The organism is Streptosporangium oxazolinicum (assembly GCF_039537505.1).
Taxonomy (GTDB): Bacteria; Actinomycetota; Actinomycetes; order Streptosporangiales; family Streptosporangiaceae; genus Streptosporangium; species Streptosporangium oxazolinicum.
The window spans coordinates 57672-115342 of the sequence record NZ_BAABAQ010000016.1 but is presented as its reverse complement, the minus strand read 5'-3'; the positions used below and the strand labels follow the sequence as shown (position 1 = coordinate 115342).

The window sequence follows — 57671 nt, the reverse complement described above, 5'->3', positions numbered from 1 at the left end:
GCGGCGTCTCACCTGTGGCGTCAGTCACATTTCACTTTATGGACGACATAACTCTCAAATGTGACAAGGGGATTAGGGTGTGGATCATGGGAATCCGTGATATCGCCATTCACACTCTCGCCGACGCGCCCACCACCCTGGCCGAGCTGGCCGGGGACAGGGCCGTCCTCGTCGTGAACGTCGCCTCCAAGTGCGGCCTCACCCCCCAGTACGCGGGTCTCGTCGACCTCCAGCGGACCTACGGCGACCGGGGCTTCACCGTCGTCGGCGTGCCGTGCAACCAGTTCTACGGACAGGAGCCGGGCACCGCCGAGGAGATCCAGGAGTTCTGCTCCACCACCTACGGCGTCGACTTCCCTCTGCTGGCCAAGACCGAGGTGAACGGCGAGGGCAGGCATCCCCTCTACGACGCGCTGACCGGCACCCCCGACGCCGAGGGCAGGGCCGGTGACGTCGAGTGGAACTTCGAGAAGTTCCTCGTCGCGCGGGACGGGGAGGTGCTGGCCAGGTTCCGGCCGAAGGTCCAGCCCGACGACCCCGCCCTCATCGCGGCGATCGAGAAGTCCCTCTAGCCGCGCAGCTGCCCCTGACGATCAGCTCGGTGGGCAGCAGCACGCCACGCGGCCTCCTGGCGCCGCCGCGCAACACCAGCTCGGCGGCGCGGTAGCCGATGTCCCTGGCGGGCTGGGCGATCACCGTCAGCGGCGGTGAGCACAGCTCCGCCCAGGGCACGTCGTCGAACATGATCAGGGACAGGTCCCTGGGGATGCGCAGGTCCAGCTCCCGCGCCGCCAGCACGGCCGCCTCGCCCAGCGGGTTGCCCCCGGCCAGCACGGCGGTCAGGTCGGGCCGGTGCTGGAAGAGCCCGGCCGCGGCGGCGTACGCGGAGTCGCGGCTGCCCCGGGCGACGACGATCAGCTCCTCGTCGACGAGGGGGCCCAGCGCCTGCCTGAAGACCGACAGGCGACGCTCCTGCCCCGGGCCGCCCAGGTAGGCGATGCGCCGGTGTCCCAGCCCCGTCAGGTAGTCGACCGCCGTCCTGACCCCCGCGCGGTCGTCGGCCACCACCGCCGGGATGTCGTCGCGCCCGGCCGAGAGCCGGTGCGCGAACACCGTGGTCACCCCGGCCCGCAGGGTCGGCGCCCAGCTGTCGCCGTCGCCGGAGGGGATCGCGATCACCCGGTCCACGCCCTGCTCCAGCAGCATGCCGATCAGCTCGGCCTCGCACTCCGGGTCGTCGCCGGTCGCGCCCACGATCACCGGCTCGCCCGCCGAGCGCGCGCAGGCGAGCACGCCGTCGGCCACCCGGCCGTAGAAGGTGTCGGTGAGGTCGGGCAGCAGCAGCCCGATGCCGCCCGAGCGCCGCTGGCGCAGGTTGCGCCCGAGCGCGCTGGGCCGGTAGTCGAGCTGGGCGGCGACGTCCAGCACCCGCTCCCTGGTCTCCGGGCTGGCCGACCCGCCGGACAGAACCCGGGACACCGTGGCGACCCCCACCCCGGCCGCCCCGGCGACGTCCTTGATCGTCGTGCGACGCATGTTCATGGAAACGATTCCATCATGATTTCCGGGCTCAATCCAGTGGGGAACGAGAATGACTGTCCTGCTGACAGGCCGGAACCGGGCAACCTCTTGACACGGATGTCCGTTTCCGATGAGATGCATGAAAACGTATCCAATATCGGGTGAACGCGGGGTTGGCCCGAGGCGACAAGGACTTCCATGGCATCCATCGTTCTCAGCAAAGTCGACAAGATCTACGCGGGCGGCGTCAAAGCCGTGAACGGCCTCGACCTTGAGATCAAGGACGGGGAGTTCATGGTGCTGGTGGGTCCGTCCGGATGTGGCAAGTCCACCGCCCTGCGGATGATCGCCGGGCTTGAGGACATCAGCGGCGGCGAGATCGCCATCGGCGACCGGGTGGTCAACCACCTGCCCCCGAAGGACCGTGACATCGCCATGGTCTTCCAGAACTACGCGCTCTACCCGCACATGACCGTCGAGGAGAACCTCGCCTTCGGTCTGAAGCTCCGCAAGATGCCCAAGGCGGAGATCGCCAAGCGCGTCGGCGAGGCCGCCAAGATGCTCGGCCTCGACCAGTACCTCAAGCGCAAGCCCGCCGCCCTCTCCGGTGGCCAGCGCCAGCGTGTCGCCATGGGCCGCGCCATCGTGCGCGAGCCGCAGGCCTTCCTCATGGACGAGCCGCTGTCCAACCTGGACGCCAAGCTCCGCGTCTCCATGCGCGCCTCCCTCAACACCCTGCACGAGCGCCTGGGCGTGACGACCGTCTACGTCACCCACGACCAGGTCGAGGCCATGACCCTCGGCGACCGCGTCTGCGTGCTGCGCGACGGCCTGCTCCAGCAGGTCGACACCCCGCAGAACCTCTTCGACAAGCCGGTCAACCTGTTCGTCGCGGGCTTCATGGGCTCCCCGTCGATGAACTTCGTCAACGCCGAGCTGGTGCGCGGTGACGGCGGCGCGGCCGTCGCCTTCGCGGGCTTCAAGCTGCCGGTGCCCGCCGAGACCTTCGCCGAGAAGCAGGGCCTCGACCAGTACTTCGGCAAGAAGATCATCCTGGGCATCCGCCCCTCCGACTTCGACGACTCGGTCGCCGCCAACGGCTCCTCCTCCGGCTGGGTCCGCCTGCCGGTCCGCGCCGAGGTCACCGAGGAGCTGGGCTCCGAGATCAACGTGCTGTTCCTGATCGACGCCCCGCCGGTCCAGCACCAGGACACCGTGGCCGCCGCCGCCGACGACGGCGAGGAGGACGCGACCCTGCCGCTGGTGGGCGACAAGTCGCTGTGGACCGCCCGGGTCAACTCCCGCAGCCACGTCCGTCCCGGCCAGAACATCGAGCTGATCGTCGACACCCACAACCTGCACTTCTTCGACCCGGTCTCGGGTCTGGCGATCGGTCACGAGGCCAACGCCCGCGTCTGATCCACCTCGTGGGCCGCGAGGCTCGTCGCCGTACCACCATCGCAGGCCGGAAGGGCCCGCGCCACGACCCCCTCCCGTGGCGCGGGCCCTTTCCGTCGTCGGTCTTCTACCGGCTTTTTGTCGGCGGCCTTCCTTCAGCGGTGGCGGGCGAGGCGGCGCGAGAACTGGCCGATCAGGCCGAGGGGGAGCAGTTTGCCGACCCTGACGATGACCTTGTAGCGCAGGTCCGGGACGCTCACCCGCACGCCACGGGCCAGATCACGCATGGCCTCGCGGACGACGTTGTCCGCCGAGAGCCAGAAGAACTCGGGGATGCCCGACTTGTCCATCGAGGCGCGCTCGTGGAACTCGGTGTGCACGAACCCGGGACACAGGGCCATGACCCGTACGCGGCTGCCTGCCATCTCCATGGCCGTGGACTCGCTGAAGTTGACCACCCACGCCTTGGACGAGCTGTAGGAGCCCCGGGTGAAGAACGCCGCCACCGACGCCACATTGATCACCGCGCCCCGGTCGCGCTCCCTCATCCCGGGCAGCGCGGCCAGCGTCAGCCGCAGCACCGCCTCGCAGTGCAGCTTGAGCATCCGCAGCTCCTCCTCCACGGGTACGTCGAGGAAGTGGCCCCGGTGGCCGAAACCCGCGTTGTTGACCAGCAGATCGACCCCCTCGTGGAGCCGCCGCTCCACCGCTTCCAACCCCTCGTCGGTCACCAGGTCGGCGGCGAGCACCTCGCTGCTCACCCCGTAGCGCAGGCGTAGCTCCTCGGCGACGGAGACGAGACGCCTCTCGTCGCGGGCGACCAGGACGAGCGAGAACCCGTCGGCGGCCAGGCGGCGGGCGAAGGCGGCGCCGATGCCGGCCGTCGCCCCCGTGATCAGTGCGGTTGGCATACCTGCAGTCTAGGGACGACGCGACCGGGCACGCGCGGCCGGGCAGACCGGTTACGACACGTTCAAATGTGCTGCCGGTCAGTCAGCCGTCGAGGAATCTCTCGACTGCCTCGGCGAAGGTTTTCGGAGCGGTGACCCAGGGGTAGTGAGCCCCGGGCAGCACGATGCTGGTCCCGCGCGGGAAGATCCCGGCCAGCTCGGCCGCGTGCGCGGGCAACGGTCCTGGATCCTGCTCTCCCGCGATCACCAGGACCGGCGTGGTGACCTTCGCCAGGCTCGCCCGGGTCCTCTCGGCAGCGGGCACGTTGGTGTGGAAGCGCTTCGCCGCCTCGACCGAGCGTTCGGCGAACCGGGTGGCGTGCGCCTCGGCGGTCTCGTTCCAGGGACTGTAGAAGAACGGCTGCGCCCTCAGGCGCCGGCTCTCGTCGCCCGCGTCCCACGCCTTGAGGTCTGGCAGTCTGCTCTCGTACCAGCTCTCACCGGCTCGGCGCTCGATCTGGGCGTACCACTGCTCATCGGTTATCTCGATCCCCGCCGGGTGCACGCTCGGTGTGACCAGCACCAGGTGCCCTATCCGTTCGGGATACCGGGCCGCGTACAGCAACGCCAGCCCTCCGGCCGCCGAATGCCCGAGCAGGTCCATCCGCTCCAACCCCAGACGCACCCGCAGCGCCTCGACATCCGCGACCATGCGGTCCATCGCGTACGTGTCCGGATCACGTGGCGCCGCGGATTCGCCGGTTCCTCGATTGTCCAGCAAGAGGAGCCGACGCTGAGCCGCCAGACCACCGAGATCCCCCAGGTATCGCGAGGACCGCCCCGGCCCGCCCGGCAGGCAGACCAGCGCCGGTCCTTCTCCCCGCTCATGACAGACGAGCACGGTCCCGTCATACGACGTAAAACTGATCACCTCTCCATCCTCGCATCGCGGCCCCAAGAGCCGTCGCGCGATGACCTTCTTGACCTCGTCCCACAACTTGACCGGCCTGTGCTGACGCACCCTCCATCCGCCGTCGGGGTCCGGCCTGACGTCCTCAACAGACGCGTAGAACGGCGGATCATCGTCATGGACTTCGGTCGCTCGGGTCAGGCCCCACGGCTGGAGCGTCAGGTTCCCCATCGCGTTTCCCCTCTTGGGCTCTGGATGATTCGCCCAAGACGCTAAAGGCAGCTGGCGATCCCGCCTAGCCGAGTCCGCCGGGCCACCACTACACCTGAATCAAGGGGTAGTCGGAGGGGAGAAGATGAACGAACCGAGTCGTTCTATGGTGTGGCGATGACCATCCCTCGACAAAGAAACCCCACCCCGGACGGTAAGTGGGTGCCGGTTCGCATCGGTGAACACACGCTCCAAGTCCTGACGATCGACATCATCGTCTACCTGGTCGAGATCTACGACCGAGACGAGACGTTGATTAGGGACTGTCCGTTCAGGCTCGTGGTTGACGCCCAAGGCTTCATGAGGGCAGAAAGCGTCCCCGGTGGTCACGGGGACCTTGTTGCGTACGACATATCATTCCGAAACACCCCCATCCGCGTGAAGGTATTCGACTCGATCAACTACCCGAACGACTACGAACCATCCGAGGCCGACGAGAGCCCCGAGAACTAAGAAACCCCCTGGCGGCGAAGGCCAGGGGGTTTCTTCTTGTCCGGCTTAGAAGTCGAACTCGCCCTTCTTGGCGCCATCGAGAAACGCGTCCCACTCACCGGGGGTGAAGACGTGTACGGGGCCGGTGCCCCGGTCCTTGGTGTCTCGCAGGGCCACACGCCCTCCGGACAGGGGGGCGACTTCCACACAGTTGCCACCGTTGGAGCTGGACTTCTGGGCGGTCCGCCAGGCCGCCGTCGCCAGCTCATCCTTGAGGCTCATACTTCACCTTCATCTCTCTTATCACTTGCTCAGACACGTGGAGTGGATGTGCCCAGGCACGAACCGCGTCGTACTTGAGCGTAACGGCATGCACCTCGTCGGCGCGATCGGTTACCTGGCCATTGATGGGACTGTCCAGGTAGGCCGCATCTCGCTGTCCGGCTATCTGAGCGAGGGCGAAGGCCCCGGACAGGCCCGTCGTGGCCCCGATGCTAACCGGGACCACCTGGACCGTGAGGTAAGGCCGGGCCATCAGCTCAAGCAGGTGCTCCAGCTGGTGGTACATCACTTCTCTCCCGCCCACCGGCCGGTACAGGACGCCCTCGTCGATGACGACCGAGACCATCGGCGGTGTGGCACGATCGAAGATCTTCCGACGCTGGATCCTGGCGGTGACCAGCTCCTCGACCTCGCGCTCCGACACACCCGGCTCGCACCGCAGCACCGCGCGGGCGTAGTCCGGTGTCTGAAGAAGCCCAGGCATGACCAGCGGCTCCCACATTCGCAGGACTCGCGCCTCGGCTTCGATCTTCGTCCACGGCCGGAACCAGCGAGGTGACGTCTTCTCGCACTGGGCGAGCAACGGCATCAGCTTGCCGACGGCACCGAGTGCGGCCTCGCATCGAAGAAAGAAGTCTTCCTTTGGTGCCCTTTCGGCCCGCTCCAAGAAGCCGACCATGGCCGAGGAGAACTGGATCTTCGCCGCCAGATCATCCTGTGACCAGCCCAGTGACTCGCGCAATCGCCGCAACTCCTGTCCGAGACGCTCCTCGGGGGTGTTCGACATATCCCGTTTTTTGCGCGGCATTCGGACTCCTATTCCAGGCTACCCATGTAGTCGCGACCACCAGGTCTACCACAACCAAGGTGTCACACAGATGTAGTTGGCCTTAGGTGGTCAGGTCCGAAGCCCAGCGTGCAACCTAGGAATCCCCGAACGGGCAGAAAACACAAGCGGCGCACCGTTGGAGTCCCAGCCGGGGTCATAGCGGCTAATGGGCCGCAAAAAAGACAGATGGGACAAAGTCTGATGCGTGCGACCCCTTTTCAGGTGTCTCTGATAGGCGAGATAGAGCTTCCCTGTGAGCACGAGTCCCCCGGTACGGCGAGAACGGTCGTGAATGAGTGGCTGGGGAAAAATCACCCCGCCAGCTTCAATGTCCGGCTTGTCGTTTCCGAGCTGGTAACGAATTCCGTCCGTTACGCCAGCCTCTACACCTCGAAGGGCATTGGGCTTCGCCTGTACGACGTCGGCGAAGCCGTCCGCGTCGAGGTCCAGGACTCGGGCGCGAAACACGCATATCCCAAGCTCGACGCTCCGCAAAGCGACATCGAGAATTCGGTCAGAGAGGGCGGCAGGGGCCTCTTCATCGTGGAGAAGTACTCCGTGCTCTGGGGAGTCACCTTCATCCAAAATCCGCTCGGCTGCATTGTGTGGGCCGAAGTCCCGCTTCAGGAGCCAACGCCTGAGGAGTTCGATTCCACCGTCCGGGCCTAGCCGGGCTGGCTGCCCGACTCCCTCGCGATGGCGGGCGCCTTCGCCGAAGTACTCCTGAAAGGACGGTGGGCATGAGCGACGGCGTTGTGGCCGCGAAGCTGCGTCTCGCACTGGCGGATCAGGTCGGTTCTCCCGGCTGGCGGCAGGCACTGAAGACGGTGCCGCGCGAGCTCTTCCTCGGAGAGGGCGTCTACCGGTACGAGTTCGGTCCCGGCTGGGTGCCGGTGCACCGCTCGGAGATGAGCGCCGAAGACTGGCTCGTCCTCGCCTACACCGACGAGACATGGGTGACCCAGATCAACGGGGTCCTCGCCGAGGACGCGACCGAACCGGTGCTGATCACCCGACCCACGTCGTCGTCCACCTTCCCGGGGCTGGTTGTGCTGATGCTCGAAGCGGCCGGGATCGGTGAAGGTGACAGGATTCTGGAGGTCGGCACCGGGACCGGCTACTCCACCGCGTTGATGTGTCATCGGCTCGGCGACGAGGCCGTGACCTCCATCGAATACGACCCTGTGATCGCCGCCCGCGCGGAGACCGCCATTACCAGGGCCGGGTACGCACCCCATCTCGCGGTGGGGGACGGACTGGAGGGGTATGACGCCAACGCTCCCTACGACCGGCTCATCGCGACCTGCGCGGTGCGTACGATCCCGCTCATGTGGCTGTGGCAGGTCCGCGCGGGAGGGACCATCACCGCCCCCATGCGGGGATGGACGGACGGTGTCGCGTTCGCGCATCTCCAGGTCGCCGAGGACGGCTCCGCGAGCGGTCGTTTCCTCGAAGACGACGTGTACTTCATGACCGCCCGGCCTCACCTGCCGCCTCCACAGTCGTGCCTGGTGATGGGACGCGGGGCCGTGAGCGAAGGCAGGGTCGATCCGTCGATCCTGAAGGACGAAACGGCCCTGTGGGTTGCCCAGCTCGCCGTTCCCCAAGCCCAGCACGGCTGGGCCGAGGACATCTTCACGCTGCGCGATGTCAGCACCGGGGCACAGGCCGACGTCAGGCCGGACCCCGATGGCGGATGGACGGTGTACCAGCACGGGCCGATCAAGTTGTGGGACGAGGTCGAGAAGGTCATCCTGACCTGGCAGGGGGCCGGGAGCCCGCACCAGTCCGGGTTCGGCCTCACTGTTACCAGAGACCGGCAGTATGTCTGGCTGGGCGAACCGGACGGGCCGAGCTGGGACCTTCCGGCGTAGGTGACCGCGCGACGTGAAGCCTCCGGCCGGAGCCGGGGGCTTTCGCCGTCTCAAGGTGCCGGTCTCGAAAAGCGCCGATGGGGATCACCGGGTCCGCCTGTTCGACCTTCCGGACGAGCTGGTCGTCGTGGATGTGGACGGCACCCGCAAGAACCGTGATCACTTGACGCGTTGGGCGATGGCACGGACGAACCGGCGAGAATAGGGGTACGCGGCCGGGGGAGGGCAGGGGCGTACGGGAATCGCCCGGCGCGGCCGGAACCTTCGCGGCGGCGGGCGTGTACAGACGATGGTCCAAGCAGGTGACGAACACAGGAGGCTGAGAACCGTGCCGATCTCCCGCAGGACAGGACGCCGGACAGGATTGGGCCTGGCCCTGCTGAGCGCGGCGCTGGTCGCCTGCTCCTCCGCCGAGACCACCGGATCCGCCGACTCCGCCGGTTCCGGATCCGCTCCGCCCGCCGCCACGGCCTCCTCGGCCGGACCCACCGGGGAGGCGGGCGCGAACACCGCGCCGAAGGTCCGGTTCACCGAGTTCGCCCAGCTCGACATGCCGGTGGCGATGGCCCTGCGCGAGGACGACCCGACGCTCTACATCGCCGAGCAGACGGGACGGCTGCGCGCCGTGACGGACGGGAAGGTCGCCGAGGCGCCCGTCGTCGACCTCTCCGGGGAGATCAGCACGGGCAACGAGCAGGGGCTGCTCGGGGTGGCCTTCCATCCGGACGGGAAGTTCCTCTACCTCAACTGGACCGACCGCGAGGGGCACACCCACATCACCGAGTGGGCCTTCGCCGGGGGGAAGGCGACCGGCCGCAGGGACGTGCTGACCCAGCGGCAGCCGTACGCCAACCACAACGGCGGGCAGCTCGCCTTCGGGCCCGACGGGTACCTCTACATCGCCCTCGGCGACGGCGGCAGCGGGGGAGACCCGCAGGGCAACGGCCAGAACCTGGACACCTGGCTCGGCAAGATCCTCAGGATCGACCCGCGCGGCACCCCGTACAAGGTCCCCCGCGACAACCCGTTCGTCGGCAGGCAGGGCGCCAAGCCGGAGATCTGGTCGTACGGCCTGCGCAATCCCTGGCGGTTCACCTTCGACGCGAAGACCGGTGACATGTGGATCGGCGACGTCGGCCAGAACGCCTGGGAGGAGGTCGATGTCGAGCCGAAGGGCGAGGGGGGCCGCAACTACGGCTGGAACCTGAAGGAGGGCACCCACCCCTTCGAGGGCGGTGGCGACGGCGACGGCGGCGACACGGTGGACCCGGTCATCGAGTATCCGCTGGGCGAGGGCGGCAACTGCTCGGTCATCGCCGGATACGTCTACCGGGGCGAGAAGATCCCTGGCCTGGAGGGACGGTTCGTCTACGGCGACTTCTGCGCGGGCTGGGTCAAGGCCGCGCCCCCCGGCGGGTCGGGGGGCGGCGACGACCTCGGCACGGTGGAGCAGCTGTCGTCCTTCGGCCAGGGTCACGACGGCGAGCTGTACGCGCTCAGCCTGTCGGGGCCCGTCTACCGGATCGAGGCCGCCCCGTGATCCTGTCTGCGGGCCGGGGTCCGCTTCGCCAGGTTCAATGTTCGAAGAACGATTGGTGATCGTTTGGTAAGAAGGCGGGAGGGCTGAGAGGCCATCGCTCCATGGGCGAATACAACAGGCTCTGGGGACATGTCGTTTGTGTTCCGAGCGCCTTGTTCTATGGCCTGAACCATTGCTATGGGAGCCCTTAATGCCTAGAAAATATATGACGTATATCTTTCTCGCGGTGATGACCGGGGGCGGCCCGATGCTCGGCCTCATGGGCACGGCGACGGCACGGACCGGTCCTCCGCCGTTGACGGTCGCCCCGAACTCAGCGCCCTACCCGCCGTTCTACATTCTCCTGAGCTCCGCGGAGGACGCCGCCGACGAGGCCGACGCACTCGCCAGGGAGGCCGACGCGCTTGGCAGGGAGGCCAATGACATCGCCGACTCCTGCGCGGAGGCCGTGGGCGAGTCCTGCATCGAGATCAACAACCGCAACGACAGCCGCAACGTGCTCAGGAACGTCGACACCAACGCGAGCAGCGCGCTCGTCCCCGTGACCCCCACCCCGGCGGTCCCCCTGAACGCCGCGAGGCTCGCCCCCGGCGCGATGGCCGGGCAGGGCGTTTCCCAGGCCGGCGACGCCGCCGTGGGCGGAGCCCTCGTCAGCCGGGCCAGGCGCGCCGTCGGCGAGGCCAAGCGGATCACGGGCGAGGCCAGGCGCGTCGCGGGCCAGGCGAGGGACATCGTCGGCCTCGCCGCGGGCGTGGACGCCAAGGCCGAGCAGGTGGCCGCCGACGGTGCCAAGGTGGCCGACGGCGCGGAGCGGGCGGCGCTGGACGCCGGGAAGATCGCGGGCGATGTCGTGGGCGTCCTCGAAGGCCGCAACGGCGCAGGCCGCAACGGTCAGAACAGCGGCAACGACAACAACAGCGACAACGGCGACGACGGCGACGACAACGGCGGCGGCGAGAACGAGTCCGTGGGCTACGACTGCGGCGGGGGACGTTCGTGCCGCGCCGGTGAGAGTCTCCCGTTCACGGGAGTGCCCGCGGCGACGGTCATCGGGGTGGGCGGCGGCCTGCTGGCCGTGGGAACCGCGTTGCTGATGCTCGCGCGGCGTCGCCGATCCACCGGTGCGAAGTAGTTCCTCGGGAGGGAGGGCCCGCCGGGCCCTCCTGCCGCTCTTCGTCGTCCTCGCCGTCCTGATGGTCGCCGGGGGCTGGGCGGTTCACCTGGGGCTGCGAGTACGCGACCACCTGACGGCGGCCGGAGGCGCGCTGACCAGGCTGGGCCCGCTGGTGAGCGCTGGGGCCTCCGCCCCCGCGCTCGCCACGGTGGCGGAGACGATCGCGGACGCCCGGTCGCACGCGGCCGAGGCGCGACGGCTCACCGGGGGGCCGGACTGGTGGCTGCTCTCCCACGCGCCGTTCGCGGGAGCCGCCGCGACGACGGTGCGCGGCCTCGCCCAGGCCGCCGGTGAACTGACCGACGCGCTCACCGGCGCGCAGCGGGTGGCCGTCCCGCTGGCCACGGCCCTCTCGCGCTCCCCGGCCGACCCGCGAGAGCGGCTGGCCGCCCTCGACGCCGCCGCACCGGTCCTGGAGGACGCGGCCACCCGTTTCGCGCGGGCGGGCACGCTCCTGCGGGACACCCCGGCCGACACCGGTCTGGCCACGCTCGACGACGCGAGGCGCACCGCGCTGGAGCAGGTCACGCGGCTGGGCGGCCTGCTTCGCACCGGGGCGGACACCGCCGCGCTCCTGCCCCCGATGCTCGGCGGCGACGGTCCCCGCCGCTACTTCCTGGCCTTCCAGACCAACGCCGAGGCGCGGGGCACCGGGGGCCTGGTGGGAGCCTTCGGCATCCTGAAGGCCGACCGAGGGCGGATCGCCGTCGAACGGCTGTCCGCCGACACCGGCCTGTTCACCAGCCCCGTCCCCGTCGCCGACCACGGCCGCGACTTCCTGCGGCGCTACGGCTCCGGGGCGACCAGGGCGCTGTCCGTCTCCAACCTCTCCCCGCACTTCCCGTACGCCGCCGCGACCTGGACCGGGTTGTGGGAGCGACGGGCCGACACGCGGCTCGACGGCGCCGTGGCCGTCGACCCGGCCGGGCTCGCCCACCTGCTCCGGCTGATCGGCCCGGTCACCCTGCCCGGCGGGGAGAAGGTGACCGGGGAGAACGTCGTCGACCTCACCGAGCGGGCGGCCTACGCCCGCTACCCCGACCCGATGGCGCGCAAGCGCTTTCTCCTCGAGATCGCCGGTGCCGTCGGCGAGGCGCTGCCCAGGTCGCTGGCCGACCCCGCCGCGCTGATGCCCGTGATGGGCCGCATGGTGGACGAGCGGCGGATCCAGGTCTGGAGCCGGCACGGCGCCGAACAGCGGATCCTGGCCCGCGCCCCCATCGGCGGCGTGCTGCCGTCCCGGCCGGGGCCGTTCGCGGGACTGGTCGTCAACAACTCCGCCGGTGGCAAGCTCGACTACTACCTGGACCGCTCCCTCGACTACGAGCTCGGCCCCTGCCGGGACGGCCAGCGCCCCTCGACGGTGCGGGTCCGGCTCGGCAACGACACCCCCGAGGGGAGCCTGCCCTCCTACGTCACCGGCCGGCTCGACCGCCCCGCGCGGCGGCACGCGCCCGGCTCCAACCTGCTCTGGGTGTCGCTGTACGGCGGACTCGGCGGCCGGTTGACCGAGGCCCGGCTCGACGGCGAGCGGACGGCCGTCCTCAGGGGGATCGAGCGGTCCCACCCCGTCTACTCGGTGATGCTGGAACTCGCCCCCGGGCAGTCGAGGTCCCTGGAGTTCGACCTCACCGAGGTCGCCTCGCGGGAATCCCCGCTGGTCCCCGTGCAGCCGCTCGCCCGGCCGCAGCGGACCAGCGTCACCGAGGACCCGCGCGGCTGCGTCCCCTGACGGGGACGGGCGCTTTCCGTACGATCCGCCGGGCGCGCCGGTATGAAGAGGCAAAGAGCGGTGCGCCGCGGACGGTGGCGCACCGGAGCCGACCTACCCTTCTGTCATGAGGGCCTCACCGGAGGGCGCCGGGATCGCGCGGAGCCCCGCGACGGAAGACGCCGTGGTCACCGGGGACGGGGAGCGCTGTGCCTCGCCCGGACACGAGGGCTGCGCCTCGTTCGGACGTGAGGGCTGTGCCCCGCCTGGACACGAGGGCTGCGGCCCGCGTTGCTGGAGGGAGACGGGGGAGGCGGCGGCGTCCAGGGAGGAGGTCCGCTTCCGCATCCTGTTCGTGTGCACGGGCAACCTCTGCCGTTCCCCGCTCGCCGAGCGGCTCACCCGCTCGGCGCTCGGGCCGTGCCCGGCGGTCCAGGTGACCAGCGCGGGCACCCACGCCCAGCCCGGCCTGGAGATGACCGGGCATGCCCGGCGGACGCTGGTACGGCTCGGCGGGGACCCCGCGGGCTTCGGCTCCCGCCTCCTCGTCCCCCGGCTGGTGGCCGAGGCGGACCTGGTGCTGACGGCCACCGCCCGGCACCGGGCGGAAGTGGTGGCCCTGCGTCCCGCGGCGGCCACGCGGACCTTCACCATCGCCGAGTTCGGCACCCTGGCGAGGGCCGTGCCGCCCGAGAGGATCGTCCGGCACCGCGATCCCGTGCGCAGGGCCCACGTCCTGATCGACGAGGCGCGGGCGCTGCGCGGGCTGGTGCGGGTGGACGATCCCGACATCGCCGACCCCTACCGGAGGTCCCGGCTGGCCTACCGGGCGGCCGGACGGAGCATCGCGAGAGCGCTCGCCGCCCCGCTGTCGCTGCTCACACCCCCACGGGATGCTTGACCTTGGCCTTGACCTTGGCCTCGGGCTTCGCCTCGTAGCCGTATCCGTAGCCGTACCCGAAGTACGAGTTGTCCTTGAGCGGGACGAAGTTCAGGACGGTGCCCACCACGCGGACGTTGATCGACGCGAGCAGTTCGGTGGCGCGGACCATGTGCTCCCGCCGGGTCTTGCCGTGACGGGTGACGAGGAGGGCGCCGTCGCAGAGCGCGCCGAGTGTCGCGGCGTCGGTCACCGGTAGCAGCGGCGGCGCGTCGATGATCACCATGTCGTACATCTCGGTCAGCTGGGCCAGCATCTCGCGCATCCCGCCGGAGCCGAGCAGCTCGCTCGGGTTCGGCGGGACCTGCCCGCTCGGCAGGACCGACATGCCCGGCTCGCCCCAGATCTGGATGACCTCCTTCAGCTGGGCCCTGCCGATCAGCACGTCCGTCAGGCCCGTCGTCCCCTCGATGCCGAGGTAGGCGGGGATGGTCGGGCGGCGCAGGTCGCCGTCGACCAGGATGACCCGCCACCCGGCCTGGGCCAGGGTTATCGCCAGGTTGGCGGAGACCGAGGACTTCCCCTCGGCCGGCAGGCAGCTGGTGACCACGAGCGACTTCGGCTGCCGGTCGACGCCGATGAACTGCAGGTTGGTGCGGAGCGTGCGGAACGCCTCGGACCTGGACGACCGGCCCTGGTTGCGCACGATCAGGGGGTGGCGCCGCGCGTTCCGCTCGTAGCCGATGATCCCCAGGGTCGAGCTGCCCGACGCCTGCTGCAGGGCCTCCGTCGACTTGATGGTGGTGTCCAGGCGGTCACGGACGACGACGGCGGCCATGACCAGGATCAGGGCGCTCAGCAGGCCCATCACCAGGTTGACCACCGGCCTGGGACTGACCGGCGCCTCCGGTGTCTCCGCCCGGTCCACCAGCGTGACCTTCACGATGGGGCGGCTGGAGGGAGTGGGCCGCTCGATCTGGTCGATGAGCTTGGCGAACCGCTCGCCCAGCGCGTTGGCCAGGGCGGCGGCCCGCGCGGGGTCGGGGTCGCCGACCGTGGCGCGCAGCAGCACGGTGCCGGGGACGGCCTCCGCGGTGATGTTCGCCTGCAGGCGCTCCACGTCGTCCTCTTCGGTGATCTGGCTCACCACCCGCCGGCTGGACAGCAGGGTCGCGTACGAGTGCACCCGCTGCGCCGACAGCATGCCCGCCTGGTAGGCGGTGGACAGGCTCCCCTCCCTGTCGTGGCCCGAGACCAGCATGGAGATCGTCGCGACGTACTTCGGTGGTGTGACGGTCGTGATGGCGGTCGCCGCGCCCACCCCCAGGAGTATCGCCAGGAGGACGAGCGGCCAGTTCCTGCGCGCGAGCCGCGTGTAGTAGAGGAGTTCCATGTCAGTGCCGCCTTTCGCGGATCTTCGGGAGGGGTTCGGGGGGCTGGGCCGGGACGCGCGCGCCTCGCGGCAGACAGGTGAGGGCGACGGCGATCGCGCAGGCCGCGGCCGTCGCGACGAGAGGGGAGGTCCTGCCCATGACCATCGCCAGGCAGAGGGCGCCGGAGAGCGCCGCGACCAGGCCGAGCGCCGCCGCGACCGCGCGGGTGCCCAGGCCGCCGCGGCGCAGCCGGTGCGAGACGTGGTCGGTGCCGCCCCGCAACGGTGAGCGGCCCGCCAGCAACCGGGAGACGAAGACCACGCAGGTGTCGAGGGTCGCCAGGAAGGTCGGCAGGAACAGCCCGGCGACCGTCGCGTCCGGACGGCCCCCGGCGGCCAGGACGACCGCCGAACAGGCCAGCGTGAAGCCGATGAACAGCGACCCCGAGTCACCCATGAACACCCTCGCCGGCTCCCAGTTGTACGGCAGGAAGCCCAGGCACGCGCAGGTGAGCGCGCACAGGAGCAGCGCGAGCGCGGTGTGGCCCCGCACCAGGGCGGTGGCCGCCAGCAGGGCCGCGGTGACGACGGTGACGGTTCCCAGCGCGCCGTCCATGTTGTCCAGCAGGTTGAAGGAGTTCGTCATCACAACGATCCACGCCACCGTGAGGACGCCGTCCAGCCACGTCCCGGTCACGGCCGCCTGGACACCGGAGAGCACCACCCCGATCGCCACCGCGGTCTCCACGGCGAGCCTGGTGACCGCGCTCAGGGGGGCGATGTCGTCGATCAGGCCGAGGGCGGACACCGCGGTCGCGGCGAGAAGGATCGCGGTGAGCTGCAGGTCGGCGAGGCCGAGGGCGACCAGGGTGGGCACGACGGTGCCCGCCACGATCGCGATGCCGCCGATGTACGGGGTCGGGTGGGCGTGAATCTTGTGCCCGCCCGGGTTGTCGGTGAGGTTCCAGCGGATCGCGAGACGCCTCAGCGGCACGACGGCCGTGACGCTGAACGCGCAGGCCACTCCCGAGACGAGGGCGATCGTCCCGCTCACGGGGTGGACGCCGCCGGTTCCCCGGAGGCCTCCCTGATGATCTCGGTGAGGATCTCGTCGAGGTTCCGTCGCGGGACCCAGCCGGTGAGCGCGCGAAGCTTCGCGGTGTCGGGGACCCTGCGGGTCATGTCCTCGAACCCCCGCTCGTAGGCCTCGGAGTAGGGGATGAGGTCGATCCCGGAGGTGGACCCGGTGAACTCGATGATGAGCTTGGCCAGCTCCATGATGCTCACCTCGTCGCCGGAACCGATGTTGAAGGTCTCACCGACCGCCGCGTCCTCGTCGAGCAACCTGAGCAGCGCGTCGACGACGTCCGCGACGTGCGCGAAGCAGCGGGTCTGGGTCCCGTCGCCGAACACCGTCAGCGGGGCCGCCGAGAGCGCCTGCCGGACGAGGCTCGGGATGACCATGCCGTAGCTCGGGCTCTGCCGAGGGCCCACCGTGTTGAACAGCCGGACGATGATCGTCGGCAGGCCGCGCTCCTTGTGGTAGGCGTTGGCGAGGATCTCGTCGACGGCCTTCGCGGTGCTGTAGGCCCAGCGGACCACGGCGGGACTGCCGAGGATGCGGTCGGAGTCCTCCCGCAGCGCGCCCGAGGAGTTCTTGCCGTAGATCTCGCTCGTGCTGGTGATCAGGATCTTCTTCCGGTACCGGTGCGCCGCCTCGATGACGATCTCCGAACCTCGGATGTTGGTCGTCAGGGAGCGCAGCGGCCGCTCGACGATCAGTTTGACGCCGACCGCCGCCGCCAGGTGGACGACGACGTCGCACCGGTGGACCAGTTCGTCGACCATGAGCTCGTCCAGGACCGAACCGTGCACGAAGCGCAGGTTCGGGTGCGGCCTGAGGTTCTCCAGCCGTCCCGTCGAGAGATTGTCCAGGGCGACGACGGCGTCGTCGCGGGCGAGCAGGGCGTCGGCCAGATGCGATCCGATGAATCCGCTGCCGCCCGTTATCAGGTAGTTGGTTGGTGTCTTGCTCACGGGCTTCTCCTCATCGTGTGCTTGGAGAGATCTCTGCCGCCGGAGGGGAGACGGCCGCTCACACTTGAATGCCGGCCACCGCCTCGACGTCCGGGGCCCGCGTGCTCTCGAACCAGGCCACCGTCGTGCGGAGCCCGTCCTCCAGGGAGACGGGACGCACCCCCGGGAACAGCTCGCGCAGCAGGCGGGCGGATGCCTGTGACTCCCTGACGTCGCCCCTGCGCGGGGGCAGGGAGACCGGCTCCACCACCCGGCCGAGGATCTCGGAGAGGAGGTCCATCAGGTGCCGCAGGGAGACGCGGGTCCCGAAGGCGAGGTTCACCGGCTTCGCGCTCGTCACCCGGCGGGCGGCCGCGTCGGCGAGGACCTCGGTCACCGACCCCACGTAGGTGAAGTCCCGCGTCTGACCGCCGTCGCCGTGCAGCGGGACCGGCTCGCCCCGCAGCGCCGCGGAGACGAACACCGGGATCACGGCCGCGTACGCGTGCCCGGCGCTCTGCAGCGGCCCGTAGACGTTGAAGAAGCGGAACGGCAGGACCGGCAGGCCGTAGCTGTGCGCGTAGGCCAGCGCGTACGCCTCCGCGGCGAGCTTGCCGGCCCCGTACGGGCTGAGCGGCCTGGTGGGCAGGTCCTCGTGCTTGCGGGGTTCCGGGCGGTCGCCGTACACCGAGGAGGAGGAGGCGAGGATCAGGTGCGGCCTGCCGGCGCGGCAGGCCTCCAGCACGTGCAGGGTGCCGGTCGCGTTGACGGCGTGCGAGGTCAGCGGGTCGGCCAGCGACCGGGGCACCGACGGCCGGGCGGCGAGGTGGATCACGTGCGTGGCACCGGCCACCAGCTCCGTCAGCAGGTCCCGGTCCAGGACGCTGCCGGTCACGACGTCGGCCTCGACGCCGTCGAGATTGGCGAGGTCGCCGCTGCTCAGGTCGTCCAGCACCGTGATGTTCCCGACGTCGGGCCTGGCCGCCAGCGCCCGGCAGGTGTGCGCGCCGATGAAACCGGCGCCGCCCGTCACCAGCACTCTCATCGGCCGTTCCCCTGGGTGAGCAGGTGACGGCCGCGTGCCTCGCACAGCGACCGGTAGAGGTGCTCGGTGTCCGCGACGAGACGGTCCAGGCTGAACGCGCACGTCGTCCAGTCGCGGGCCGCGCCGCCCATCCGGCGGGCGAGGCCGGGATCGGACAGCAGCCGGACGGTGTGCGCCGCCAGCTCGTCCGGATCGGTGCTCGACAGCAGGCCGGTGTGCCCGTCCCGCACCACCTCGGCGACGCTGCCCACCCGGGTGGAGACCACCGGGGTGCCCGCCATCCCCGCCTCGACGAGAGTGAGCGGGGTGCCCTCGTTGTCGGAGGTCAGCAGGACCACGTCGGCGGCGGCGTAGACCGTCTCCACGTCCCTGCGCCAGCCGAGCAGGTGGAAGGAGTCGCGGATGGTCTCGGCGTCCCGCTCGACCTGCCGGTCGAGCTCGCCGCCGCCGCACACGACGAAGTGACAGCCGGGGATGCGGCCGAGCACGGCGTGCGCCACCGCGACGAACCGGTCCGGCCGTTTCACCTGGGTGAGGCGGCCCACGTACGCCACCACGGGCGCGTCCTGCGGGATGCCCAGCGCCGCGCGGGCCGCGCCGCGATCGGGGACCGGCCCCGGCCGGACCCCGGGCGGGATGACGACGTACTGCTCGGGACGGCCGATCCCCGCCTGGAGCAACTCGTCCCTGACCCGGGACCCCACCGTCACCAGCCGGTCGGACATGGAGGCCAGGACCCGCTCGGAGCCCACGTACAGGCCGCGCCTGACCGGTGAGAAGTAACCGTGCAGGAGGTGGCCGTGGAAGACGTGCACCCGGGCCGAGCCGACGCGGGACAGCCGGGCGGCCACCCGCCCCAGGGCACCGGCCTTGGCCGTACGGGTGTGGACGATGTGGGGACGGAACGCCCGCATGGCACTGACCAGCCAGAACAGGGCGCGGTAGTCGTCGCCGGGGTCGACGGGGCGGCCGAGGCCGGGCACCCGGTGCACCGGCTCTCGCACGTCGTGCAGCAGCAGGTGGTCGCCCTCGTGGCCGTCGACGTGGCCGGTGTAGAGGCGGTGGTCGAACTCCTCGCGGTCCAGCCGCTCGTGCAGCCCCGAGACCTGGGTCGCTGGACCGCCGACGTTCATCCGCGCGATGATCTCCATGACACGAATCCGGCCGTCTGGCTTCATAGGGGCTCCTTGGGACAGGCCTGGCTCACGTCGGAGAAACTAGTTCTCCGCCAGATCCGTCCGCCGACACCATCACGGTGGTGGCGCGATGTTTTCCCTACTCCCTACCTAAACGTGATCCAGCCCGGACACCTGGGTCTTACCAGCTCTTTCTCCTTTGCCCGCGGATACCTTGAAATTCTCCGGGCCGCTCGGGCCGCTCGGGCCGTTCGGGCCGTTCGGGCCGTTCGGGCCGTTCGGGTGGCTCGGGTGGCTCGGGCGGTGGCGCGGCCCGGCCGGACGGCCGGCGCGGGAGAACGCCGAGACCACGGAACGCAGGTCGGAGAGCCGAGGCAGCAGCTCCCGCGCCCCGGTCGCGGTCCTCCTGGCGAACCAGGTGATCTCGGCCGCCGCCATGGCGGTGTAGGCGGCGCTCGCGGCCAGGGCGGCGCCCGAGGCCCCCCACCGGGGGATGAGCAGGACGTTCAGCGCCAGGTTCGCCGCCAGGGCGACGGCGGCGACGGCGGTCATGGTCATCGGGCGGCCCAGCCGTACCAGATACTGCTCGACCGGCCGGAGCAGCGACAGGGCGACCATACCGGGGGCGAGGAGGAGGATCGGCGTCACGCTGCCGGCGAACGCGGAACCGTAGAGCAGGGGCACGACCACGGGTGAGGCGATCGACAGCGCGCAGACGAAGACGGACGACAGCAGCAGGTTGAGCCGCAGGACGCGGACACTGACGTCCCTGGCGTCGTGCTCGTCCTCGACGGCCTGGCGGGGGAGCGCGACCTGGGTCACCGCGTCGGCGGGTACCCGCGAGAAGGTCAGGAACGCCGCGCCGACGGTGTACAGGCCCACCTCGGCGGGCGAGACGAGGGCACCCAGCAGGAAGACGTCGGCGGTCAGCAGGAGGTGGAACGCCGCCAGCCCGACGTGGTACCGGCACGACAGGGCGAGCTGACGGCGGGCCAGAGCCGGCTCCACACGCATGGAGCGAAGACCGAGCGGCCGCAGCAGCAGCCAGAAGGGCGCGCTCACCGCGGCCGTCCAGCAGACGATCACCGCCGTGACGGTGAGGTTCCCCGTCGCCGCGAGCACCAGGATCGGCAGGTTCAGGACGAGCGCGGACGCGACGACCCCCCGGTTGACCAGGCCGTTGCGGGACCGCAGCTGCGCGATCCCGTTGAGGTTGACCGCCGCGACGCCGAACGGCACCGCGAGCAGGGCGATGACGAGCAGGTGGAGTGCGGGAAGGGGGAGGAACACGGGCACGACCGCCAGGGTGACCGCGGCGGAGACGAGCCCGAGAAGCAGCCCGAGCAGCAGGCCGTTGCCCGCCAGGGCGCGGTGTCGCGCGGGATCCCGCCACAGCGCGATCTGCGATCTCACGATCGACAGGTTGCCCAGGACGACCGCGATCCCCCCGGTGGTCGCGAGCATCGCGTAGACACCCCGGCCCTCGGGCTGGAGGGTGCGCGCTATCAGGACGCCCGTGATCGCCGCCAGCGTGAGCCGCAGGACGTGGCTGGCCATCGTCTGGACGGTCTGGGTGAGGGTCGTGCTCCCATTCAGGGCCCTGGGCATCCGATCTCCGCCATGACGGGGCCACCCGGGACGGCGTGCGCCCGGTGCCAGAGCTCGAACTGCAGCAGCGCCCACAGCCGGTCACCGTGGTCGGCTCCTTCGGCGTGCCGCCGGAGCAGGTTCCGGACCGCCTCCTGCCGGAACAGCCCCCTGCCGCGGGCGGCGCCGTCGGTGAGCACGTCGTGGGAGAGCTCCCGCAGCTCACCCCTGAGCCAGGTGGCGAGCGGCACGCCGAACCCCTGCTTGGGGCGGTGCGGGAGCCGGTCGGGCAGCCAGGGCGCGACCGCCCTCCTGAGCAGCAGTTTGGTCCGCCGGTCGCGGACCTTCAGCGGGTCGGGGAGCCCCGCCGCCCACTCCATCAGCCGGTGGTCCAGGAACGGGGAGCGGGCCTCCATCGAGTTGGCCATCGTGGTGACGTCGACCTTGACCAACAGGTCGTACGGGAGGTAGGTGGTGGTGTCGACGTCCAGGACGCGGCCCAGGGCGGTCACCGCGGACGACTCCAGGAAGGTCTCCTCCAGCAGCCCGTGGCTGTCCACCCCCGCCAGCCGCTCGCGCAGCGCGGGGCTGTAGAGCTCCGACTTCTGCTCGGCCGTGAAGCAGGACATCAGGCCGGCGTAGCGCCGCGACGGGCGCTCCGCGGCGAACCGCATGACGCGGCCCAGATGCCGTCCCCGCGACCCGTACCCGCTCCGCTCGGTGATGAGCGTGCCGGCGCGGGCGGACAGCGCGGCCAGCGCCCGGGGCATGGCCGGGATCCTGGCGGCCTGCCTCATCAGGGCGTAGCGCCGGTAGCCGCCGAAACACTCGTCGCCGCCGTCGCCGTTGAGCACGACGGTGACGTGCCGCCGGCTCAGCCGCGCCACGTAGAAGCTGGGGACGGCCGAGGAGTCGGCGAACGGCTCGTCGAAGTGCCAGGCGAGCAGGGGCAGGACGCCGAGGAGATCGGCCGTCACGACGAGCTCGTGGTGGTCGGTGGAGTAACGCTCGGCGACCAGCCGGGCCTCGGAACGCTCGTCGTAGCGGTCGTCCTCGAAGCCGACGCAGAACGTCTTGACCCGCTCGCGGCTCTGCATCGCCATCGCCGCCACCACGGCCGACGAGTCGATCCCCCCGGAGAGGAACGCCCCGATGGGACGCTCGCTCACCATGCGGATCCGGGTCGCCTCCAGGATCAGCTCGCGCAGGCGCTCCTCCTCCTCCCGCTCGTCCGTCACCGCTCGCGGGGTGCGGTCCAGCTCCCAGTAGCGGTGCGTGGTGACCCGCCCCCGCTCCCAGACCAGCACGTGGCCCGGAGGCAGCTTGTGCACACCCTGGTAGATCGACCACGGCGCGGGGACGTAGCGGTAGGTCAGGTAGTGGTGCAGCGCCACCGGGTCGATCTCGCGGCGCATGCCGGGATCCTGGGCCAGCGACTTCAGCTCCGAGCCGAACCAGATCGAGGCGTGGTCGGCCCTCCAGTACAGCGGCTTCTTCCCGACCCGGTCGCGGGCCAGGACCAGCCGCCGCCGGTCGCGGTCCCAGACGGCGAAGGCGAACATGCCCCGCAGCCGGTGGACCATGTCGGTGCCGTACTCCTCGTAGAGGTGGGCGAGGCACTCCGAGTCGCCCGCCGAACGCAGGCGGTGGCCCCGGCCCGCCAGGTCCCGCCGCAGTTCGGCGAAGTTGTAGATCTCACCGTTGAAGACCGACACGACCCGCTCGTCCTCGCCGTAGACGGGCTGGCCGCCGGTCGCCACGTCGATGATCGCCAGCCTGCGCATGCCGAGGGCCGCGTGCTCGTCCTCGTGGAAGCCGGAACCGTCGGGACCCCGGTGCGCGATCACGTCGCACATGCGGCGGACGAGTCCGGGATCGGGGTGCGACGTCGACGCCATTCCGGCTATCCCGCACATCGGGTCCTCCGTTGCTCGCGGCCCTGGACGACCCCGGTGGCCCCGGTGGCCCCGGTGGCCCCGGTGACGGGCCGGACCGTCCGGTATCCGGCCCGTTACCGCGATCTCGCCGAGAGTAACCGACCGTGGCCGCTCACGGGCGATTGGCGTGCGGTTGGCGGCGGGGGCGTGTCGCGGCGAACTCCAACCGCCGGTAAGGATCACGAAGATCATTGTTCGCGGGGGAGCCGCTGGACGCCTCCCGGTGGCCGTGACGTGCGAGCTTGTGAACGAACGTACCCCGTACCGGTCGTGGGTGACCGGCGCGTGTGCCCGTCCACCCGGCGGACGCCCGTGACGGGACGCCGGGAAGACGGCCGCGACGTCGCGGCCCCGCACTCCCTCTCGCTGAACGGATGGTCGGATGACCTTTGCGGAAGACGCGACGGCCGGCACGGGTACCGGTGACCTCCGGCACCCCGCGCTGTGCTGCCCCCGATGCGGTGGTTCGCTTCGTGACGAGACCGAGCCCGGGGGCGGTGGTTCGTTCCGTGAGGGGGTTGAGCCGGGCCGTGGTGGTTCGCTTCACGACGGTGCCGGGCCGGGCGGCGGTGGTTCGCTCCGTGAGGAGGCCGGGCTGCGCTGTGCCGGGTGCGGGGCGGGCTATCCCGTCGACGAGGGGATCCCGAGGTTCGTTCCCCGGGACAACTACGCGGAGGGATTCGGGTTCCAGTGGAACCGGCATCGGCTGACGCAGCTCGACTCGCACGTCGGCATGCCGATCTCCCGTGATCGGCTGATGACGGGGAGCGGCTGGTCCGCCGAGGAGCTGCGGGGCCGGAGCGTGCTTGAGTGCGGCAGCGGAGCGGGACGCTTCACCGAGGTACTGTGCGAGACCGGCGCCCTCGTGACGTCCTTCGACATCTCCAGCGCGGTGCACGCCAACGCCGCCTCGAACGGCCGTTTCCCCAATCTGAGACTCGTCCAGGCGAGCGTCTACGAGCTGCCGTTCCCCGAGGAGTCCTTCGACTTCCTGCTCTGCCTCGGAGTCGTCCAGCACACCCCGGACGTGGAACGGACGTTCAAGACCCTGCTCCGCTACCTGAGGCCGGGGGGCCGGTTCTGCGTGGACGTCTACGCGGCGGTGATCGCCTACCCCCACCTGCGGCAGCTGATCCGCCCCTTCACCCGGCGGATGCCTCCCGCGAGGCTCTACACCCTGGTCGAGAGGACGGTGCCGCGTCTGCTGCCGCTGTCCATGGCGCTCAGCGCCGTCCCGGGCGTAGGACAGGGGCTCGCGCGGCTGGTGCCGGTGGCCAACCACCGCCACCTAGGTCTGACGGACGAGGAGACGAGGCGGAGCTGGTCGGTGCTGGACACGTTCGACTGGCTGGCCCCGCGATACGAGAAGCCCCAGCCCCGGCGGCGGATCAGGCGCTGGACCGAAGAACTGGCCCTGCGCGCCGTCTCGATCGAGAGACGGCGCGGGATGTACGTGATCCGCGGCGTCAAATGACCGGCCGGCCGGGAGGCCGCGGATTCCCGGGACCGCCGGGAGCGTCCTCACGTGGGTCCGGCGGGCTCCTTCACGAGACCCCGCCTGCACGCCGGCCGCGTGGCGGGCCCACGACGCAGGACCTCGATGCGTTTCTAAGGTGATTTCATTCATGGAGTATTTTCTCGTCGCCTTGATGGCGACGTTCCTGGTTCTCCTCACCTACGCGAGTCTGGGGATGGAGCAGGCGAACCGGGCGGTTCCGGTGCTGCTCCTCGCCTTCGTCGCCCGCCTGGTCGTGCACGTCCTGGTGATACGGCCCGGCCTCATCGAGTACGGCGGCGACAACCGCGTCTATCTGGACAGGGCCCTGGAGGTCGCCGCGTACTGGAGGTATGAGGGTTTCGGGTTCGTCACCTCCGACCAGATCCCCTCCATCTACTCCCTGGAGGTGCCGTGCAACCTCTTCGGGATCATCGTCTACCTGTGCGACGGACCGGCCACGCTCGCCTGCACGGCGGTCCTGGCCACCCTGTCCGGCGGGCTGTGCATCATCATGTACAGGTTCGCGCGGATCGTCGGGGCCGACGAGCGGGCGGCGTTCCGGCTGCTGGTGGTGGTCGCCTTCCTCCCCTCCCTCCTGCTCCACACGTCCGACACGTTCAAGGACGGCATCAACGCGTTCCTCGTCGTCGCCTGCCTGTGGCTCGTGGTCTCCAACGTGCGGCGTTTCGACGTGCGGAAGTTGGTCGCCGTGGTCCCGCTGCTGTGGGCGCTCTGGCATGTGCGGCCGTACATGGTCCTCATGTGCGCGCTGCCGCTGGTGTTCTGCCTCTCCCCGATGAAGCGGAAGCTGTCCGTCCGCTCCCTGGTCGTGTCGACCCTGATACTCATCCCCATCCTGGTGCTCATCGCGCAGGCGGACGGCGGGGCCTCCTTCACGGCGATGCAGGAGCAGCTGGACCAGGGCCAGTCGGAGCTGGTCCGCAGGTCCAGCGCGGAGGGCGGCTCCGGCGTGCTGTTCGAGGACGACGGCGACGCGTGGGGCGCGCTCGTGCCGAAACTGTTCTACACACTCCTGGCCCCGTTCCCGTGGACGGCGGGCAGCGTGGCGCTGCAGCTCGGGAAGGTGGACACGCTTCTGTGGTACTACCTCCTCCACAGCGGGCTGCGCGGGGCACGGCGGCTGTGGGGGTACGACCGGACGCTGCTGTTCGTCCTCGTGCTGTTCGTCGTCCCGGGCACGATCGCCTACGCGACGACCATGTCGAACATCGGCCTGATCTTCCGCCAGCGAATGCCGATCATGCTGGTCGTCAGCGTGCTGGCCGCTGTGGCGTGGACCGAGGCCGGACACCGGAGGCGGTCTCGATCCCGGCCGTCCGGGCACGCGCCGCGTCCCGCGATCCCGGCGCGGCACACCGCGGGCCCCCGGGTGGCGCGGTGACCCCGCCGCCCCGACCAGGAAGGACGAGATGAGGGATCTTCGCGTGTGCGAGGTCGTCAGGACCCTCGACGCCGGGGGCGTCGAGGTGCTCCTCGTCGAGCGGCTGCGGCGCGCTCCCAGGGTGAACAAGGACTACACGGTCGTGTGCCTCCACGCGTCGACCGGCGAGCTTGTGGAACAGCTGCGGACCTCGGGGATCACGGTCGTCGACCTCAGCGCGAACGCGCTCCCGCTGGCCTACGCCCGCCTCGTCGGAACGGTTCACCGGCTCGCCCCCGACGTGCTCAACGCGCACTCGCCGACCCCCGCCGCGGTGCTCTGGCCGTTCGCCAGGATGACTCGCCGTCGGCCGGTCCTGGTCTCGACGGTCCACTACTGCCGCCGGCCGGCCACCGTCCGTCTCGGCCGCCTGACGGCGGCGGTCAACACGCTCCTCGACTATCTCGTCCGCAGGCTCGACGACCGGACGGTCGCGGTCTCGTCGCAGGTGGCGTGCTCCCCCTCCGTCCGGGGAGCACGCCACCTGCTCACCCGGGTGCACGGTGTGGACGTCATCGAGCAGCGCTCCTGGGCGATGCGCGCGGGCACCGTCAGGCGCCAGTTCGACGTGCCGGAAGAGGCGTTCCTGGTGGTCTGCGTCGCCAACTTCCGGCCGGAGAAGAACCACGCGCTGCTGGTCAGGGCCGCCGCCGAGGTTCTCCTGGCCCGGCCGGACGCCCTCTTCCTCCTGGCCGGGGACGGGCCGCTGCGAGAGGGGATCGTCCGGGAGACGGAGCGGCTCGGGCTGGAGAGCCGGGTACGCGTCCTGGGGCCGGTGAGGCAGGCGAGGAGGCTGGTGGCGGCGGCCGACCTGCTGGTGCTGAGCTCGTACTACGAGGGGCTTCCCGTGGTCGTCATGGAGGCGCTCGCGGCCGGGGTGCCGGTGGTCTCCACCGAGGTCGGGGGGATACCGGAGCTGGTCTCCTCGGGCTGGAACGGGATCCTGACCGAGCCCGAGTCGGCGGAGGCCCTGGCGGCGGGGATCCTCAAGGCGATGGAACCGGCCATGCATCGCCGGCTGCGGTCCGGGGCCGCCGCCAGCTCCGAGGGCGTCGAGATGGCGGGAACGGCCGAATGGTTCGAGCACCTCTACGAGGAGCTGGCGGGGGCGCGGCGCGCCTGAGGTCCGCGGCGCGCCCGTCGAGCGCGTCGTTCCCCGGCGTTCCCCGGCGTTCCCCGGTGTTCTCCGTCGTTCCCTGGCGTTCCCTGGCGTTCCCTGGCGTTCCCTGGCGTTTCTCGGTGTTTCCCGGCGCCCTGCTCGGAGCCCGTGGCGTGTCCGTCGTCGCGGACGTCCGGGGAGCGCGTTCCCCAGACGTCCGGCCCCGGGGTCAGACCCGGTAGCCGAAGCCGCGAAGGTGCCCGGAGAGAGACCGGTCGAGCAGCGCGAGCTGCGACGGGGTGAGGTCGCGCCGGAAGGACTCGCACCGGGCGGACGAGAAGGTGTGGCGCGCGAAGCTCCGCTCGAACTCGGGCGTCCAGACGAGCCCGAGGAAGTCGAGGACCACGTCCGTCTGCTTGCGAGGGTCGGCGAGCAGGTCCTCGTAGCGCACCTGCAGCCACAGGTCCGGCGGAACGGCGGCGCGTGCCACCTCGGTGGCGTCCATCAGCAGTTTCCAGCCTATTCCCGCGAGATGGACCTGCGAGCGTCCCGCCTCGTCCCACTCCCCGGAGTAGGGTTCGGGCAGGGGGCCGAAGTGCCAGCCCGGCGCCCCGAGGTGCCCGCGCCACCACGGCATCTGCAGCCACGAGTTGGCCACGGCGCGCCCGTCGCGCACGATGTGCACGAAGCGCGCCTCGGGGAACACCTCGTGCAGGAACGCCGCCCGGGGCCACCCGGTGAACTTGTGGATGTAGTGCCCGACCCGCTGCGCGGCGGCCCGGCTCCCGAAGAAGTCCCTCAGCCGCTCGGCCAGCCGGGGCGTGACGTCGGCGGCCGAGAGGTCCTGGAAGGACTCGACGATCAGCGGAGAGACCTCACGTCTCAGCGCGCGATGGGCCTCACAGGGACGCAGGCGTTTCTCCGGGAAGCGCGCCGGCGTCCGGCGGCAGATCCTGCCGCCGATCCGCTTCGCCGAATCCGGGACCCGGGGGAACCGGTCGTCCAGGTTGGTGACGAATCCCACGGCCGGGTGACCGGTGAGCACCTCGTAAAGGAGGGTGGAACCACAACGGCCGCTGCCGACGAGAAAATCGAGCATATTTCCTCCCCGCTCCGAGTGGTGTCGGAAACAATGATCCGGTTCGCCGAAACCGGGCGGGGTCTCCGACGTTAACACACTCGCCGGAGTTGTCGTCGGACGTCATTTTCGGGAGTACGGAGTTGGTGGCTCTATCACCAAAATCAATATCCAAAGATCTGTGATACGGGTTTAGGTGATTATCGGGTACGCCTTCGGCCCGGCATACCGCTCCCGTCCGGCACAAAAGACTGGTAAAACATCGCGGGACGTGAATGTCCGAGACCGTTGGCGGTGCTCGCGTTGCCAGACTTGCGCCCATGATCAAGTCGGCGTCCGATAGCGATTCCCTGCTGAGCCCGCCCGAAGCGGGCGGCGAGACACCGGAGGCGTCCCACCGGGGCGGGCGATCCCCCCGAACGTGGAGAACACCGCCCGCCCTCGTCCTGAGATGGTCGCCGGCCGTGTTCGCGACCGCCGTCGTCGTGGCCGTGCTCACCTTCTACGGGGTGTCGGCCGCGGACCTGGCGTCCTTCGGCCTCTACCTCGCGCTGGGCCTGGCACTTCCCGGCCTGTTGCTGGTCAGGGCCCTGCACCGCGGGACGCGTCGGCTCGCGCTCGTGGAGGAGGTCGCGCTCGGGCTGGCACTCGGCTACGCCGTGGAGGTGCTCGTCTACGTCGCCGTCCGGGCCGCCGGGGCTCCGTCGCTCGTCGCGGCGTGGCCGGTCGCCACGTACCTGGCCTTCACCGCCGTCCCCCGGCTGCGCCGGCACTGGAAGGGCGCCGTCCGCCCGTGCGCGCCCGGCTGGTACTCGTGGTCCCTCGCCCTGCTCGTCGCGTACGTGGCCGCCTGGAGCTCCTTCACCTTCTTCAGGACGACCCCCCTCACCTGGCCGGGAGCCGGGACGTCCCTGTTCGACATGCCGTACCACCTGGCCCTGGTCGGCGAGCTGAGGCACCACGTGCCGCCGACGGTGCCGCTGGTCTTCGGCGAGCCGCTCCTCTACCACTGGTTCGTCTACGCGCACCTCGCGGCGGCGAGCTGGATCACCGGGGTGGAACCGCTGGTCCTGGTGTTCCGCCTGGGGATGTTTCCCATGCTGGTGGCGTTCGTCGTCCTGGTGGGGACGATCGGGCATCGCGTCACCGGCTCCCGGGCGGGGGCGCTGCTCGCCATCGGCGGCACGGTCCTCGTGGCGGTGCCGAGCCTGTACGCGAACGCGAACGGGCTGTTCACCTGGACCGGCGTCCAGCACTCCTCGTGGGAGAGCCCCACCCAGACCTTCGGGGCCCTGCTGTTCGCCCCGGTGGTCCTCCTCCTCGTCGACCTCCTCGAACGCCGCCGCCGGGCGCGCGGTGCCGGGGAGTGGCTGCTGCTGGGTGTCTTCCTGGTGGCCCTGATGGGGGCGAAGGCCACGTACCTGCCCATGCTCGTCGCCGGGCTGGTCGCGGTGGCCGTGGTCGAGGCGCGGGTGCGACACCGGTCGCCCCGGCCCGCGCTCGCCGCGCTCGGCATGGCGTCCGCGTGCCTGGTGTACGCGCAGTTCGTGCTGTTCGGCGGCGCGAGGCAGGCGACGATCCTCGACCCCCTCTCGCTCATGCGCAGAACCTGGGGAGAGCTGACCGGCCTGGGGGAGAGCGCCGCGCCGCCGCCCGCCTCGCTGGCGGGGATCACGCTGCTGTACGCGCTGTGCTGGGCCGTCACCTGGTGCGGGGTCGCCGGGCTGCTCCATCGGCGACGGCTGCTCCTGAGGCCGGGGGTGGTCCTCCTCCTGGGCGTCGGCGCGGCGGGCGTCGGCGCGGTGATCCTGCTCGGGGGGCCCGCGATGAACCAGGGCTACTTCATGCAGGGGGCCTACCCCTGCCTGGCGGTCGCCGCGGCCTACGGCTTCCTCGTCGTCGCGCGCCGGGAACGGGTGACGATCCTGGCGGCGGCGTGCGCGGCGGGAGCGGGGGTGGTGCTCGCCCACCTGGTCCGCACGCTGTCCGGTGTCGAGGTCCCGCTGACCCCGGGTGAGCCGGAGAGCGCCCTGTACCGTCCGTACCTCGTCCTGCTGGTCCTCGCCGGGGTGGCGGCCGTCGTCCTGGTCGCGGCGAGGCGCCGCTTTCGCCACTGGGCCCTCGTCATCGCCCTGGTCGCGGGCATCGGCCCCCTCTCCGCCTGGCACGCCAGGGCGCTGCTGATCGCGTACGGCGGCGGCGAGGGCGGCGTCTACCAGGTGAGCCGCCCGGCGGCGGGGGAGGTCCCGCTCGGCGCGCTCGACGCGGGACGGTGGCTGCGCGCCCACTCCGACCCCGGCGACCTGGTCGCCACGAACGCGCACTGCGTCTGGGGGCGCGAGGAGCCGTGCGACAGCCGCCACTTCTGGCTGTCCGCGCTCTCGGAGCGGCGCGTGCTCGTCGAGGGGTGGACCTACACCGCGTCGAACCTGGACCGCTGGCGTCCGGGCCGGTCGATGACGGGCCTCCCGTTCTGGGACGAGGAACGGATCCGGCTGAACGACGCGGCCTTCCGGGAGCCCTCGGCGACCTCGACACGGCTCCTGCGGGAACGGTACGGGGTGCGCTGGCTCCTCGCCGAGGAACCCGGGCCGGGCCCGGAGCCTGACCCCGGAAGCACCGGAAGCACCGGAGGCACTGGACACACCGGGAATGTCGGGAACATCGGCGATTTCGCCGACCTCCGGTTCCGTTCCGGCGCCTACGCCGTCTACCGGCTGCCGGACGCCTCGGGAGCACCCTGACACCGGCCGTACGCACGTGCGGTGCCGTGGGCGGTCGTCCGGGAAGGGATCTCAGGGCAGAGACCTCGGGCGGGATACCCGCCCGTGCGGGTGCGGGCCCGGTCACCGTCGCGATCACCCGGAGGGCCGGGGGGACACTCCCCGGCCCTTTCGCACGGGGGACACCCCGGCACCCTCACGCCGGGTCAACACCCCGGCACCCTCATACCGGGGACACCCCGGCCCTCTCACGCCGGGCCGACACCCCGGCAGCCTCACGCCGGGGCGTCCGGCAGGCGGTAGACGGCGTAACCCCCGGAGCGGAACCGCGGTGTCGCGAAGGCCGCGAGCCCGGGAGCCGGGCCGCCGCGGTGCTCGTCGGCGAGGAGCCAGCGCACGCCGTACCGCTCGCGCAGGTCCCGGACGGCCTCGCCGGTGGGCGCCTCGAAGACGGAGTCGTTCAGCGCGAGGAGCCGGTCGTCCCAGAAGGGGAGCTCCAGCGAGGGCAGCTCCGGACGCCAGCGGGTCAGGTTCCTCGCGGTGTAGGTCCACCCCTCGACGAGCACACGCCGCTCGGACAGCGCGGCCACCCAGAAGTGCCTGCCGTCGCACGGCTCCTCGCGCCCCCAGCGGCAGTGCGCGTTCGTGGCGACCAGGTCGCCGGGGTCGGAGTGGTCGCGCAGCCACCGCCCGGCGTCGAGGGCGCCCTCCGGGGGCGGCGCGGTCGCAGGGGGAGGGGCGCTCCTGTCACCGCCGTGCACGACCCACAGGACGCGCGCGTGTACGACGGCGGGCAGGCCGACGACCGCGAGCGCGGTGACGACGAGGGACCAGGCGCGCAGGCGCCCGTTCGTAACGGCCAGGACGGCCGCCGCCGACAGGATCGCGGCCAGCAGCACGACGTACGGCAGGTAGAGGACGGTGTCGGCCGTCCCCGGCTCCAGGGGAATCCGGACGTCGCACAGCAGGGGGATCAGGTAGGCCGCCGCCAGCCCCGCCCCGGCCGCGTACAGCGTCGCCCGGCGCGACTGCCGGGCCCGCCGCGCCAGGGTGACGATCCCGAGGGCCGTGACGGCCGCCAGGTAGGGGTAGGCGCCCGACAGGAAGAAGAGCTGGCTGCGGCCGGGATGCCCGAGCAGCAGGGCCGCGCCGACCCCCGCCGCGCCGATGCCGAGCGTGAGCGCCACGCCGGGGCGCAGGAGCAGCCTCGGCCGACTCAGCAGGCCGGAGATCCCGCCCCAGGTGACGGCCCAGCACAGCAGGAACACCGCCACCATCCCCAGGGTCGAGAGCGGCGGGGGATCGGTCCCCTCTCCCGCGCCGGTCATCTCCCGCCAGACCGTCCGCATGAAGGAGAAGGGGTCGACGGCGAGTGCCTGCCGCGCGCCGTCGAACAGCACGAACTGCGCGAACAGGAAACACGCCGCCGTCATCCCGAGGGCGGCGAGCAGCGGCCGGGACGGCCCGCGCCGCCTGACCGCCCCGGCCGCGGCCACCGCCAGCAGCCCCGCGCCCAGTAGCGGGAGGTACGTGGCCTTGGCCCCCGCCACCGCGACGAGGAAGACGCCCAGCAGCGGCCAGCGCCCGGCGGTCCGCCGGCGGCGCTCCAGGAGGTCGGCGAGGAGCAGGACGACCGGCGCGAACAGCAGGGCGCCGAACGTCTGGGTGGGGCTCGCCCACGCGAGGTCGGGAACCCCTCCCCAGGTGAAGGCCCCGTTGCTGCCCAGGTAGAGACTCGGTGTCGCCACGAGCACCGTGCCGGTCGCGGTCAGGGCCGCTCCCGTCCAGGAGCCCGTGATCCGCCGCCCGGTCATCCCCGCCAGGACGACGAACGCGGCCAGCATGGGAAGCATGCCCAGCCGGAACAGCAGCACCAGCGGCTCCACCCCGGTCACCCAGCTCGCCGCCGCCAGGTCCGCGTAGACGAACCAGTGGTAGGAGAGGGGCTCCCCGGCGACCATGGGCACGGTGGGCGGCATATGGTGTCTCAGCTCGCCGACCAGGGCCAGGTGGAACGGCATGTCGGGGAAGGCTCCCCCGAGCGCGGGCCAGGTCAGGGCGTTGAGCCTGAAGAACGAGACCGCGCTCCAGGCGAGCAGATACCCGAACAGCAGCGCCAGGAGCCACGACCACCAGACGGGTGCCCGCTCCCGGCGGGACGGGGAGACCGTCCAGTGCCGGCGCAGCCGGGGGACGGCGAGGAAGAGCAGGCAGGTGCCGATCGGCCAGACCAGGACGAGCAGCGGTACGCCGAGGGCGCGGGCACCGGCGTAGGCGAAGACCTCCACGGCGTAGCCGAGTGCCAGCCCGAGCGCCATCTCCTCCGCGAGCGTACGCCTGCCCCGGTACAGGAGCCGGAGCAGCAGCACCCCGGGGAGCCCCACGCCCAGCACGACGTAGAGGCCGAAGAGGACCATGTCCGGGACGGAGACGCCGAAAAAGGCCGTCACCGCCGCGGTGAGGGCGGTCATCGACACGGTGGGCGCCCACCCTCGCAGGCCCCCCGCCCCGCGAGGCGGGGCCGAGGGACCTCGTCCGGATGGGGGCCCGTCCGCCTCGTCGTCTCCTGCTGTCATGAGCGGACCCGGCGCGGGGGATCGGCGGGATGGGGTTGCTGTCATGCGCCCGAGCCTGGTGAAACGAACGACGCGGGCGGCACCCGGCGCTCGCGCCCGTCGATGTCTTTTCCCGTCCTTGGCCGTGTTTTCACGACCGGCGGGGACCGGCCCGTCCGGGTTTCGCTCCCCGGGATCCGGGCGCCGTCACGGGCCGGTGGCGGGACGCCCGCGTGTCGGGGTCACCCGGGAGCACCGGGAGCACCGGGAGCGGAGTCAGGGGCGGTGTGCCCGGACGACGAGGGAGACGCCCGGCAGCGACCTGACGGGCAGGTACCTCTCGGCCACGACCACGGCGGTCAGGGCCGCGTTCACCGGGCGCGACGTCTCCGTGACGTCCGAGCCGGAGATGCGCCTCCTGCGCAGGGCGACGACCGGCCGCAACAGGACGTTCCAGCTCCACAGGCGGTCGACGACCAGGCCCGCGCCGCTCAGCAGGGCGTGCAGTTCCCCTCGCGTGTACCGGCGGAAGTGACCGGACGCCACGTCGTGCGCCGACCACAGCGCCATGTCGCAGGGGACCGTGATCAGCGCCGTTCCCCCCGGCCGGAGCACGCGCACCAGCTCTTCGGCGGCCCTGTGGTCCTCCTCGATGTGTTCCAGCACGTCGAACGCGGTGACGAGGTCGAACTCCGCGTCCGGCAGGGGCAGGTCCCGCGCGTCGGCGTGGATCGCCCTCAGGCCGCGCTCCCTGGCGAGCTCCACCGCGGTCTCCGAGTAGTCCGCGACCAGGGCGTCCCAGCCGTACTCGACGAGCACGCGCGTGTTGCCGCCCCCGGCCGCGCCGACGTCGAGCGCCCTGCCGGGCGGGCCGAGCCTGCGCAGCTCGCGGGCGAGGATGGCACGCCGCTCGCGGTACCACCAGTGACGGTCCTCCACCTCGACGGTACGGAGAATCTCCGTGGCCTCCATGTGTCCTCCCAGACGTGTGTCTCGATGCCCCCGCGTGTCCCCGTGTATCCCCGTGTGTTCCCGCGCGGGCGGTTCACGGGGGAACACGCGGGAAGGGGACACGCCGATCCCGGAGCCGCCGGGCCGCGCGGGCGGTCCGGGTGTTCCCGCCGTCAGCGGGCGGCGCGTCCGCCGGGACGCCACCAGCTCTCGTGGTCGCGGTACCAGCGCACGACGCGCTCCAGCCCCTCGTCGAAGCCCACCTGGGGCTCGTACCCGATCGCCCGGATCTTGCGGCTGTCCACCGAGTAGCGCCGGTCGTGCCCCAGCCTGTCCGGCACGGTCTCCACCATGTCCCAGCCCACACCGAAGGCCGACAGCAGCCGTTCGGTGAGCTCCCGGTTGGTCAGCTCGGTCCCGCCGCCGATGTTGTAGACCTCGCCGGGCCGTCCCTTCTCCAGCACGAGCTGGATGCCCCCGCAGTGGTCGTCGACGTGCAGCCACTCGCGGACGTGTTCGCCGTCCCCGTACAGGGGGACGCGGCGCCCGTCGATCAGATTGGTGACGAAGAGCGGGATGATCTTCTCGGGGTGCTGGTAGGGACCGTAGTTGTTGGTGCAGCGGGTGATCCGCGTGTCGAGCCCGTAGGTCTGGTGGTAGGCGCGGCACAGCAGGTCGGCCCCCGCCTTGGACGCCGAGTAGGGCGAGTTGGGCAGCAGTGGCCGCGACTCGTCCCACGAGCCTGCGGCGATGGACCCGTACACCTCGTCCGTCGACACCTGCACGACCGTGCGCACCCCGGCTTCGAGCGCCGCCTGCAGCAGGCACTGCGTGCCGTGGACGTTGGTGACGACGAAGTCGCCGGGGCCGGTTATCGAGCGGTCGACATGCGTCTCGGCGGCGAAGTTCACCACGATGTCCTGGCCCGGCATCAGGTCGGCGAGGAGCCCGGCGTCGGTGATGTCGCCCCTGACGAAGGTGTGGCGGGGGTGGTCGGCGACCGGGCCGAGGTTCGCGGTGTTGCCCGCGTACGTGAGCTTGTCCAGCACCGTCACACGGGCGTCCTCGTATCCGGGATAGAGCCCGGACAGCATCGACCGCACGTAGTGGGAGCCGATGAATCCGGCGCCGCCGGCGACCAGGATCCTCATGCGCGCACCTGGACCCTGCTGTGGTCGCCGATCATGAGCTGATGCGTGTTGGGCAGTCCCACGGCCCTGGTCACCTCCACGTTCCGGCCGATCAGAGAGTACGTGAGTCCCGAGACGCCCCGGATGGCGGAGTCCCCGAGGACGATGCTGTACTCCACCCCGGCCTCCTCCAGCACGCACCCCTCGCCGATCGAGGTGTAGGGGCCGATGTACGAGCCGTCGATCCTGGTGCCGGCGCCGATGATGGCCGGGCCCCGGATCACCGACCTCTCGACGGTGGTCCCCGGCCCGATGTCGACGCGTCCGGTGATCTCGGAGAGCGCGTCCACCGTTCCCCGGACGTCCGGCTCGATCGCCTCCAGGACCATGCGGTTGCACTCCAGCATGTCCTGCAACCGCCCGGTGTCCCTCCAGTAGCCGGTGACGAAGTGCGAGTGCACGCGGTGACCCTTGCCGATGAGCCAGGTGATCGCGTCGGTGATCTCCAGCTCGCCGCGCGCGGAGGGCCTGATCGCCCGGACCGCCTCGTGGATGACGGGGGAGAAGGTGTAGACGCCGACGATCGCGAGATCGCTGCGCGGGTGCTCCGGCTTCTCCTCGAGCCTGAGGATCTCTCCGTCGGGCCCCAGCTCGGCGACCCCGTAGAACTGGGGTTCGGCGACCTTCGTGAGCAGGATCTGCACGTCGTGGTCGGCCTCGCGGAAGGCGTTCACCAGGTCGGCGATGCCGTCCAGCAGGAAGTTGTCGCCGAGATACATCACGAACGGCTCGTCGCCCAGGAACTCGCGGGCGATCAGCACGCAGTGGGCCAGGCCGAGCGGCGCCTCCTGCGGGATGTAGGTGACGTCGAGGCCGAATCTCGAACCGTCGCCGACGGCGGCCCGGACCTCGGGGCCCGTGTCGCCGATGACGATGCCGACGCTCGTGATCCCCGCGTCCCTGATCGCCTCCAGCCCGTAGTGGAGCACCGGTTTGTTGGCGACGGGGACGAGCTGTTTCGCGGACGTGTGGGTGAGCGGGCGCAGCCTCGTCCCCTTGCCGCCCGCCAGAACAAGTGCCTTCATCGCTCTTGGATCCCTCCACGAGGAGCGCGTGGCCACGGCGGCCGATCCTCCGTTGAAAACTATGGGGAGATCGGGCCGGTGGCCGTTCGCCGCCATCGCTTTTGCGGAGAAATGAAGGAGGCGTTACCCGGCCTGAGTGGTCGCGCGTTCCCGGAACGTCCAGGCCCGGTGTATCGCGTAGCTGACCGTCGGGCTGATGACCAGCAACAGCGCCTGGGCCGCCATGACGGGGAGGTGGAACAGCTCCACCAGCACCGGGAGCCCGGCGAGGGAGGTCGCGAGGAAGCCGAGCCCGACCACGTAGAAGCGCAGGTAGCCGGTGAGCCACGGCTGCCCGGCAGCCCGGAAGACCACCAGCCGGTACCACGGGTAGACGATCACCACGGTCGTCAGATGGGCCGCCATGGCGAGGAAAAGATACGGGACCGCATCCTTGGCGACGAGCAATCCCAGGCCCAGGAGAGAGCAATAGAGCAGGGCCGTCGTGGCGCTCGTCATCAGGTATGTGATGCGCTGTCCCCCAAGTGCGGGGATAAAACCTCGCCGCCGGTCATATGCATGCTTTCCGTGATTAGTCCGATTTTTCAGTTGAGCCATGTCGTGGCCTTCTCGGATCGCGCTGAGCGATGATCAAAAATGGATTTTATCCTGCTGTAAGAATTAATCGGGGGATCAATGTCCGTGTCGGTGGTTATTCCGTGTTACCGCTCCGCGCGGACCCTCCCGGTGCTGGTGACCAGGGTCATGACGGTCCTTCGTGAGCTGTCCGTCCCCCACGAGGTGATCCTCGTCGTCGACGGAAGCCCGGACGACACCTGGAGGACGGCCGCCGAGCTCGCGCGGCGCGTCGACGGCGTGCGCGCGCTGCACCTGTCCCGCAACTACGGCCAGCACAACGCGCTGGTCGCCGGGATCAGGGAGGCGGAGTTCGAGGTCGTCGTCACCATGGACGACGACCTGCAACACCCGCCGGAGCAGATCCCCCTGCTGCTGGCCGCCCTCGACGGCGACCGCCTCGACCTCGTGTACGGCGTCCCGCGCCGCGAGGAGCACGGCCTGTTCCGCAATCTCGCCTCCCGGTCGGTCAAGGCCGCCATGGCGGGCGGGCTGGGAATCCGCACCGCCCGGATGATCAGCGCCTTCCGGGCCTTCCGTACCCGCCTGCGCGACGGGTTCGAGGAACTGTCGGGGCCGCACGCCTCCGTCGACGTGGCCCTGTCGTGGGCCACCACCCGGGTGGGGTCGGTCCGGGTGGACATGAGCGAGCGCGGTCACGGCCGGTCCGGCTACACGCCGGGCCTGCTGCTGCGGCACGCGGTGAACATGCTCCTCGGCTACAGCACGGCTCCGCTCCGCGCCGCCAGCTATCTCGGGTTCCTTGCCGGTGTCGTGGGCCTGCTGCTGGGCGGCGTCGTCCTGTGGCACTTCGCCAATGGCGACACCACGGTGGCGGGTTTCACCACCATCGCGTCGATGGTCACCCTCTTCTCGGCCGCCCAGCTGATGTCCGTCGGCGTGCTCGGCGAGTACGTCGGGCGCATCCACGGCAACGGCATGGGGCGGCCGACCTACGTCGTGTGCGAACGCGTCGGCTCGTCGGACGCCCTCGGCGTGCCCCGGCAGCCGGGTGCTACCGTCGCCCTCCACGCGGGAGTGGGCTCCGGATCAAATGAACGGTGAGAAAGGCGTGGACGGGCTCGAACCCGTACCTCACCCACGCCCGCTGCCCCCCGGTGTTGTGCGCCTGGGTCGAGGTGACGATCTCCCGCAGGCCCAGTGCCAGGGCGCGTCTCTCGAGCGCCGCCAGCAGGTGGGCGTACAGGCCGCGTCCCCGCACGCGGGAGTTCACACCGGCGAGCAGGATCTCCATCCGCAGGTCGTCGTCCGAGAACGTGGCCAGCCCGAGAATCCCGTCCGGGGCCGCGCCGGGATCCGGGGCCGCGTCAGGGACCGGGGTCCCGCCCGGGGTCGCGTCGGGGTCCGAGGTTTTGTCTCTGGCCGCGTCAGGGGCCGGGGTCGCGTCCGGGGGAGCGTCGGGATCGGCGTCCCCGCCCGTGCCTCGCCGTCGTATCACCAGGCACTTTCCCTCGGCGGCCGACCTCAGCGCCCACTCCCGGTATCCCGCCAGTGCCCCGGCGGCGTCGAACAGGGGATTGGCCAGGTAGTGGTTCCGGTAGGTGGCGAAGCAGTCGGAGATCGACTCCCGCACCACCGCCGGGGTGACCCGTTCCGTCACCTGAAGATCCCCCGGCGGTTCCGGCGCGCGCCCCCGTCCCGCGTACAGGCGCCAGTACGTCAGCGAATCCGCGAACACGGCGGTGCGGCCGAGGGTGGTCAGCTCGGCGAACCAGCCGACGTGCTCGGCCGGGTAGCGGAGCACGATGACGTCCGCCTCCGACCCCAGGACGGCCTCGCGAACCGAGGGAAACGAGGATCCGGACCCCGCCGGGACGGTGAGACGCTCCACCGGACGGCCGAACCTGGCCGATTCGAGCGGGGACTCCGCGATGCGCGGGACCCCGTCCCCGATCACGTCCTGCCAGGCCATCGGTTCACCTCGTGGCTCCGGACAGCGTCGATCACGCGCGTCACGCCGGTCGCGCCCAGATCGGCGAAGAGCGGCAGCCGCACCAGGCGGTCGGCGACGTCCTCGGTGACCGGGCAGCCGCCGGGGGCCGTCCGGCCGTACCGCAGCCCGGCGGGCGCGGTGTGCAGCGGCTGGTAGTGGAACGTCGCCTGCACGCCCCTGTCGCGGAGGTGGGCGATGAAGGCCTCACGGCTCGCCGGGCAGGGGAGCAGCAGGTAGTACAGGTGCGCGGGGTGCTCGCATCCGTCGGGAACCGTCGGCAGGCGGACGCCGTTCTCGGCCGCCCACCCGGCCAGGCCCTCGTGGTAGCCCCGCCAGACGGCGAGGCGCCGGGCCTGGGTCTCGTCGAACGACTCCAGCTGGGACGTCAGCTGCGAGGCGAGGACGTCCGACAGCAGGTAGCTGGAGCCGATGTCGACCCACCGGTACTTGTCCACCTGGCCGCGGAAGAAACGGCTGCGGTCGGTGCCCTTCTCCCTGATGACCTCGGCGCGCGCCACCAGGTCGGCGTCGTTGAGCAGCAGCGCGCCGCCCTCCCCGCACTGCACGTTCTTGGTCTCGTGGAAGCTCTGCGCCGCCAGGGCGCCGAACGCCCCCAGCGGACGCCCCCGGTAGGAGCCGCCCAGGCCGTGGGCGTTGTCCTCGACGAGGGGAAGGCCGTACCGGTCGCAGATCTCGCCGATCTCCTCCATCGCGCACGCGACCCCCGCGTAGTGGACGACCACCACGGCCCGCGTGCGGTCGGTGATCGCGGCCTCGATCAGCCGCTCGTCCACGTTGAGGGTGTCGGGCCTGCAGTCGACGAAGACCGGCACCGCTCCGCGCAGGGCGTAGGCGTTGGCCGTCGAGACGAAGGTGAACGACGGCATGATCACCTCGTCGCCGGGCCGGAGGTCGAGCAGGATCGCCGACATCTCCAGGGCGTGCGTGCAGGAGGTGGTCAGCAGGACCTGCCTGGCGCCGGTCATCCCCTTCAGCAGCCCGGCCGCCCGCCTGGTGAACGGCCCGTCCCCGGAGGTGGATCCCCGGCGTACGGCCTCCGCGAGGTAGTCGAGCTCGTTCGCCGAGAGGTGTGTCCGGTTGAAGGGAATCACCGCCGGAGCGTCCGCGGCGGTGCCGGGGGGAGCCGGGGGCGGGGCGGGGACGGGATCGCGGGGAAGGACGCGAGGCCGCGCGCCGCCCGCCATCAACAGGTCCTCTTTCTCGGATCAGCGTCGAGGCCGCACGTTGAATGCACGGGTGAATGGTACTGATGACCGTTACCGCTCACCCGGATCGACATGCGGGCGGACGGGTCTCTTTCTCCGGCGGTCGAGCCTTCCCGGCCCTCCTGAGCTGGGAAGACGATTTCCTCTCCGGAGATACCATGTTTTCCGCTTTTGTCGGAGATATTGCTGAAATGCCGTCGACGGGGACGGGTCGCGACACACCCGGATTGTCGCTGAATCGGCCTGGCGATAATAACTGCTCCTAAAGTCGTGTCGTATTCGCTTTTTTCCGAGGTGGCGGAGGTCTGCCATGGGAGAGAAACTGGTTGTGGTCGGCCAGGGTTATGTCGGTCTGCCGCTCGCGATGCGGGCCGTCACGGCGGGGTTCGACGTGGTGGGCATCGACGTCGACCGCCGGAGGGTCAAGCGGCTCAACGCCGCGGAGTCCTACGTCGAGGACGTCGGCGACGAGGCGCTGGCCGCCGCCCACCGCACCGGCCGCTACCTGGCCGCCACCGACTACGGCGCCGCCGAGGGGTTCGACGTCTGCGTGGTGACCGTGCCGACCCCGCTCCGCGAGGGCGTTCCCGACCTGAGCCACATCGGCGCGGCGGGGGAGTCGCTCGCCCCCCTGCTGCGGCCAGGCGCCACGGTGGTGCTGGAGTCCACCACCTATCCGGGAACCACGGAGGAATACCTGCAGCCCCTGCTGGAGGAGGGCTCCGGGCTGTGCGCGCCACGGGACTTCCACCTCGGCTACAGCCCGGAGCGGATCGACCCGGGCAACGGGCGCTGGCGCCTGGAGAACACCCCCAAGGTGGTATCCGGTGTCGACGAGGCGTCCCTGGAGCGGATCCGGGCGTTCTACTCGCGGATCGTGGACGAGGTCGTGCCGGTCTCCTCACCGAGGGTGGCCGAGCTGTGCAAGCTCCTGGAGAACACCTTCAGGCACGTCAACATCGCCCTGGTGAACGAGTTGTCGATCTTCGCGCGACAGCTCGGCATCGACGTCTGGGAGGCGATCGACGCCGCCTCCACCAAGCCGTTCGGCTACCTGCGCTTCACCCCCGGGCCCGGCGTCGGCGGGCACTGCCTGCCGATCGACCCGTCGTACCTGTCGTGGAAGGTCAAGCACAGCCTGGGGCACAACTTCCAGTTCGTGGAGCTGGCCAACGACATCAACGCCCACATGCCGGACCACGTCGTACACCGGGTCGGTCTCGCGCTGAACCGGTCGCGCAAGCCGGTCAACGGCAGCCGGGTGCTCGCGCTCGGCCTCGCGTACAAGAAGAACGCCGGAGACTGCCGCGAGTCACCCGCGATCGACGTGGTCAGGGGCCTTTGCAAGCTGGGCGCGGACGTACGGGCCGCCGACCCGCACGTGGACGGCTTCCTGCTGCCGCAGGGCATCGAGGTCGTCGAGTTCTCGGAGCGGGAGCTGGCGGCGGCGGACGTGGTGGTGGTCCTCACCGACCACGACCGCTTCGACTACGAGCTCGTCCAGAAGGTGAGCGCCCTCGTCTTCGACACCCGGAACCGCTGCCGGGGGCCCAACGTCGAGAGGCTGTGACCCCAGGACCCCAGGACCCCAGGACCCCAGGACCCCAGGACCCCAGGACCCCAGGACCCCGCGACCCCACGACCCCAAGCCCCCAGGACCTCGCGACCTCGCGACCTCACGACCTCACGACCTCATGACGCGGGCGATCAGCTCCTCGACCTGGCCGTTGAGCCTGGCGCCCCGGGGCCACCCGGCGTAGTGGGTGAGGAAGACGACGACCTCGCGGAGCTCGTCGGGGGTGAGGTCGCCGGTCCGCAGCGCCGCGTCCAGCTGGACGCCGACGTCCTCGTCCATGCCCTGGCCGACGAGCAGGCCGACCAGCAGTATGCGCCGGTCGCGGTTCGAGATCCCCTCCCTGGACCACACCTCGGCGAACAGGTGCTCCACGGTCATCCCGAAGCGGTCGCCGGGCTCGTTCTCGCCGTGGTCCCAGCCGTGGACCTGCTGCATCGAACACCTCCGTGTGGAGACCCCGGCGGCCGTTCCCGGCGGGGGTGGCCGGTGGAGTCCCCATCCCGCCCGCCCCGCCCTTCCGGCGCCAGAGAAAGATCTTTTTTCCCTCAAGTCCTTATATGTCGTACCAGAGATCATCTGGCATTACACGCGCGGACCCCGATCGGCGGTGATCGGCCGCAGACGGCGGCGGGCGGGAAGCCACGATAATCGGGACATGCGGTTCGACATCCTCGGTCCCACCCGGGTCCGGCTCGACGGCGGGCGCGCGGTCACCGTGGGCGGCCAGGGGATGCGCGCGCTGCTCGTCATGCTCCTCCTCGACGCGGGGAGGGTCGTGACCGTCGAACGGCTGATCGGCGGCCTGTACGGCGACGATCCGCCCGCGAACGCCGCCAACGCCCTGCAGTCCCAGGTCTCACGGCTGCGCAGGGCACTCGGCGCCCAGGAGGTGATCGAGTTCCACCCGGCCGGATACCGGCTGGTGGCCGGTGCCGACGCCGTCGACGCCCACCGCTTCGAAGGGCTCGCCGCAGAGGGCCGCCGGGCCCTGGCCTCCGGCGAGCACGACCGTGCCGTCGAACTACTGGGTGAGGCGCTCTCCCTGTGGCGCGGGCCCGCGCTCGCCGACGTGGGGGAGTCGCCGTTCGCCCAGGCGCCCTCGGCCAGGCTGGAACGGCTCAGGCTCGACTGCGTGGAGGACCGCGTCCAGGCGGAGCTGGAGCTGGGCCGCCACCGCGAGCTCGTCGCCGAGTTGCAGGAGCTGACCGCCGCCCACCCCTTCAGGGAGCGGCTGTACGGGCAGCTGATGCGCGCCCTGTACGGCTCGGGCAGGCAGGCCGAGGCCCTGGAGGTGTACGAGGGGGCCAGGCGGGTCCTCGGCGATGAGTTCGGCGTGGACCCGTCGGCGGAGCTGGCCGCCGTGCACCTGGCGGTGCTCAGGGCCGACCCCGCCCTCACCGGCGCTCCCGCTGTCCCCGCCGCTCCCGCCGCGCCCGTCAGGTCGGGGCTGTGGGCCCCGCTGACCAGTTTCGTCGGCAGGGAGGGGGAGATGTCGCGGCTCCGCGCGCTGCTCGGCGAGGCGAGACTGGTCACCCTGGTCGGCCCCGGCGGCGCGGGCAAGACCCGGCTCGCCGGTGAGGTCGCCGCGGGGGAGCGGGGCGACGTGTGCTTCGTGGAACTGGCCCCCGTCCTCGGCGGAGGGGAGGCGGCCCAGGCCGTTCTCGGGGCGCTGGGCGTCCGCGACGCCGGTCTGCTTCCCGGCTCCGGCCGCCCGGCGCCCACCCCCCTGGCGAGGCTGGTCGCGGTGCTGGCCGACCGTCCCGTGCTGCTCGTCCTGGACAACTGCGAGCACCTGGTCGCGGAGGTCGCCGAGCTCGCCGACCGCCTGCTCGCCGCCTGTCCGGGACTGCGCGTCCTGGTCACCAGCAGGGAGGCGCTCGGCATCACCGGGGAGGTGCTCCACCCGGTCGCGCCGCTGCCGGTGCCGAGGGCGGGCACCGGCGCGAGAGACGCCCTGGCCTACCCCGCCGTACGGCTCTTCGCCGACAGGGCGGCGGCCGTACGTCCCGGTTTCCGCGTCGAGGACGCCAACGTCGAGCGGGTGCTGGGCATCTGCCGTGCCCTGGACGGCCTGCCGCTTGCGCTGGAGCTCGCCGCGGCGCGCCTGCGCTCCCTGCCGGTGGCCGAGGTGGCCTCCCGGCTGGGCGACCGGTTCCGGCTGCTGTCGCGCGGCAGCCGCACCGCGCTGCCCCGGCACCAGACGCTGCGGGCCGTGGTCGCCTGGAGCTGGGACCTGCTCGACGACGACGAGCGGTCGCTGGCCGGGCGGCTCACCGTCTTCGTGGGTGGCGCGACGCTGGAGGCGGCCGCGCGGGTGTGCGGGCTGCGGGAGGAGGAGGCCGTCGACCTGCTGAGCTCCCTCGCGGAGAAGTCGCTCGTCGAGCGGGTGGGCGAGCGCTACCGGATGCTGGAGACCATCCGCGCGTACTGCGCGGAACGGCTGGCCGAGACCGGCGAGACCGAGGCGCGCCGCGACGCGCACGCCTCGTACTACGCGGACCTGGCGGCCACGGCGGACTCCCACCTGCGCGGCGCCGGGCAGCTGGAGTGGCTGCGGCGGCTGGACGAGGAGCACGACGACCTGCACGCCGCGCTGCGCTGGGCCGTCGACACCGGCAGGACCGCGCGGGGGCTGCGCCTGCTCGCCGGGCTCGCCATGTACTGGTGGCTGCGAGGCCGCCGCTCGGAGGGCGCGGGCCTGGCCGTCGACCTGCTGGCCGCGATCGGATCGCTCCCCGCCGAGGGGCCAGCTGAGGGACCTACTGAAGAAGCAGCCGAGGGACCTACCGAGAGGGCCGAAGGGTCGGCCGGGGGATCGGCCGAGGGGTCCGCCGAGGGACCGGCCGAGGGCGCGGTCAGGTCCGTACCGGCAGGGTGGGCGCCGGGATCCGCTTCGGCCGGGAGCGTGACGGGGGTCGTCCGGGCCGGGGGGCCGCTGGAGGGGATGGGGGAGGAGTACGCCATCTGCGTGCTCGTGGCCTCCTCCGGCGAGTCGCGGTCGCCACGGCATCTCGCCCTGCTGGAGACGATCGTCCAGGTCATCCCGCCGATCGACCGGCCGTACCGGTGGCCGTTCCTGGCCATGCTGTGGCCGATGTTCACCGGCCCGCCCACCTCCCCCTCGGGGTCGAAGCCGCCGCCGGTCCCCGCCGCCGCCGAGCCGTGGTTGCTGGGACTGTCCCACTTCGGCCACGGCTACTTCCACATGCACGGCGGCGACACCGCGCTCGCCGAGCGCTTCTTCGAGGAGGCGCTGGAGCTGTTCCGTTCCATCGGGGAGCGCTGGGGGAGCACGCTCACGCTGGCCGAGCTGGCCCGGCTCGCCGACCTGCGGCAGGACAGGGCCGCGTCGCGCGCGCTGGCCGGTGAGGCGCTCCGGCTGGCGGAGGAGCTCGGGTCGGACGAGGACATCGCCGAGCTCGTCTGCCACGAGGCCGCGATGACCGTACGCGACGGCGACCTCGCGACCGCTCACGCCGAGTACCTCCGCGCGGCCGACCACGCCCGCCGGGCGGGGACCCCCGACGTGATGGCGAAGGTCCATCGAGGTCTCGCCGAGATCGCCAGGCTCCGCGGGGATCTGGCCGAGGCGCTCACCCTCGCCCGCAGGGCGCTGGAGCTGTGCACGCAGGAGTGGTACACCAGCGAGGAGACCCGGTTGCGCATCGCCGTCGACCTGGGCCGGATCACCGCGTCGAGCGGGGACGGGGCCGGGGCGAGGGCCTGGTACCGCAGGGCACTCGAACCGGCGCTGCAGCGTTACCTGCCGGTGGTGGGTTCGGCGATCGAGAGCCTGGCGGAGGTCGCGCTGCTGGAGGGCGATGCCAGGGGCGCGGCCCGGCTGCTGGGCGCGGCCGTGGCCCTCGGCGGCACCGCGGCGACCCCCGGCGCCGAGGTCACGGCGGCCGTTCGCGCCCGGATCGGCGACGCCGCGTACGAGGAGGAGTGGCGCGCGGGGACCCGCATGTCGCGGGACGAGGTGCTCGCGACGCTCGACACGTGACCCCGCTCCGGCCGCCTCGGACTGCGCGGACAGTACGGGCGATCCGGGGCGCGCGACCTCGCCGAGGCGGGCCGGTCGGTTGGGGCGGGGGGAGGCCCGGACGGCGCGTGGCCCCGGCACGGCGGGGGCACCGTGCTTCACGGTGCCTCACGGTGGTCGTCACGGGCCGTCACAGCGGCCGTCACGGTGGTCGTCAGCGTGGCCGTCAGCGGGAGGTGCGCGGGCCGTCAGTGCCGTCGACCACGATGCCGGACATGAACGATCACTCCCCGATCACGGACCGCCGCAGGTGGGCGACCCTCGCCGTCGCCTGCCTGGCGGCGCTGCTGCTGTCCGTGGACGTCACCGTCCTGCACCTCGCCCTTCCCCAGCTGGTCGCGGACCTGCGGCCCTCCTCGACCCAGATCCTGTGGATCGGTGACGCGTACGGCTTCGCGCTCGCCGGGCTGCTGATCACGATGGGCAACGTCGGCGACCGGATCGGCCGCAGGCGGCTGCTCCTCATCGGCGCCACGGCCTTCGGCGCGGCCTCGGCGGTGACCGCGTACGCCTCCACCCCCGAACTGCTCATCGCCGCCCGCGCCCTGCTCGGCGTGGCGGGCGCCACGATCATGCCCTCCACCCTGTCGATCATTCGCAACGTCTTCACCGACCCGAAGGAGCGGACCACGGCGGTCGGCCTGTGGAGCGGGATGGGCGCGGCGGGGTTCGCCCTGGGGCCGGTCGTCGGCGGCCTGCTGCTCGACCACTTCTGGTGGGGCTCGGTCTTCCTGATCAACCTGCCGGTGATGCTGCTCATCGTGGTCGTCGGCCTCGCGGTGCTCCCGGAGTCGCGCAACCCCGCCGCGGGGCGGGTGGACCTGGTGAGCGTGCCGCTGTCCGTGGCCGGTGTGATCAGCGTGATCTACGCTGTAAAGGAGGCTGCCGCACACGGCCTCGCCAACGCGGGCGTCCTGGTAGCAGGGGTCGTCGGGATCGCCGCCCTGGCACTGTTCGCCCGGCGGCAGACCCGGCTGGCCGAGCCGCTGATCGACGTCCGCCTCTTCCGGCGCAGGGCCTTCTCCGCCTCGGTCGCCGCCAACCTCGTCGCCATCTTCGGCATGTCCGCGCTGTCGCTCGTCTTCGCCTGGTACTTCCAGCTCGTCCTGGGCTGGTCGCCGCTGCGGGCCGGTCTCGCGGGACTGCCCGGAGGCATGTCGGCGGCGGTCGGCGGGGTCCTGGCGGCGGGGCTGATCACCCGGTTGGGCCGGGCCAGGGTGGTGGCGCTCGGCCTGGCGATGGCCGCCGTGGCCTTCGCCTGCTACAGCCAGATCGCCCTCGACACCCCCTACCTCTACTTCCTCGGGCCCATGGTCGTCTGCGGGGTGGGCATCGGGCTGACGTTCGCGGTCACCAACGACACCGTGCTCGCGAGCGTGCCCAGGGAACGGGCCGGTGCCGCGGCGGCGATCTCCGAGACGTCCTTCGAGCTGGGCGGCGCGCTGGGCATCGCCGTGCTGGGCAGCGTCCTCACCGGCGTCTACCGGGGTGATCTGCGGTTGCCGTCGGGGCTGCCCGCCGAGGTGGCCGCTTCCGTTACGGAGTCGCTGCCCGCCGCCCTGAAGGCGGCCTCGGCGCTCCCCGCCCGGCTGGGGGAGGCCGTCACCGAGGCCGCGAGGCTGGCCTTCGTCACCGGGGTCGAGGTGACCTCGATCACCGCCGCGGTGATGATCGCCGTAATCGCGGTGGCCTCGCTGGTCAGCCTGCGCGGCGTCCCCGACGTGATCCCCGAGGAACTGCTCGCCGAGCCGAACCGGTGACCCGTACGGCGGTGGGCGTCAGTCGGTGGGCAGGAGGGTTCCGAGCGGCCCGAGGTCGAGGTTGAGGTCGGACGGGGAGAGCCCGAAGTGCTCGCACAGCTCGGTCATCGCCTCCTCAAGGCGCATCAGCGCCATGCCCAGCACCTCCACCTGCTCGTCCGACAGGTCCCCCTGGTCCATCCGGCGCACGCACTGGCGTTCCACCAGCTGCCGTATCAGCTCGACGAGGGTGAGCACGAGGCGGGTCAGATCCCGTTCGACGGCCTCCGGGTCGGTGTTCACCCGCCACCGGACGGCCCGCGCCGGTCCTCGCGCGTTCCCGGCCGCGCCCGGGGGCGCGGTCCGGGTGACCTTGAACCTCCTCGCGGTGGGGCGGGGCCGCTCCCGGGTGCCGCGAGGGTCCCGCGCCCGGGGGTCGCCGGGGAGGCGGTTCACGGTGGGCGCCCCTCTTCGGAGCTTCGGACGAGGGTGACCGTGCCGGGCGGGTGGGCGGACGGGAACGGGTCGGAGGCCCGCACGGAGGTGATCAGGGCGCGCAGGGAGATGCGGACGAGGTCGATGTCGGCGATGGACAGCACGAGGTCGCCGCTCACCACCACCCCGCCGGCCAGCAGCCGGTCGAGCAGGTCCACGAGTGCCACGCGCTCGGGGGGAATGCGCCCCTGGGCGGCGAGCTCGGCGCCTCGCGGGTGGTGGTCACGGGTCATCGAGCGTCTCCGCGCGGGTCGGGCCGAGGTCCATCGAGGTGAAGGAGTACGGTGCCCAGGGGCCGGTGAGCTGCATCTCGATCCCCTGGCCCCGCAGCGCGTCGACGGCCGAGACGAACTCCTCGCGGCGGTCCTCGGCGACGAGGTAGGCGCCGTTGAGCAGCATCACCTCCTCGCGGCCGGACAGCTGCGGGTCCTGCGGCCGATGGCGGTGACCGGCGACCGAGACGGACACCAGGGCCGCGTGGATGTCCTCGGCGCGCCGCGCCGCCAGGCGCCAGGCGTCCTCCCGGCAGCGCAGGCTCGCCCGGCGGCGTTTCAGGTACGCCGTTCCCGGGCTGTCGGTCTTCGCGGCGGACTCCTCGGGGGCCTCCTCGGCGGGAGCGGCGTCCGCTTCCGGCTCGGCGTACGCCTTCACACCCCACTCCTTGCATCCGGTGACGTGGGCGAGCACCTCGGCGAAGTCGTCGTGTCTGCGCCGGAGCAGGTCGCGGACCTGGTCCTCGGTGCTGTAGACCGTCACCAGCCGGACCGGTGCCGTGGGAGCCTCCTGCGCCACTGCCTCCACGACACGGTTGTGGGCGCGGGCCGTCCCCCCGACCCAGTCCAGGTCCTCCAGGGAACGCCGCAGCGGTTCCTCGCCGAACTCCTCCAGGGACACCGGGCTCACGTACGCGACCAGGCCCTCGTGTGTGATCGCGCGCACCGGTGCCCCGGCCACGCCCGCCACGCTCTCGGGGAGAGCGTGGCCCACGTCCTGGGCGATCGCGTAGAGGTACGTGCCCGCCTCAGCCATCGCGTTCCTCCCTGAACCTTCCGGCCCTTCCCGGCTCCCGGGCGTCATCGGGCGAACGGGTGCCCTCGCCCCTGCCGAGGGAACGGCGCCGGGTGCCCTCGCCCTCCTCCACGATGGCCAGCCGGTCGCGGAGGGCGCGGTTCTCCTCGATCAGGTCGCGGTCCTTGGAGGTGAGCCACGGATCGTGTTCCCACCAGTCGATCCCCAGCTCCCGCGCCGTGTCGACCGAGGCGATGAGCAGGCGCAGCTTGATGGTGAGCAGCTCGATGTCCAGCAGGTTCACGCGGATGTCGCCCACGATCACCACACCCCTGTCGAGCACCCGCTCCAGGATGTCGGCGAGGTTGGCGGACTCCCGCCCGCCGGACGGCCCCCCGCCGTAGGACCGGGGGAAGGCACCGCCGGGTCGCGTCACATCGGCCACGTCAGCCCGCCTCGCCGCTGTCCACCCGGCCGCGCCTGTAGCGCCGCACCCTGTGGTAGGACAGCAGGTCGCCGGCGGGGTCCATCTCGACCTGGTAGAGCGAGAGCATGTCGCCCGACGAGGGGATGTGACGGTCCTCGACGACCTCGACCTCGACCTGCCAGCCGTCCTCGGTCCTTCGCACCATCGTCACTCCCTCCGTGTCCTTCGAGGTCAGGTCGACGATCTGCCGCAGCCCCGCCGCTCCGGCGGTCGCCGCGGACAGGGAGGTGGAACGCCGTCCCGGCCGCCGAGGCTCCTTCGCGGGCTCCTCCTCGTCCTCGTCCAGGTCCTCATCGTCGAGGTCCTCGTAGGGCTCCTCGTCCTCGTCGAAGACCTCGTCGCCGGCGGTCCTGTAGGAATCGTCGGCGGGGCGTTCCTCACGGGTTCTGCGCCTGGCGGGCACGAGATCACTCCCCTCCTCGTCTCCGTGCCGGTCCGGCCGTACCGGCTAAGCGATCATCTCTCTGAGAATCCGCTCCGCCGCCTCGGCCTCCTCCTCCTCGGAGATCTCACCGGCGGCCCTGGCCTCCGCCAGTTCCTCCAGGCGGCGCCTGACCGCCGCGGGACCCCGGAGTTCCTGCTCGGCCTGCTCCTGGAGCAGCTCCGCGAGCCGGACCAGTCCGCGCAGCGGCGCGAGCGGCAGGCCGACGATCAGTCCCAGCGGTTCCACGATCGATCACCTTCTCCATGTCCTGCTCTATGTCCTGGGCTCATGTTCTGGCCTCATGCCCTGACGAAGTCGTACGCCGCCAGCGGGCCGAGCAGGCGCAGCTCGACACGGTCGGCCCACCGGTCCCCGAACTCGTCCACGGCCTCCTCGATCTCCGGCCACCGGTCGGTGTCCGCGAGCAGGGCCACGTGGGCGGCGTCCTGCTCGTGGGTGGGCTCGCGGACGACGATGGAGACGCAGAGCGGGTCGAAGGCGTCGACCAGCGCGGCGGTGTCGGCCTCGCGTTTGGCCGCGATCGAGGTGTTGACCAGCTCCCCGAGCCGCATTCGCGCGTCCCACGTCGCCTCCTCGGGGCGTCCGCTGATCGCGTCGCGCAATCGCGCGATCTCCGGGTTCTCGTCGAGCACCTCTCGCAGGACGGCCCGCTCGACGTAGCGTCCCTTCACGACGTACTCCGCGCGTCCCTCCAGCTCGTTCAGCGTGGTGAGGAACTCGTCGTGGTGGGGGGCGAGCAGTTCGTCGACGACCGCTCGGGCGTCCGTCACCACCGCCCCGAAACGCAGGGGGAGCACGGGCACCTCCGCGGCGGTGGCGTCCAGCAGCCGTTCGTGGGCCAGGAGGTCGTCCGGTCTGCCGAGGGGGCGGTCGGTGGAGACGTCGCTCACCAGGGCGGCGATCTCCTCGTGGCGCACCAGCTCGACGGGGTTCGGCGGGTCTCCCACCCCCCGGGTGCCCGGGGTCAGCTCGACGTCGGACGGAATGATCCCGTACACGTAGGTGCCGGTCACGCGCCCGGAGGCGCCGGGCCCTCCGGATCGGGCCGTGGCGGCCCGGTCACCGCGACCGGTGTCGTGCCGTCCGGCCGTCCTGGGGGCCTGGGTCCTGGGCCTGCCGGTCTGGACCGTCCCGCGCTTTCCAGTGGGACCGCTCATCTCACTCCTCCCTGCGCCGTTTACGGCGGGGCGCCGGCTCGCGCTCCTCGTCGGCCTCCGCGAACTCGTCCTCCTCGTCCTCGTCGGACCGGCCGCTCGTCAGGCCGCGGATCTTCTCCTCCGCCGTGTCCAGCAGTCCCTGTGTCGCGCCCTTGACCTTTTTCCTGCTGCCGCTCTCCGTCATGCCCTCCACCAGCTCCGGCAGCCCCTTCTGCTTGCCGGTCTGGGTGAGGTCGAGGCGGTTGACGGCCTCGGCGAAGCGCAGATAGGTGTCGACGCTGGCCACCACGATGCGTGCGTCGATCGTGACCAGCTCGATCCCGACCAGGGAGACCCTGACGTAGGCGTCGATCACGAGCCCCTTGTCGAGGATCGTGTCGATGACGTCGGCCAGCCCCGATGAGGACCCGTGGCCGCTCACCCCGCCGCCCGAGGGCTGAACGATGGTCATGGCGTCTCCTCTCCGCTGTTCCCGTGACCTCTCCGGTCACGTACGACCGGCCACCCGCGGCCGGTCACGAACGACTGGCCGCCCTGCGGCGGGCGGGGCGCCTGGGCGTTTCCTCCGCGCTCTTGGGGGCGCTTGACCTGCGGCGACGCGGTGGGCGCCTGGGCGCTTCCTCCTCCTCGGGCTCCTCGTCCTCGTCGGCCGCGCGCTCCTCCTCAGGTTCCTCCTCGTCCTCCTCCTCGTCTTCCTCTTCTTCCTCGTCCTCGTCGGTCGCGCGCTCCTCCTCGGGTTCCTCCTCGTCTTCCTCTTCCTCTTCGAATTCGTCCTCTTCGGGCTCCTCGGGCTCCTCGGCCTCGCCGTTCTCGGAGTCCTCGGCCTTCTTCCTCTCCTCCTCCTCGCGCAGTGCCGTCTCCTGGTCCTTGACGACCTTGCTGTCACGGATCTCGCCGCGCCACCCTTCCAGGTCGTCGGGGTGCAGGAGCACCCGGCTCATGACGTGCCGCCGGAAGTGCTTGAGTTCGAGGCGCGCGCGCCTGCCCTGGGCGCGCCATATGTTGCCGGTGCGCTCGAAGAGGCCCTGCGGGTAGTACTCCAGGACGAGCAGGACCCGGGTGAGGTCGGGACCGACCTCGTGGAAGGTGACGGCGCCGTCGACGTGGCCCTTCGCCCCCTTCGACCGCCAGATGATTCGTTTGTCCGGCAGCTGTTCGAGGATCGTCGACTCCCAGATCCGGCGGGACCAGAAGACCTTCGCCGTCCAGTCCAGCTTCTCGTCGGACTTCTGGTCGACGTTCTCGATCTTCTTCATGAAGCTTGAGAAGTCGCCGAACTGGGTCCACTGGTCGTAGACGACACGCACGGGAGCGCCGACATCGATCGTCTCGATGATGTTGATCATCTTCAGCTTCCCGCTCTGGCCGCCCTTACCACCTCCCGTGAGCTTCTTGGCCAGGCCGCCGAACGCCATCTTGCCCAGCCCCTTCACCATGCCTCCGGCGATCGCCGCCCTGGGGTGCTTGGAGCCGGTCAGCGCGCTGATCAGGCTGGATCCGCCGCTTCCGGCGTAGTCGGTCAGCCGGCTGGTCACGCCTTCGACCTTTCCGCTCACCGAGGACAGGGCCCGCTCTCCGAGGGCTCCCACGAGATTGTGGAACTCCTGGCTGAGCCGGTTGGTCGGCTGCTCCTTGCCGCTCTCACGGTCGGGACGCTTCTTCGAGGTCTCGGCCATCAAGGTCACCCCCGTGCCCTGGCGGGCGCCGGCTTGGTGCGGGAGGAGGTCGATCCGCTCCGGGAGGAGGGCCTGCGCCTGGACTTGGCCCTCGGCTCCTCGTCCTCTTCCTCGTCCTCCTCGTCCTCCTCCTCATCGGAGTCCTTCGGCGCCCGCCGGGTGGGCTTGGCCGCCGGGCTACGACGCTTGGAGGCGGGACGCCTGCGGACGGGCGGGGCTTCCTCTTCCTCTTCTTCCTCGTCCTCCTGCTCCTCCTCGTCGGTCTCCGGTTCGTACTCTTCCTCCTCCTCGTCCCGCCGCCGGGCCTTCCTGCGGGACAGCAGGCCCTTCACGCGCCCTCGGCGGCGCTTGGGCTCCTCGTCCTCCTCGGATTCCTCTCCCAGGTCCTCCAGAGGGTTGCGCAGGGTCTCCGCCCGGTCGTGAAGCCTGGTGCTCAGTGAGTCGATCTGCCTGCTCACCGCGGCCTTGGCCGCGGCCTTGCTCGCGTCCACGAGATCGCCCCGGACGCTTTCGGTGATCTTCGCCAGCTCAGGGGAGGAGCTGAGTATCTTCAACCCCTGCTGGAGGAGGTCGCCCTGACCGGCGCTCAACCGGCCGGTCGCTCCGGCGGCGGCCAGCGCCATCGCCAGCCGCAGCTTCTGGCGTCGTCCCAGGAGGTAGCCGCCGGCTACGGCGAGGGCTATCCGTACCTCGTTGTTCACGATCATCACTCCTTGTCGGCCGCCTCGTCGTGCGCTCCACCTCCCTGAGGGGTTTTCGCCGGTACATCGCGAAGGTAGGCGGCATTGATGATGTTTAATGCCGTTTCTTTTGAAGGCATAAAAACACCACTTTTTATGAATTACATAACCCCATACCCCGAAAAAGCTGACTAAGGGTATGTATGGGTAAAAAAGTAACAAAAGGGGCATTGCTCTGGTTGGGTGTGTTCCGTGGGCTCTTTCGCGTCCTCCGGGGCTCTTTCGCGTCCTCCGCCGGAGTGGGCGCACCCGCGCGGGGCGGGTGGGCGGCGGAAATGACCGCCCGAACCCGACGGCCCGATCGCCGGGGCCCGCCATCCGCTCGCCGAGGGCCCGTCACCCGCTCACCGGGGGCTCGCCACCCGCTCGCCACAGGCCCATCAACCGCTCGCCGAGGGCCCGTCACCCGCTCGTCGAGGGCTCGCCACCCGCGAGGGGGCCGGTGATCACCGGCGGTCGCGGTCCCGATCGGTGACGGCGGATCACGATTGACCGGCGAGACTTCGCCGCCGAACCCGGCCGGTCGGTTCGGGGATCGTCCGGCCCGGAGAAAAAGGCGGAGAAGGCCCGTCCGTCCCCCTGTTCCACAGCGGAGGTTGAGGGTTCAATGATGTCGGGAATCCAACAGCGGCATTGTGTAACAAGTGAAGCCGGGTTCCCGGAAAGATTTGGTCAAGATTTTCGAGATGGGCACGCCAGGACAGGAGAGAGTCGCGTGAAAAACGGGCACAACCACCTCGTTAACCCGTAAAGCGGAGGTAAGCCCTGGTGAAAAGATCAAGGGCCGGGTTCGCCGTGGTAACCGTGGCGGTCGTCTCCGCCACGGTCGGCGGGCTCACGGGATGCGCACGTGCCGAGTTCACCTACGTCCGCCACGACGACGGGCAGACGTACTTCAAGGTTCCGGCGACCTGGCGGAAGGTCGACCAGGCGGCGCTGGACAAGGCGACCATCGGGGCCGATCCCGAATCGGCGACCGCGCGGCTGCGCAAGCAGCTCATCTGGTCGGCCGCCTACGACGCCCACGCCGAGCCGTCCGCCGACCACCTACTCGGTTACGGCACCGGAGACGAGCCGTTCGTCTTCGCCCGGATCGCCAAGCTCCTCCCCGAGGAGCAGGACTCGTTGTCCCTGAACACCATGCGCAACTCCGTCCTGCCCGTCACCGAGACGGTGCGCAAGGAGTACGCGGAGATCCCCGGTTACCCGTTGCGGGACTTCGAACTGCTCGCCGACGAGGTGCTCCAGCCCGGAGACGGCCTGCGCGGGGTGCACGTGCGGTTCAACTACGCGATCCAGGGGGCCGGGACCGAGACCTTCGACCTCACCTCCTACCTGGCCGAGGACGGCAAGCAGGTCTCCACCCTGCTGATCCGCTGCTCTGCCGCCTGTTACCGGAAGCGCGCCGGGGAGTTCGAGAAGATCGCGCAGTCTTTCAAGGTCAAGCGACTCACCGGGTGAGGAGAAGCCCGTCCATGAAGTCACCTCCACCGCCCCCCAACTTCGAAGGACTCCGGGCTCCCGGCTCCGGGCCGACGGATCCGCATCCCGACAGGCGTAAGAAGATGCCGTTCTGGGACCGGATCAAATTCCTCCTCATCCTGACGATCATCTACTTCATCCTGGTGTGGAGTGAGATGGCCTCCTACGAGGGCATCATCACGTTCCAGGATGCGATGATCATCACCGCGATCGCGGCGCCGTGGATCTTCTGGCTCCTCGGGGCCGAGCTCCTGCGGCAGCTCCACTTCTTCGTCAGCGAGCGTTCCGCCGGATACAACCGGTTCTGGACGCGCGGCGTCTTCGGCGGCTTCGAGCGCTGGACCCATCGCCGCTTCTCCGACTGGAACCGCTTCCGGATGGCGCGCGCCATCAAGTGGGTGTTCTGGATCGCGGTGCTCGCCCTCATCCTCGGCGAGGTGCTGGACACCTCCCCGGCGCTCGCGCTGTTCCAGGCGCCCGCGCTGCTCTGGCAGGCCCTGCCGTACATGGCGCAGCTCGCCTTCGCGTTCTTCTTCATCGCCTTCCAGTTCATCGGCCTGTTCTGGCTGCTGTCGCGCGGCGGCGTGGAGACGTACTTCCCCGACGACATCAAGACCCGCTTCACCGACGTCTGGGGCCAGGACCACGTCGTCGAACGGGTCAAGGAGAACATCGTCTTCCTGGAGAGGCCGGACGCCATCGAGGAGCGCGGCGGCTACGTGCCCAGCGGCCTGCTGCTGTGGGGCCCGCCGGGCACCGGCAAGACCCTGATGGCCGAGGCCGTGGCCGGGGAGACCGGCAAGCCGTACGTGTTCGTCGACCCCGGCGCGTTCGTCAACATGTTCATGGGCATCGGCATCCTGAAGGTGAAGTCGCTGTTCAGGAAGCTGCGCAAGCTCTCGCTGCGCTACGGCGGCGTGATCGTCTTCTTCGACGAGGCCGACTCCCTCGGCAAGCGCGGCTCGCTGGCGCAGCAGGGGCCCAGGGGCGGTCCCGGGTTCTCCCCGCACACCGCCGGATGCCACGGCTTCGGCTACCTCAGCGAGGACACCCGGTGGCTGCTGACCCGCCAGGGCGCGGCCGAGCCGAAGGAGCCCGACCCCGGCCGCAGCCGCTTCATGATGGGCGGCATGGGCGGGGGCGGCGGCGACCCGGGCACGCTGCAGGCGCTGCTCACCGAGCTGTCCGGCCTGAAGAAGCCGAGGGGCATCGTCAACCGGCACGTGCGAAGGCTCTTCGGCATGCGGCCCAAGCCGCCGCCGAAGTATCGGATCCTGGTCATGATGGCCACCAACATGCCCAACTCGCTGGACGAGGCGCTGCTGCGGCCGGGCCGCATCGACCGCATCTACAAGGTGGGCTACCCGTCGAAGGCGGGCCGGGTCCGCACCTACCGAGGTTACTTCGACAAGGTCGACCACGAGCTGACCGACGCGCAGCTGGACAAGCTGGCGACGATCACGCCCTACGCCACCGGCGCCACGATCAAGGACCTGGTGAACGAGTCGCTGATCACCGCGATCCGCGACGGCAGGGAGGTCATCACCTGGTCGGACGTGACGCGCGCCAAGCGGCTCAAACAGCTCGGGCCGCCCGAGGACGTGGAGTACATCGAGCGCGAGCGGCACGCGGTGGCCGTGCACGAGGCCTGCCACGCCGTGGCGGCGTACCGCACCCGCTACCACCTCGAGATCGACATCGCCACGATCGAGAAGGGGGCCGACTACCTCGGCATGGTCGCGAGCATCAAGCCCGAGGACCAGTTCACCCGCTGGAAGTCCGAGCACGAGGCCGACATCATGGTCTCGCTCGCCTCCCTGGCGGGGGAGCGGATGTTCTTCGGCGAGGACAACTCCTCCGGTGTCTCCGGCGACCTGTTCTCCGCGACGTACCTCACCGCGCTGATGGAGGCGCACTGGGGCATGGGCCGAGGGGTGACCTCGGTGCCCGCGCTGCAGGAGCTGGAGATCATGGGCGGCAAGTCGATGCCCAAGCCCGGCGGCGGGGGCATCGGCTTCACCAAGGCGCCGGGCGGCGGCCAGCCGCTCGCCCCCGACGTGCTGGGCGAGCGCATCGAGTTCAACCTGGTGGGCCTGCTCGACCGGACCGAGGAGCTGCTGCGCGAGCACCGGCGGGACGTCCTGTGCCTGGCGCACGCGCTGGAGGCGCACAAGACGCTCAACGGTGACGACGTGGTCGCGATCCTGGAACGCCGGAGGGGGCCGTTGATCGACGGCTCCGTCTACGCCTCGGACGACTTCTACGCCGAGATCGAGGAGTATCACCTGGAGGCGGCGCGGGCGCACCGCGAGCACAGCCACGTGGCGCGCACCCTGCCCGTCCCACCGGCCCTGCCCCGCCTCGAACCGGCCGCCGCGGTCATCCACGGCGCGGTGCTCACGGGCAACGGCCACGGTTCCACCGTGACCAGCACGATGTCCGGCACGGTGTCCAGCACGGTGCCGGGTACGGTGCCGGCCGCGCTGCCCCCGGCGGTCGTGGCCGAACCCGACTTCGTGCCCTGGGGCGACGACGCCACCCCGGCGCGCCGCCCGTCACTGTCACCGTCGCCGCCCGTACCGCTCCCGCCACCCGCTCCCGCGCCGCGTGGCGGGAAGGCGCGGACGGTGTACGTGATCGTGGCCAGCCTGGTCGCGCTGGCGGC

The 57671-nt window shown here is 71.0% G+C and carries 50 protein-coding genes (1 of these 50 only partly in view); 19 read left to right on the top strand and 31 right to left on the bottom strand.

Annotation, left to right across the window (positions count from 1 at the left end):
• The first annotated feature begins 86 nt into the window (after positions 1-86).
• Positions 87-572, top strand: a complete 486-nt coding sequence (locus ABD817_RS34050; protein ID WP_344922441.1) for a glutathione peroxidase — start codon at positions 87-89, stop codon at positions 570-572.
• Here the strand turns inward: ABD817_RS34050 and ABD817_RS34045 are convergent.
• Complete coding sequence (locus ABD817_RS34045; protein ID WP_344922440.1) at positions 544-1542, bottom strand: LacI family DNA-binding transcriptional regulator; 999 nt, start codon at positions 1540-1542, stop codon at positions 544-546. The genes ABD817_RS34050 and ABD817_RS34045 overlap by 29 nt on opposite strands.
• Positions 1543-1719: 177 nt before the next feature.
• Between ABD817_RS34045 and ABD817_RS34040 the strand changes: the two genes are divergently transcribed.
• Entirely contained in the window at positions 1720-2940 is a 1221-nt protein-coding gene (locus ABD817_RS34040; RefSeq protein WP_344922438.1) for an ABC transporter ATP-binding protein, read from the top strand.
• A gap of 134 nt (positions 2941-3074) precedes the next feature.
• Here ABD817_RS34040 and ABD817_RS34035 read toward each other — a convergent pair whose 3' ends face one another.
• A complete protein-coding gene (locus tag ABD817_RS34035; RefSeq protein WP_344922437.1) occupies positions 3075-3830 on the bottom strand; it encodes an SDR family NAD(P)-dependent oxidoreductase in 756 nt (251 codons plus the stop codon).
• Positions 3831-3912: 82 nt separating this feature from the next.
• Positions 3913-4950 (bottom strand): alpha/beta fold hydrolase, encoded by a 1038-nt coding sequence (locus ABD817_RS34030; protein ID WP_344922436.1) that lies wholly within the window; start codon positions 4948-4950, stop codon positions 3913-3915.
• 156 nt (positions 4951-5106) lie between these two features.
• On the opposite strand from ABD817_RS34030, the gene ABD817_RS34025 reads away from it, so the two are divergent.
• Complete coding sequence (locus tag ABD817_RS34025) at positions 5107-5442, top strand: hypothetical protein (RefSeq protein WP_344922434.1); 336 nt, start codon at positions 5107-5109, stop codon at positions 5440-5442.
• A 45-nt stretch (positions 5443-5487) separates the two neighbouring features.
• Here ABD817_RS34025 and ABD817_RS34020 read toward each other — a convergent pair whose 3' ends face one another.
• Positions 5488-5703 carry a DUF397 domain-containing protein gene (locus ABD817_RS34020; protein ID WP_344922433.1) on the bottom strand — a complete coding sequence of 72 codons (216 nt, stop codon included), beginning with the start codon at positions 5701-5703 and terminating at the stop codon, positions 5488-5490.
• Positions 5687-6511 (bottom strand): helix-turn-helix domain-containing protein, encoded by an 825-nt coding sequence (locus tag ABD817_RS34015; protein ID WP_344922432.1) that lies wholly within the window; start codon positions 6509-6511, stop codon positions 5687-5689. Before ABD817_RS34015 ends, ABD817_RS34020 begins: the two co-directional genes overlap by 17 nt.
• 243 nt (positions 6512-6754) lie before the next feature.
• Here ABD817_RS34015 and ABD817_RS34010 point away from each other — a divergent pair, with 243 nt between their 5' ends.
• The 6 genes from ABD817_RS34010 to ABD817_RS33985 all read left to right on the top strand — a co-directional run bounded on the left by ABD817_RS34010 (position 6755) and on the right by ABD817_RS33985 (position 13732).
• A complete protein-coding gene (locus ABD817_RS34010; RefSeq protein ID WP_344922431.1) occupies positions 6755-7201 on the top strand; it encodes an ATP-binding protein in 447 nt (148 codons plus the stop codon).
• Positions 7202-7272: 71 nt separating this feature from the next.
• Positions 7273-8406: an ATP-grasp peptide maturase system methyltransferase gene (gene tgmC / locus ABD817_RS34005; protein ID WP_344922430.1), complete on the top strand. Its 1134-nt coding sequence runs from the start codon at positions 7273-7275 to the stop codon at positions 8404-8406.
• A 328-nt stretch (positions 8407-8734) separates the two neighbouring features.
• Entirely contained in the window at positions 8735-9946 is a 1212-nt protein-coding gene (locus ABD817_RS34000) for a PQQ-dependent sugar dehydrogenase (RefSeq protein WP_344922429.1), read from the top strand.
• 205 nt (positions 9947-10151) lie between these two features.
• Entirely contained in the window at positions 10152-11078 is a 927-nt protein-coding gene (locus ABD817_RS33995; protein ID WP_344922428.1) for a hypothetical protein, read from the top strand.
• A complete protein-coding gene (locus ABD817_RS33990) occupies positions 11068-12852 on the top strand; it encodes a DUF4012 domain-containing protein (protein WP_344922427.1) in 1785 nt (594 codons plus the stop codon). The genes ABD817_RS33995 and ABD817_RS33990 overlap by 11 nt, the downstream gene beginning before the upstream one ends.
• A 106-nt stretch (positions 12853-12958) precedes the next feature.
• On the top strand, positions 12959-13732 hold the full coding sequence (locus ABD817_RS33985) for an arsenate reductase/protein-tyrosine-phosphatase family protein (RefSeq protein ID WP_344922426.1): 774 nt from the start codon (positions 12959-12961) through the stop codon (positions 13730-13732).
• On the opposite strand, the gene ABD817_RS33980 is transcribed toward ABD817_RS33985, so the two are convergent.
• The 7 genes from ABD817_RS33980 to asnB form a co-directional block, all read right to left on the bottom strand.
• Entirely contained in the window at positions 13710-15104 is a 1395-nt protein-coding gene (locus ABD817_RS33980; protein WP_344922425.1) for a tyrosine-protein kinase domain-containing protein, read from the bottom strand. The two genes, ABD817_RS33985 and ABD817_RS33980, sit on opposite strands and share 23 nt — an antisense overlap.
• 1 nt (position 15105) lies before the next feature.
• A complete protein-coding gene (locus ABD817_RS33975) occupies positions 15106-16137 on the bottom strand; it encodes an MraY family glycosyltransferase (RefSeq protein ID WP_344922424.1) in 1032 nt (343 codons plus the stop codon).
• Complete coding sequence (locus ABD817_RS33970; protein WP_344922423.1) at positions 16134-17120, bottom strand: NAD-dependent epimerase/dehydratase family protein; 987 nt, start codon at positions 17118-17120, stop codon at positions 16134-16136. Before ABD817_RS33970 ends, ABD817_RS33975 begins: the two co-directional genes overlap by 4 nt.
• A 58-nt stretch (positions 17121-17178) precedes the next feature.
• The gene (locus tag ABD817_RS33965) at positions 17179-18144 is read right to left on the bottom strand and encodes an NAD-dependent epimerase/dehydratase family protein (RefSeq protein WP_344922422.1); all 966 of its coding nucleotides are present in this window, start codon (positions 18142-18144) and stop codon (positions 17179-17181) included.
• A complete protein-coding gene (locus tag ABD817_RS33960) occupies positions 18141-19322 on the bottom strand; it encodes a glycosyltransferase (protein ID WP_344922421.1) in 1182 nt (393 codons plus the stop codon). Before ABD817_RS33960 ends, ABD817_RS33965 begins: the two co-directional genes overlap by 4 nt.
• A gap of 108 nt (positions 19323-19430) precedes the next feature.
• Positions 19431-20888, bottom strand: coding sequence for a lipopolysaccharide biosynthesis protein (locus tag ABD817_RS33955; RefSeq protein WP_344922420.1), 1458 nt, complete (start codon positions 20886-20888; stop codon positions 19431-19433).
• Complete coding sequence (gene asnB / locus ABD817_RS33950) at positions 20873-22783, bottom strand: asparagine synthase (glutamine-hydrolyzing) (protein ID WP_344922419.1); 1911 nt, start codon at positions 22781-22783, stop codon at positions 20873-20875. The genes ABD817_RS33955 and asnB overlap by 16 nt, the downstream gene beginning before the upstream one ends.
• Before the next feature lie 403 nt (positions 22784-23186).
• On the opposite strand from asnB, the gene ABD817_RS33945 reads away from it, so the two are divergent.
• From ABD817_RS33945 to ABD817_RS33935, 3 genes are all read left to right on the top strand, one after another.
• The gene (locus tag ABD817_RS33945) at positions 23187-24278 is read left to right on the top strand and encodes a methyltransferase domain-containing protein (protein ID WP_344922418.1); all 1092 of its coding nucleotides are present in this window, start codon (positions 23187-23189) and stop codon (positions 24276-24278) included.
• A 151-nt stretch (positions 24279-24429) separates the two neighbouring features.
• Entirely contained in the window at positions 24430-25704 is a 1275-nt protein-coding gene (locus ABD817_RS33940; RefSeq protein ID WP_344922417.1) for a hypothetical protein, read from the top strand.
• A 28-nt stretch (positions 25705-25732) separates the two neighbouring features.
• On the top strand, positions 25733-26866 hold the full coding sequence (locus ABD817_RS33935) for a glycosyltransferase (protein ID WP_344922415.1): 1134 nt from the start codon (positions 25733-25735) through the stop codon (positions 26864-26866).
• A gap of 205 nt (positions 26867-27071) precedes the next feature.
• Here the strand turns inward: ABD817_RS33935 and ABD817_RS33930 are convergent, their stop codons facing one another.
• Complete coding sequence (locus ABD817_RS33930) at positions 27072-27941, bottom strand: sulfotransferase family protein (protein WP_344922414.1); 870 nt, start codon at positions 27939-27941, stop codon at positions 27072-27074.
• Positions 27942-28384: 443 nt separating this feature from the next.
• Between ABD817_RS33930 and ABD817_RS33925 the strand changes: the two genes are divergently transcribed.
• Positions 28385-30664: a hypothetical protein gene (locus ABD817_RS33925; RefSeq protein WP_344922413.1), complete on the top strand. Its 2280-nt coding sequence runs from the start codon at positions 28385-28387 to the stop codon at positions 30662-30664.
• Between the two features lie 254 nt (positions 30665-30918).
• Here the strand turns inward: ABD817_RS33925 and ABD817_RS33920 are convergent, their stop codons facing one another.
• The 5 genes from ABD817_RS33920 to ABD817_RS33900 all read right to left on the bottom strand — a co-directional run bounded on the left by ABD817_RS33920 (position 30919) and on the right by ABD817_RS33900 (position 36862).
• Positions 30919-33114, bottom strand: coding sequence for a hypothetical protein (locus ABD817_RS33920; RefSeq protein WP_344922412.1), 2196 nt, complete (start codon positions 33112-33114; stop codon positions 30919-30921).
• 360 nt (positions 33115-33474) lie between these two features.
• Positions 33475-34170: a class I SAM-dependent methyltransferase gene (locus ABD817_RS33915; protein ID WP_344922411.1), complete on the bottom strand. Its 696-nt coding sequence runs from the start codon at positions 34168-34170 to the stop codon at positions 33475-33477.
• Positions 34171-34322: 152 nt separating this feature from the next.
• A complete protein-coding gene (gene rfbB / locus ABD817_RS33910; protein WP_344922409.1) occupies positions 34323-35300 on the bottom strand; it encodes a dTDP-glucose 4,6-dehydratase in 978 nt (325 codons plus the stop codon).
• Positions 35297-36364 (bottom strand): glucose-1-phosphate thymidylyltransferase, encoded by a 1068-nt coding sequence (locus ABD817_RS33905; protein WP_344922407.1) that lies wholly within the window; start codon positions 36362-36364, stop codon positions 35297-35299. The genes rfbB and ABD817_RS33905 overlap by 4 nt, the downstream gene beginning before the upstream one ends.
• A 123-nt stretch (positions 36365-36487) precedes the next feature.
• Positions 36488-36862, bottom strand: coding sequence for a GtrA family protein (locus ABD817_RS33900; RefSeq protein ID WP_344922406.1), 375 nt, complete (start codon positions 36860-36862; stop codon positions 36488-36490).
• Between the two features lie 177 nt (positions 36863-37039).
• Here ABD817_RS33900 and ABD817_RS33895 point away from each other — a divergent pair, with 177 nt between their 5' ends.
• Positions 37040-38044 (top strand): glycosyltransferase family 2 protein, encoded by a 1005-nt coding sequence (locus ABD817_RS33895; protein ID WP_344922405.1) that lies wholly within the window; start codon positions 37040-37042, stop codon positions 38042-38044.
• Here the strand turns inward: ABD817_RS33895 and ABD817_RS33890 are convergent.
• Both ABD817_RS33890 and rffA read right to left on the bottom strand, forming a co-directional pair.
• Positions 37995-38912 carry a GNAT family N-acetyltransferase gene (locus tag ABD817_RS33890; protein ID WP_344922404.1) on the bottom strand — a complete coding sequence of 306 codons (918 nt, stop codon included), beginning with the start codon at positions 38910-38912 and terminating at the stop codon, positions 37995-37997. The two genes, ABD817_RS33895 and ABD817_RS33890, sit on opposite strands and share 50 nt — an antisense overlap.
• Positions 38894-40045 (bottom strand): dTDP-4-amino-4,6-dideoxygalactose transaminase, encoded by a 1152-nt coding sequence (rffA, locus tag ABD817_RS33885; RefSeq protein ID WP_344922403.1) that lies wholly within the window; start codon positions 40043-40045, stop codon positions 38894-38896. Before rffA ends, ABD817_RS33890 begins: the two co-directional genes overlap by 19 nt.
• Positions 40046-40469: 424 nt before the next feature.
• Here rffA and ABD817_RS33880 point away from each other — a divergent pair, with 424 nt between their 5' ends.
• On the top strand, positions 40470-41729 hold the full coding sequence (locus ABD817_RS33880) for a nucleotide sugar dehydrogenase (protein WP_344922402.1): 1260 nt from the start codon (positions 40470-40472) through the stop codon (positions 41727-41729).
• A 114-nt stretch (positions 41730-41843) separates the two neighbouring features.
• Here ABD817_RS33880 and ABD817_RS33875 read toward each other — a convergent pair whose 3' ends face one another.
• On the bottom strand, positions 41844-42170 hold the full coding sequence (locus ABD817_RS33875; RefSeq protein WP_344922401.1) for a carboxymuconolactone decarboxylase family protein: 327 nt from the start codon (positions 42168-42170) through the stop codon (positions 41844-41846).
• Between the two features lie 220 nt (positions 42171-42390).
• Here ABD817_RS33875 and ABD817_RS33870 point away from each other — a divergent pair, with 220 nt between their 5' ends.
• Positions 42391-45738 (top strand): AfsR/SARP family transcriptional regulator, encoded by a 3348-nt coding sequence (locus ABD817_RS33870; RefSeq protein ID WP_344922400.1) that lies wholly within the window; start codon positions 42391-42393, stop codon positions 45736-45738.
• Between the two features lie 254 nt (positions 45739-45992).
• Entirely contained in the window at positions 45993-47537 is a 1545-nt protein-coding gene (locus ABD817_RS33865; RefSeq protein ID WP_344922398.1) for an MFS transporter, read from the top strand.
• An 18-nt stretch (positions 47538-47555) separates the two neighbouring features.
• On the opposite strand, the gene ABD817_RS33860 is transcribed toward ABD817_RS33865, so the two are convergent.
• From ABD817_RS33860 to ABD817_RS33815, 10 genes are all read right to left on the bottom strand, one after another.
• Positions 47556-47972, bottom strand: a complete 417-nt coding sequence (locus ABD817_RS33860) for a gas vesicle protein K (protein WP_344922397.1) — start codon at positions 47970-47972, stop codon at positions 47556-47558.
• The gene (locus ABD817_RS33855; protein ID WP_344922396.1) at positions 47969-48244 is read right to left on the bottom strand and encodes a gas vesicle protein; all 276 of its coding nucleotides are present in this window, start codon (positions 48242-48244) and stop codon (positions 47969-47971) included. The genes ABD817_RS33860 and ABD817_RS33855 overlap by 4 nt, the downstream gene beginning before the upstream one ends.
• On the bottom strand, positions 48234-49040 hold the full coding sequence (locus ABD817_RS33850) for a GvpL/GvpF family gas vesicle protein (protein WP_344922395.1): 807 nt from the start codon (positions 49038-49040) through the stop codon (positions 48234-48236). The genes ABD817_RS33855 and ABD817_RS33850 overlap by 11 nt, the downstream gene beginning before the upstream one ends.
• Positions 49033-49464, bottom strand: coding sequence for a gas vesicle protein (locus ABD817_RS33845; protein WP_425583434.1), 432 nt, complete (start codon positions 49462-49464; stop codon positions 49033-49035). The genes ABD817_RS33850 and ABD817_RS33845 overlap by 8 nt, the downstream gene beginning before the upstream one ends.
• 1 nt (position 49465) lies before the next feature.
• Positions 49466-49909, bottom strand: coding sequence for a gas vesicle protein GvpO (gene gvpO, locus ABD817_RS33840; RefSeq protein WP_344922393.1), 444 nt, complete (start codon positions 49907-49909; stop codon positions 49466-49468).
• Positions 49910-49954: 45 nt separating this feature from the next.
• Positions 49955-50176 (bottom strand): gas vesicle protein GvpG, encoded by a 222-nt coding sequence (locus ABD817_RS33835; protein WP_344922391.1) that lies wholly within the window; start codon positions 50174-50176, stop codon positions 49955-49957.
• A 53-nt stretch (positions 50177-50229) separates the two neighbouring features.
• Entirely contained in the window at positions 50230-51108 is an 879-nt protein-coding gene (locus tag ABD817_RS33830) for a GvpL/GvpF family gas vesicle protein (protein WP_344922390.1), read from the bottom strand.
• A gap of 1 nt (position 51109) precedes the next feature.
• Entirely contained in the window at positions 51110-51559 is a 450-nt protein-coding gene (gene gvpJ, locus ABD817_RS33825) for a gas vesicle protein GvpJ (protein WP_344922389.1), read from the bottom strand.
• Positions 51560-51623: 64 nt separating this feature from the next.
• Positions 51624-52784 carry an SRPBCC family protein gene (locus tag ABD817_RS33820; protein WP_344922388.1) on the bottom strand — a complete coding sequence of 387 codons (1161 nt, stop codon included), beginning with the start codon at positions 52782-52784 and terminating at the stop codon, positions 51624-51626.
• A 5-nt stretch (positions 52785-52789) separates the two neighbouring features.
• On the bottom strand, positions 52790-53491 hold the full coding sequence (locus tag ABD817_RS33815; RefSeq protein WP_344922387.1) for a hypothetical protein: 702 nt from the start codon (positions 53489-53491) through the stop codon (positions 52790-52792).
• 801 nt (positions 53492-54292) lie between these two features.
• Here ABD817_RS33815 and ABD817_RS33810 point away from each other — a divergent pair.
• A complete protein-coding gene (locus ABD817_RS33810; RefSeq protein ID WP_344922386.1) occupies positions 54293-54985 on the top strand; it encodes a hypothetical protein in 693 nt (230 codons plus the stop codon).
• Positions 54986-54999: 14 nt separating this feature from the next.
• Positions 55000-57671 carry the 5' portion of an AAA family ATPase gene (locus tag ABD817_RS33805; RefSeq protein ID WP_344922385.1) on the top strand. Its footprint extends 292 nt past the window's final position, so 2672 of the gene's 2964 nt are visible here — the first part of the coding sequence; its start codon is at positions 55000-55002; the stop codon falls past the right edge of the window.

Coding starts and splice junctions, on each gene's coding strand:
- ABD817_RS34015 (WP_344922432.1), bottom strand. CDS start 6,511: ATGCCGCGCAAAAAACGGGATATGTCGAACACCCCCGAGGAGCGTCTC.
- ABD817_RS33895 (WP_344922405.1), top strand. CDS start 37,040: ATGTCCGTGTCGGTGGTTATTCCGTGTTACCGCTCCGCGCGGACCCTC.
- ABD817_RS33920 (WP_344922412.1), bottom strand. CDS start 33,114: ATGACCGCCCTCACCGCGGCGGTGACGGCCTTTTTCGGCGTCTCCGTC.
- ABD817_RS33965 (WP_344922422.1), bottom strand. CDS start 18,144: ATGAGAGTGCTGGTGACGGGCGGCGCCGGTTTCATCGGCGCGCACACC.
- ABD817_RS34050 (WP_344922441.1), top strand. CDS start 87: ATGGGAATCCGTGATATCGCCATTCACACTCTCGCCGACGCGCCCACC.
- ABD817_RS34025 (WP_344922434.1), top strand. CDS start 5,107: ATGACCATCCCTCGACAAAGAAACCCCACCCCGGACGGTAAGTGGGTG.
- ABD817_RS34045 (WP_344922440.1), bottom strand. CDS start 1,542: ATGAACATGCGTCGCACGACGATCAAGGACGTCGCCGGGGCGGCCGGG.
- ABD817_RS33935 (WP_344922415.1), top strand. CDS start 25,733: ATGAGGGATCTTCGCGTGTGCGAGGTCGTCAGGACCCTCGACGCCGGG.
- ABD817_RS34040 (WP_344922438.1), top strand. CDS start 1,720: ATGGCATCCATCGTTCTCAGCAAAGTCGACAAGATCTACGCGGGCGGC.
- ABD817_RS33815 (WP_344922387.1), bottom strand. CDS start 53,491: ATGATCGTGAACAACGAGGTACGGATAGCCCTCGCCGTAGCCGGCGGC.
- gvpJ (WP_344922389.1), bottom strand. CDS start 51,559: ATGACCATCGTTCAGCCCTCGGGCGGCGGGGTGAGCGGCCACGGGTCC.
- ABD817_RS34035 (WP_344922437.1), bottom strand. CDS start 3,830: ATGCCAACCGCACTGATCACGGGGGCGACGGCCGGCATCGGCGCCGCC.
- ABD817_RS33855 (WP_344922396.1), bottom strand. CDS start 48,244: ATGACCCGTGACCACCACCCGCGAGGCGCCGAGCTCGCCGCCCAGGGG.
- ABD817_RS33875 (WP_344922401.1), bottom strand. CDS start 42,170: ATGCAGCAGGTCCACGGCTGGGACCACGGCGAGAACGAGCCCGGCGAC.
- ABD817_RS33830 (WP_344922390.1), bottom strand. CDS start 51,108: ATGAGCGGTCCCACTGGAAAGCGCGGGACGGTCCAGACCGGCAGGCCC.
- ABD817_RS33980 (WP_344922425.1), bottom strand. CDS start 15,104: ATGGAACTCCTCTACTACACGCGGCTCGCGCGCAGGAACTGGCCGCTC.
- rfbB (WP_344922409.1), bottom strand. CDS start 35,300: ATGAGGATCCTGGTCGCCGGCGGCGCCGGATTCATCGGCTCCCACTAC.
- ABD817_RS33960 (WP_344922421.1), bottom strand. CDS start 19,322: ATGAAGCCAGACGGCCGGATTCGTGTCATGGAGATCATCGCGCGGATG.
- ABD817_RS33905 (WP_344922407.1), bottom strand. CDS start 36,364: ATGAAGGCACTTGTTCTGGCGGGCGGCAAGGGGACGAGGCTGCGCCCG.
- ABD817_RS33915 (WP_344922411.1), bottom strand. CDS start 34,170: ATGGAGGCCACGGAGATTCTCCGTACCGTCGAGGTGGAGGACCGTCAC.
- ABD817_RS33820 (WP_344922388.1), bottom strand. CDS start 52,784: ATGGCCGAGACCTCGAAGAAGCGTCCCGACCGTGAGAGCGGCAAGGAG.
- ABD817_RS33880 (WP_344922402.1), top strand. CDS start 40,470: ATGGGAGAGAAACTGGTTGTGGTCGGCCAGGGTTATGTCGGTCTGCCG.
- tgmC (WP_344922430.1), top strand. CDS start 7,273: ATGAGCGACGGCGTTGTGGCCGCGAAGCTGCGTCTCGCACTGGCGGAT.
- ABD817_RS33870 (WP_344922400.1), top strand. CDS start 42,391: ATGCGGTTCGACATCCTCGGTCCCACCCGGGTCCGGCTCGACGGCGGG.
- ABD817_RS33930 (WP_344922414.1), bottom strand. CDS start 27,941: ATGCTCGATTTTCTCGTCGGCAGCGGCCGTTGTGGTTCCACCCTCCTT.
- ABD817_RS33995 (WP_344922428.1), top strand. CDS start 10,152: ATGACGTATATCTTTCTCGCGGTGATGACCGGGGGCGGCCCGATGCTC.
- ABD817_RS34030 (WP_344922436.1), bottom strand. CDS start 4,950: ATGGGGAACCTGACGCTCCAGCCGTGGGGCCTGACCCGAGCGACCGAA.
- ABD817_RS33865 (WP_344922398.1), top strand. CDS start 45,993: ATGAACGATCACTCCCCGATCACGGACCGCCGCAGGTGGGCGACCCTC.
- ABD817_RS33850 (WP_344922395.1), bottom strand. CDS start 49,040: ATGGCTGAGGCGGGCACGTACCTCTACGCGATCGCCCAGGACGTGGGC.
- ABD817_RS33985 (WP_344922426.1), top strand. CDS start 12,959: ATGAGGGCCTCACCGGAGGGCGCCGGGATCGCGCGGAGCCCCGCGACG.
- ABD817_RS33900 (WP_344922406.1), bottom strand. CDS start 36,862: ATGACGAGCGCCACGACGGCCCTGCTCTATTGCTCTCTCCTGGGCCTG.
- asnB (WP_344922419.1), bottom strand. CDS start 22,783: ATGTGCGGGATAGCCGGAATGGCGTCGACGTCGCACCCCGATCCCGGA.
- ABD817_RS33945 (WP_344922418.1), top strand. CDS start 23,187: ATGACCTTTGCGGAAGACGCGACGGCCGGCACGGGTACCGGTGACCTC.
- ABD817_RS33955 (WP_344922420.1), bottom strand. CDS start 20,888: ATGCCCAGGGCCCTGAATGGGAGCACGACCCTCACCCAGACCGTCCAG.
- ABD817_RS33940 (WP_344922417.1), top strand. CDS start 24,430: ATGGAGTATTTTCTCGTCGCCTTGATGGCGACGTTCCTGGTTCTCCTC.
- ABD817_RS33890 (WP_344922404.1), bottom strand. CDS start 38,912: ATGGCCTGGCAGGACGTGATCGGGGACGGGGTCCCGCGCATCGCGGAG.
- ABD817_RS34020 (WP_344922433.1), bottom strand. CDS start 5,703: ATGAGCCTCAAGGATGAGCTGGCGACGGCGGCCTGGCGGACCGCCCAG.